This window comes from Flexivirga sp. YIM B11880, from assembly GCF_058148645.1.
Window position 1 is genome coordinate 170318 of the sequence record NZ_JBMAMH010000001.1, and the last position, 56772, is coordinate 227089.

51 protein-coding genes and 3 tRNA genes (2 of these 54 only partly in view) are annotated in these 56772 nt (G+C 69.3%); 25 read left to right on the top strand and 29 right to left on the bottom strand.

All coding sequences use genetic code 11. The features are described from left to right. Window positions 1–786, bottom strand: partial view of an FAD-binding oxidoreductase gene (locus ACN8HC_RS00785; RefSeq protein WP_490072961.1) — the 5' end (the start) only. It extends 789 nt beyond the left edge of the window; the window shows 786 of its 1575 coding nt (coding positions 1–786); the start codon lies at window positions 784–786; its stop codon lies beyond the left edge, outside the window. Window positions 787–850: 64 nt separating this feature from the next. Between ACN8HC_RS00785 and ACN8HC_RS00790 the strand changes: the two genes are divergently transcribed. Both ACN8HC_RS00790 and ACN8HC_RS00795 read left to right on the top strand, forming a co-directional pair. After that, on the top strand, window positions 851–1432 hold the full coding sequence (locus tag ACN8HC_RS00790) for a TetR/AcrR family transcriptional regulator (protein WP_490072962.1): 582 nt from the start codon (window positions 851–853) through the stop codon (window positions 1430–1432). Continuing rightward, window positions 1429–3021 (top strand): glycerol-3-phosphate dehydrogenase/oxidase, encoded by a 1593-nt coding sequence (locus ACN8HC_RS00795; protein ID WP_490072963.1) that lies wholly within the window; start codon window positions 1429–1431, stop codon window positions 3019–3021. The genes ACN8HC_RS00790 and ACN8HC_RS00795 overlap by 4 nt, the downstream gene beginning before the upstream one ends. Window positions 3022–3025: 4 nt before the next feature. Here the strand turns inward: ACN8HC_RS00795 and ACN8HC_RS00800 are convergent, their stop codons facing one another. Then, window positions 3026–4264, bottom strand: a complete 1239-nt coding sequence (locus tag ACN8HC_RS00800; RefSeq protein WP_490072964.1) for a polysaccharide deacetylase family protein — start codon at window positions 4262–4264, stop codon at window positions 3026–3028. A 241-nt stretch (window positions 4265–4505) separates the two neighbouring features. Here ACN8HC_RS00800 and ACN8HC_RS00805 point away from each other — a divergent pair, with 241 nt between their 5' ends. The 3 genes from ACN8HC_RS00805 to ACN8HC_RS00815 are packed head-to-tail and all read left to right on the top strand — an operon-like array spanning window position 4506 to window position 7289. After that, the gene (locus ACN8HC_RS00805) at window positions 4506–5768 is read left to right on the top strand and encodes an MFS transporter (RefSeq protein ID WP_490072965.1); all 1263 of its coding nucleotides are present in this window, start codon (window positions 4506–4508) and stop codon (window positions 5766–5768) included. A gap of 16 nt (window positions 5769–5784) precedes the next feature. Further along, a complete protein-coding gene (locus ACN8HC_RS00810) occupies window positions 5785–6330 on the top strand; it encodes a hypothetical protein (protein WP_490072966.1) in 546 nt (181 codons plus the stop codon). Next, window positions 6327–7289, top strand: a complete 963-nt coding sequence (locus ACN8HC_RS00815; protein WP_490072967.1) for a threo-3-hydroxy-L-aspartate ammonia-lyase — start codon at window positions 6327–6329, stop codon at window positions 7287–7289. The genes ACN8HC_RS00810 and ACN8HC_RS00815 overlap by 4 nt, the downstream gene beginning before the upstream one ends. Window positions 7290–7303: 14 nt before the next feature. Here the strand turns inward: ACN8HC_RS00815 and ACN8HC_RS00820 are convergent, their stop codons facing one another. Beyond that, window positions 7304–8179 (bottom strand): arylamine N-acetyltransferase family protein, encoded by an 876-nt coding sequence (locus ACN8HC_RS00820; protein ID WP_490072968.1) that lies wholly within the window; start codon window positions 8177–8179, stop codon window positions 7304–7306. A 40-nt stretch (window positions 8180–8219) separates the two neighbouring features. Continuing rightward, a complete protein-coding gene (locus tag ACN8HC_RS00825) occupies window positions 8220–8687 on the bottom strand; it encodes a hypothetical protein (protein ID WP_490072969.1) in 468 nt (155 codons plus the stop codon). A gap of 55 nt (window positions 8688–8742) precedes the next feature. Here ACN8HC_RS00825 and ACN8HC_RS00830 point away from each other — a divergent pair, with 55 nt between their 5' ends. The 4 genes from ACN8HC_RS00830 (at window position 8743) to ACN8HC_RS00845 (ending at window position 10182) form a co-directional block, all read left to right on the top strand. After that, entirely contained in the window at window positions 8743–9789 is a 1047-nt protein-coding gene (locus ACN8HC_RS00830; RefSeq protein ID WP_490072970.1) for a PHP domain-containing protein, read from the top strand. A gap of 101 nt (window positions 9790–9890) precedes the next feature. Continuing rightward, window positions 9891–9963 (top strand) — tRNA-Glu (locus ACN8HC_RS00835). 42 nt (window positions 9964–10005) lie between these two features. Beyond that, a tRNA-Asp gene (locus ACN8HC_RS00840) sits at window positions 10006–10082 on the top strand. Between the two features lie 27 nt (window positions 10083–10109). Beyond that, a tRNA-Phe gene (locus tag ACN8HC_RS00845) sits at window positions 10110–10182 on the top strand. Window positions 10183–10236: 54 nt separating this feature from the next. Here the strand turns inward: ACN8HC_RS00845 and ACN8HC_RS00850 are convergent. Beyond that, a complete protein-coding gene (locus ACN8HC_RS00850; RefSeq protein ID WP_490072971.1) occupies window positions 10237–10902 on the bottom strand; it encodes a response regulator in 666 nt (221 codons plus the stop codon). Next, window positions 10899–12158 carry a sensor histidine kinase gene (locus tag ACN8HC_RS00855; protein WP_490072972.1) on the bottom strand — a complete coding sequence of 420 codons (1260 nt, stop codon included), beginning with the start codon at window positions 12156–12158 and terminating at the stop codon, window positions 10899–10901. The genes ACN8HC_RS00850 and ACN8HC_RS00855 overlap by 4 nt, the downstream gene beginning before the upstream one ends. Before the next feature lie 161 nt (window positions 12159–12319). Between ACN8HC_RS00855 and ACN8HC_RS00860 the strand changes: the two genes are divergently transcribed. The 3 genes from ACN8HC_RS00860 (at window position 12320) to ACN8HC_RS00870 (ending at window position 13828) form a co-directional block, all read left to right on the top strand. Further along, window positions 12320–13063: a DUF4352 domain-containing protein gene (locus ACN8HC_RS00860; RefSeq protein WP_490072973.1), complete on the top strand. Its 744-nt coding sequence runs from the start codon at window positions 12320–12322 to the stop codon at window positions 13061–13063. 107 nt (window positions 13064–13170) lie between these two features. Beyond that, window positions 13171–13479 (top strand): hypothetical protein, encoded by a 309-nt coding sequence (locus ACN8HC_RS00865; RefSeq protein WP_490072974.1) that lies wholly within the window; start codon window positions 13171–13173, stop codon window positions 13477–13479. 154 nt (window positions 13480–13633) lie between these two features. Then, a complete protein-coding gene (locus tag ACN8HC_RS00870) occupies window positions 13634–13828 on the top strand; it encodes a DUF3073 domain-containing protein (RefSeq protein ID WP_490072975.1) in 195 nt (64 codons plus the stop codon). A 19-nt stretch (window positions 13829–13847) separates the two neighbouring features. Here the strand turns inward: ACN8HC_RS00870 and purM are convergent, their stop codons facing one another. The 3 genes from purM to ACN8HC_RS00885 are packed head-to-tail and all read right to left on the bottom strand — an operon-like array spanning window position 13848 to window position 16876. Beyond that, complete coding sequence (purM, locus tag ACN8HC_RS00875) at window positions 13848–14957, bottom strand: phosphoribosylformylglycinamidine cyclo-ligase (protein ID WP_490072976.1); 1110 nt, start codon at window positions 14955–14957, stop codon at window positions 13848–13850. A gap of 25 nt (window positions 14958–14982) precedes the next feature. Beyond that, on the bottom strand, window positions 14983–16572 hold the full coding sequence (purF, locus tag ACN8HC_RS00880; protein ID WP_490072977.1) for an amidophosphoribosyltransferase: 1590 nt from the start codon (window positions 16570–16572) through the stop codon (window positions 14983–14985). 34 nt (window positions 16573–16606) lie between these two features. Continuing rightward, window positions 16607–16876 carry a hypothetical protein gene (locus ACN8HC_RS00885; RefSeq protein ID WP_490072978.1) on the bottom strand — a complete coding sequence of 90 codons (270 nt, stop codon included), beginning with the start codon at window positions 16874–16876 and terminating at the stop codon, window positions 16607–16609. A 157-nt stretch (window positions 16877–17033) separates the two neighbouring features. On the opposite strand from ACN8HC_RS00885, the gene ACN8HC_RS00890 reads away from it, so the two are divergent. Continuing rightward, complete coding sequence (locus tag ACN8HC_RS00890; protein ID WP_490072979.1) at window positions 17034–18437, top strand: sunset domain-containing protein; 1404 nt, start codon at window positions 17034–17036, stop codon at window positions 18435–18437. A gap of 84 nt (window positions 18438–18521) precedes the next feature. Here ACN8HC_RS00890 and ACN8HC_RS00895 read toward each other — a convergent pair whose 3' ends face one another. The 3 genes from ACN8HC_RS00895 to ACN8HC_RS00905 form a co-directional block, all read right to left on the bottom strand. Further along, complete coding sequence (locus ACN8HC_RS00895) at window positions 18522–19907, bottom strand: HNH endonuclease signature motif containing protein (protein ID WP_490072980.1); 1386 nt, start codon at window positions 19905–19907, stop codon at window positions 18522–18524. A 456-nt stretch (window positions 19908–20363) separates the two neighbouring features. Beyond that, window positions 20364–21233 carry an LLM class flavin-dependent oxidoreductase gene (locus tag ACN8HC_RS00900; RefSeq protein WP_490072981.1) on the bottom strand — a complete coding sequence of 290 codons (870 nt, stop codon included), beginning with the start codon at window positions 21231–21233 and terminating at the stop codon, window positions 20364–20366. 9 nt (window positions 21234–21242) lie between these two features. Then, window positions 21243–21608, bottom strand: coding sequence for a sterol carrier family protein (locus ACN8HC_RS00905; protein ID WP_490072982.1), 366 nt, complete (start codon window positions 21606–21608; stop codon window positions 21243–21245). A 74-nt stretch (window positions 21609–21682) separates the two neighbouring features. Here ACN8HC_RS00905 and ACN8HC_RS00910 point away from each other — a divergent pair, with 74 nt between their 5' ends. Next, window positions 21683–22483, top strand: a complete 801-nt coding sequence (locus ACN8HC_RS00910; protein WP_490072983.1) for a spermidine synthase — start codon at window positions 21683–21685, stop codon at window positions 22481–22483. Between the two features lie 47 nt (window positions 22484–22530). Here ACN8HC_RS00910 and ACN8HC_RS00915 read toward each other — a convergent pair whose 3' ends face one another. Together ACN8HC_RS00915 and ACN8HC_RS00920 are read right to left on the bottom strand one after the other, a co-directional pair. Continuing rightward, window positions 22531–23193 (bottom strand): response regulator, encoded by a 663-nt coding sequence (locus ACN8HC_RS00915; protein ID WP_490072984.1) that lies wholly within the window; start codon window positions 23191–23193, stop codon window positions 22531–22533. After that, window positions 23190–24824: an ATP-binding protein gene (locus tag ACN8HC_RS00920; RefSeq protein WP_490072985.1), complete on the bottom strand. Its 1635-nt coding sequence runs from the start codon at window positions 24822–24824 to the stop codon at window positions 23190–23192. Before ACN8HC_RS00920 ends, ACN8HC_RS00915 begins: the two co-directional genes overlap by 4 nt. 187 nt (window positions 24825–25011) lie before the next feature. On the opposite strand from ACN8HC_RS00920, the gene ACN8HC_RS00925 reads away from it, so the two are divergent. The 6 genes from ACN8HC_RS00925 to ACN8HC_RS00950 all read left to right on the top strand — a co-directional run bounded on the left by ACN8HC_RS00925 (window position 25012) and on the right by ACN8HC_RS00950 (window position 29630). Further along, window positions 25012–25815, top strand: a complete 804-nt coding sequence (locus ACN8HC_RS00925) for an ABC transporter ATP-binding protein (RefSeq protein WP_490072986.1) — start codon at window positions 25012–25014, stop codon at window positions 25813–25815. Beyond that, the gene (locus ACN8HC_RS00930) at window positions 25805–26695 is read left to right on the top strand and encodes an ABC transporter permease (RefSeq protein ID WP_490072987.1); all 891 of its coding nucleotides are present in this window, start codon (window positions 25805–25807) and stop codon (window positions 26693–26695) included. Before ACN8HC_RS00925 ends, ACN8HC_RS00930 begins: the two co-directional genes overlap by 11 nt. A 44-nt stretch (window positions 26696–26739) precedes the next feature. Then, window positions 26740–27795 carry an ABC transporter substrate-binding protein gene (locus ACN8HC_RS00935; protein WP_490072988.1) on the top strand — a complete coding sequence of 352 codons (1056 nt, stop codon included), beginning with the start codon at window positions 26740–26742 and terminating at the stop codon, window positions 27793–27795. A 118-nt stretch (window positions 27796–27913) separates the two neighbouring features. After that, entirely contained in the window at window positions 27914–28327 is a 414-nt protein-coding gene (gene panD / locus ACN8HC_RS00940; RefSeq protein ID WP_490072989.1) for an aspartate 1-decarboxylase, read from the top strand. A gap of 9 nt (window positions 28328–28336) precedes the next feature. Next, the gene (locus tag ACN8HC_RS00945; RefSeq protein WP_490072990.1) at window positions 28337–29170 is read left to right on the top strand and encodes an Fpg/Nei family DNA glycosylase; all 834 of its coding nucleotides are present in this window, start codon (window positions 28337–28339) and stop codon (window positions 29168–29170) included. 34 nt (window positions 29171–29204) lie between these two features. Further along, on the top strand, window positions 29205–29630 hold the full coding sequence (locus tag ACN8HC_RS00950; RefSeq protein ID WP_490072991.1) for a PPOX class F420-dependent oxidoreductase: 426 nt from the start codon (window positions 29205–29207) through the stop codon (window positions 29628–29630). A 3-nt stretch (window positions 29631–29633) separates the two neighbouring features. On the opposite strand, the gene ACN8HC_RS00955 is transcribed toward ACN8HC_RS00950, so the two are convergent. The 8 genes from ACN8HC_RS00955 to ACN8HC_RS00990 all read right to left on the bottom strand — a co-directional run bounded on the left by ACN8HC_RS00955 (window position 29634) and on the right by ACN8HC_RS00990 (window position 39295). Beyond that, window positions 29634–30881 (bottom strand): flavin-containing monooxygenase, encoded by a 1248-nt coding sequence (locus ACN8HC_RS00955; RefSeq protein ID WP_490072992.1) that lies wholly within the window; start codon window positions 30879–30881, stop codon window positions 29634–29636. 11 nt (window positions 30882–30892) lie between these two features. Beyond that, window positions 30893–32425: an APC family permease gene (locus tag ACN8HC_RS00960; RefSeq protein ID WP_490072993.1), complete on the bottom strand. Its 1533-nt coding sequence runs from the start codon at window positions 32423–32425 to the stop codon at window positions 30893–30895. Beyond that, entirely contained in the window at window positions 32422–34527 is a 2106-nt protein-coding gene (locus tag ACN8HC_RS00965; RefSeq protein ID WP_490072994.1) for an oxidoreductase, read from the bottom strand. Before ACN8HC_RS00965 ends, ACN8HC_RS00960 begins: the two co-directional genes overlap by 4 nt. Continuing rightward, a complete protein-coding gene (locus ACN8HC_RS00970; RefSeq protein ID WP_490072995.1) occupies window positions 34527–35654 on the bottom strand; it encodes a M20 family metallopeptidase in 1128 nt (375 codons plus the stop codon). The genes ACN8HC_RS00965 and ACN8HC_RS00970 overlap by 1 nt, the downstream gene beginning before the upstream one ends. Continuing rightward, entirely contained in the window at window positions 35647–36333 is a 687-nt protein-coding gene (locus tag ACN8HC_RS00975; RefSeq protein ID WP_490072996.1) for a DUF1028 domain-containing protein, read from the bottom strand. Before ACN8HC_RS00975 ends, ACN8HC_RS00970 begins: the two co-directional genes overlap by 8 nt. Then, on the bottom strand, window positions 36330–36761 hold the full coding sequence (locus ACN8HC_RS00980) for a RidA family protein (RefSeq protein ID WP_490072997.1): 432 nt from the start codon (window positions 36759–36761) through the stop codon (window positions 36330–36332). The genes ACN8HC_RS00975 and ACN8HC_RS00980 overlap by 4 nt, the downstream gene beginning before the upstream one ends. A gap of 14 nt (window positions 36762–36775) precedes the next feature. Further along, window positions 36776–38260, bottom strand: coding sequence for an aldehyde dehydrogenase family protein (locus tag ACN8HC_RS00985; protein WP_490073673.1), 1485 nt, complete (start codon window positions 38258–38260; stop codon window positions 36776–36778). Between the two features lie 99 nt (window positions 38261–38359). After that, entirely contained in the window at window positions 38360–39295 is a 936-nt protein-coding gene (locus tag ACN8HC_RS00990) for a LysR family transcriptional regulator (protein ID WP_490072998.1), read from the bottom strand. A 183-nt stretch (window positions 39296–39478) separates the two neighbouring features. Here ACN8HC_RS00990 and purL point away from each other — a divergent pair, with 183 nt between their 5' ends. After that, a complete protein-coding gene (purL, locus tag ACN8HC_RS00995; RefSeq protein ID WP_490072999.1) occupies window positions 39479–43396 on the top strand; it encodes a phosphoribosylformylglycinamidine synthase in 3918 nt (1305 codons plus the stop codon). Here purL and ACN8HC_RS01000 read toward each other — a convergent pair. Continuing rightward, a complete protein-coding gene (locus tag ACN8HC_RS01000; protein ID WP_490073000.1) occupies window positions 43393–44283 on the bottom strand; it encodes a phosphoribosylaminoimidazolesuccinocarboxamide synthase in 891 nt (296 codons plus the stop codon). The genes purL and ACN8HC_RS01000 overlap by 4 nt on opposite strands. A gap of 12 nt (window positions 44284–44295) precedes the next feature. Continuing rightward, window positions 44296–45570, bottom strand: a complete 1275-nt coding sequence (gene purD / locus ACN8HC_RS01005; protein WP_490073001.1) for a phosphoribosylamine--glycine ligase — start codon at window positions 45568–45570, stop codon at window positions 44296–44298. Between the two features lie 343 nt (window positions 45571–45913). Here purD and ACN8HC_RS01010 point away from each other — a divergent pair, with 343 nt between their 5' ends. The 4 genes from ACN8HC_RS01010 to ACN8HC_RS01025 all read left to right on the top strand — a co-directional run bounded on the left by ACN8HC_RS01010 (window position 45914) and on the right by ACN8HC_RS01025 (window position 50608). Then, window positions 45914–46930: a helix-turn-helix transcriptional regulator gene (locus ACN8HC_RS01010; RefSeq protein ID WP_490073002.1), complete on the top strand. Its 1017-nt coding sequence runs from the start codon at window positions 45914–45916 to the stop codon at window positions 46928–46930. Between the two features lie 70 nt (window positions 46931–47000). Next, on the top strand, window positions 47001–49208 hold the full coding sequence (locus ACN8HC_RS01015) for a HelD family protein (RefSeq protein WP_490073003.1): 2208 nt from the start codon (window positions 47001–47003) through the stop codon (window positions 49206–49208). Next, a complete protein-coding gene (locus tag ACN8HC_RS01020) occupies window positions 49205–49564 on the top strand; it encodes a chorismate mutase (protein ID WP_490073004.1) in 360 nt (119 codons plus the stop codon). The genes ACN8HC_RS01015 and ACN8HC_RS01020 overlap by 4 nt, the downstream gene beginning before the upstream one ends. A 60-nt stretch (window positions 49565–49624) precedes the next feature. Next, window positions 49625–50608 carry a cation diffusion facilitator family transporter gene (locus ACN8HC_RS01025; RefSeq protein WP_490073005.1) on the top strand — a complete coding sequence of 328 codons (984 nt, stop codon included), beginning with the start codon at window positions 49625–49627 and terminating at the stop codon, window positions 50606–50608. Between the two features lie 100 nt (window positions 50609–50708). On the opposite strand, the gene lysS is transcribed toward ACN8HC_RS01025, so the two are convergent. The 5 genes in view from lysS to dhaL are tightly spaced (at most 45 nt apart) and all read right to left on the bottom strand, a layout consistent with a single transcriptional unit that may run on beyond the window. Further along, on the bottom strand, window positions 50709–52451 hold the full coding sequence (gene lysS / locus ACN8HC_RS01030; protein ID WP_490073006.1) for a lysine--tRNA ligase: 1743 nt from the start codon (window positions 52449–52451) through the stop codon (window positions 50709–50711). A gap of 45 nt (window positions 52452–52496) precedes the next feature. Beyond that, on the bottom strand, window positions 52497–52766 hold the full coding sequence (locus ACN8HC_RS01035) for a hypothetical protein (protein WP_490073007.1): 270 nt from the start codon (window positions 52764–52766) through the stop codon (window positions 52497–52499). A 1-nt stretch (window position 52767) separates the two neighbouring features. Next, on the bottom strand, window positions 52768–54072 hold the full coding sequence (locus tag ACN8HC_RS01040) for an adenylosuccinate synthase (protein ID WP_490073008.1): 1305 nt from the start codon (window positions 54070–54072) through the stop codon (window positions 52768–52770). A 43-nt stretch (window positions 54073–54115) separates the two neighbouring features. Beyond that, on the bottom strand, window positions 54116–56641 hold the full coding sequence (gene ptsP / locus ACN8HC_RS01045; protein WP_490073009.1) for a phosphoenolpyruvate--protein phosphotransferase: 2526 nt from the start codon (window positions 56639–56641) through the stop codon (window positions 54116–54118). 15 nt (window positions 56642–56656) lie between these two features. After that, a protein-coding gene (gene dhaL / locus ACN8HC_RS01050) for a dihydroxyacetone kinase subunit DhaL (RefSeq protein WP_490073674.1) crosses the window boundary here: on the bottom strand, window positions 56657–56772 show its end. Its footprint extends 511 nt past the window's final position; only the last 116 of its 627 coding nucleotides appear in the window; its start codon lies off the right edge, out of view; it ends in the stop codon at window positions 56657–56659.

The window sequence follows — 56772 nt, forward strand, 5'->3', positions numbered from 1 at the left end:
CACCCCGAACGTCCCCTCCGACCCGAGCACCAGCTGCCGAAGATCGGGTCCCGCCGCGCTGGCCGGAGCACCGCCGACATGCCACAGCCCGGCCGCCGTCGCGACGGTGAGGGAGACCACCATCGAGTCGAACCGGCCGTAGCCCGCGGACGACTGCCCGCTCGACCGGGTGGCGGCGAAGCCACCGATGCTGGCGAACTCGAACGACTGCGGAAAGTGGCCCAGCGTGTAACCGCGCTCGCCGAGTGCCGCTTCCGCCTCCGGTCCGAGCAGCCCCGCCTGCAAGGTTGCCGTGCGGGACACCTCGTCCAGGTCGAGCATCGCGGCGAGGCGTCGCAGGTCGAGCGAGACCACGCCCTGCAGGTCAGCACGATCGGCCACGAGGCCGCCGACGACCGAGGTGCCTCCGCCATACGGCACCACGGCCACGCGCCGTGCTGCACACACCGCCAGCACCGACACGACCTCGGCCGCACTGCCCGGGCGCACCACCGCGTCGGGCGCATCCGTGAAGTCACCGGCCCGGGCGGCCAGCAGGTCGGCTGTCGACTTGCCGCGGCTGTGATGCACGCGCTCGACCGCGTCGACCGTGACGTTCCCGGCACCGACTTCACGCCGAAGCTCCTCGACGACCTCCGGGTCCAGCCGCGTCGGTGGCAGGTCGACGTCTGCGAGGGCCACACTTGTCCGAGGCTGAATGTCTCCGAACGCCAGCGCCATCAGCTCGCTCGCGCCTTCCGGCAAGCTCGCCTGCCGGTCCGGATCGCCCCATCGTGACCAGTGCATCTGTGCTCCTAGGCTCGGTTGGCAGCGCGCGTGCTCACGCGCCTCCACTGTTACAGTGTGACACATGGCGACACTTCGTAACACGACGATCGAGGACGAGCGCCTGCTGACCGCTGCACGGGACTGCCTGCTCGCGGTCGGCTGGCGGCGCACCACCATGACCGACGTCGCGCGTCGGGCCGGCGTCTCCCGTATGTCGGTCTACCGCCGGTGGCCGGACAAGACGGCACTCATCGGCGACCTGATGACTCGTGAATGGGCAACCATGGGTGCGAAACTCGCCGACGCCGGCCCACGCCCGGATGCCGATGGCATCGCCCGCGCGGTCACTGCTGTCGCGCGGGAGATCCGGCAGGGCGAGTTGTTCCGCAAGATCGTCGAGGTCGATCCGGAGCTGCTCCTCCCCTACCTGCTGGTGCGGCGTGGGCGGACCCAGGACGCGATGGTGGAGTCGGTCACGGCGGCGATCCGGCAGGGCCAGAACACCGGAGGGGTGCGCTCTGGGGACATCACCGTGTTGTCCCGCTCGGTGCTGCTCATGGCGACCGGCTTCGTCTTCGCGGTCCCCACGATGACCGATGAAAACATCGACGAACACACGTTGTTCAACGAGTTGGCCACGGGGATCCGGGACTACCTGAGATGACCGGGTCGGCCTCGCTCAACGCCGCACGACGGTCCCGCGAACTCGATGAGGCCACCGACGGCCGCGTCGTCGACCTGCTGGTGATCGGCCTCGGCGCCACCGGTGCCGGCGTCGCCCTCGATGCCGCAACGCGCGGCCTGGACGTCGTCGCGATCGACGCGCACGACCTGGCGTTCGGGACCTCGCGGTGGAGTTCGAAGCTCGCACATGGCGGCCTGCGCTACCTCGCGTCCGGTCAGCTCGGCATCGCGCACGAGAGTGCCGTCGAACGCGGCATCCTGATGACCCGCACCGCTCCGCATCTGACCCGGGCAACGCGCTGGCTGGTGCCGCACTTCGAGGCGGGCAGCCGGCGCGAACGTGCCCTGGTCATGAGCGGATTCGTCGGTGGTGACCTGCTGCGACGCGCCGCACGGACTCCGGGAGCGGTGCTGCCGCGGCCGCGTCGCCTGTCGGCTGCCGAGGCGGTCGCTGTCGCGCCGGCCGTGCGCGAGCAGGGGCTCGTGGGCGCGAGCCTGGGCTGGGACGGTCAGCTGGTCGACGACGCCCGGCTGGTCACCGCCATTGCCCGCACCGCGGCGCTGTATGGCGCACGCGTGCTGACCCGGGTCCGCGCGCTGCACAGCACCGGCGACGGTGCCCGGGTCCGGGACGAACTCACCGGCGAGCAGGCGGACCTCAAGGCCCGGGCGGTCGTGAATGCGACGGGTGTCTGGGCCGGCGGCCTGGCACCAGCAGTCCGGCTGCGCCCCTCGCGCGGCACGCATCTGGTGGTCCGCTCCACGACCTTGAAATCGATGAACTGTGTGCTGAATTCGCCGGTTCCCGGCCATTTCGGCCGGTTCGTCTTCACCCTGCCGCAGCTGGACGGCACGACCTACATCGGACTGACTGACGAGCCGGTCGACGGCGCCCCGCCGGACGTGCCGCAGCCCGAGGACCGCGAGATCGACTTCCTGCTCGACACGATCAACACGGTGTTGCGCAGCGCCCTCACTCGCGACGACGTCGTCGGCAGCTTCGCGGGCCTCCGTCCCCTGCTGGACGCAGACGGGGACACGGCGGGGTCCCCGCGAAGTATCGGAGCGAGGCACGAGCGGAGAACTTCGCGGGGTGGCACGGCCGACCTTTCCCGTCGGCACGCCGTGCACACCGCGCCGGACGGACTGGTCACCGTCGTCGGCGGCAAGCTCACGACCTACCGCCGGATGGCTGAGGACGCAGTCGATGCCGTATGCCGCGCGCACGGCCTCGGCGCAGGACCGTGCGTGACCGCGAAAACACCGCTGGTCGGGGCGGATTCGCGCGCGCAGCTGGCGATGCTCGACGCGCCCGACCGCCTGGTCCGTCGCTACGGCAGGGACGCGCCGAGCGTGCTCTCTGCCGACCCGTCCCGCAACGAGCCGATCAGCGACGAGATTCCCACCACGCCGGCGGAGTTCGACTTCGCCCTGCGCCACGAAGGAGCACTCGACGTGGCGGACCTTCTCGACCGGCGCACGCGGGTCGGCCTCGTGGCGACAGATCGCGACGTTGCGGAAGCCATTGCGCAGGAAGCCGTTTCGGCATACCAGGCAGAAAGGCGTTGATCGTTCAGGCCGCCAGGAACGTCGCCCAGCCGCCCGGCGGCTGGACGCTATACGGCACCGTGCGCAGCTTCGCCAGCACGGCCGGGTCCTGCGCCTCGATCCAGTCGATCAGCTGCCGGAAGGACACGATGCGGGCGTCCGGATGCTTCGCGATCGTCCGCATGACGTGCTCGACGGCGGTCATGTAGATGCCGCCGTTCCAGCCCTCGAAGTGGTTGCCGATGATCAGCGGCGCCCGATTGGAGTCGTAGGCGCGGCGGAAACCGGCGAGATAGGTGTCGATCGCCTGCTGCTGCCACATCGCCCGCTTCGACGGAGCACCCTGCGTCGTACCGCCCGTCTGGTTGAACATGATGTTGTAGTCCATCGAGATCACCTGCCCGCTGTGCCCGGCGAACGGGATCGACTGCATCGACAAGTCCCACAGGCCTCGGTCCTTGCTGGGCCACATCTGGATGCCCGTCTTGCTGCTGTCGTAGCGCCAGCCCAGCTTGGACGCGGCGACCCGCAGATTGTCCGCGCCCTCGAGGCAGGGTGTGCGCCCGCCGATCAGCTCCTTATCGTAGTCGAACGGCAGCGGTGGCAGATCGGTGAAACCGGTTGTGGTGCGCCAGTGTTCGACGAAGTACTTCGCCTGCTCGATCTCGCTGCGCCAGTCACTCGGCGACCACTGCTGCACGCCGGTCGGACCGCAGAAGTGACCGTTGAAGTGGGTGCCGATCTCGTGACCCTCCAGCCACGCCTTGCCGATGTTGTCGATCGTCGCGTGGATGTCGTGATCGGTCAGGTAGCCGATGTCCGAGGCGCCGACCGGATGCCGCGGCGGGTGGTACAGGTTCTTCTTGTCCCGGGGCAACAGGAAGATGCCGGAGAGGAAGAGGGTCATCGATGCCCCGATCTCCTTGGCCACCTGCCGGAAGTGCGACAACAGGTCGAGGCCCGTGACCTCGCCGGCCCCGTCCCAGGAGATGACGACGAACTGTGGCGGCGCCTCCCCCGGACGCAGCCGCCGCGGCGTCGGCTGGTGCGGCTGCGGGCCGGTGTCCGCGGTGGAGCCGTCACCGATCAGCCGCGGCGCAAACGTCGGCGTCGCGCTCGCGCTGCCCTTGCCGGCCGCACGCACGAAGCCGACCGACCGCGGCACCCCGTCCAGATCCTGCTGCCCCGCACCGCAGGCACCGAGGACCGCGGCCGCGCCGCCTGCCGCCCCCACCGTCAGCGCCTCTCGTCGTGTCACTGCCATCTGCCACCCCTCACGCCGGGATTCTCAGCGGCCCACCCCGATACCGGGCCGCCCCGTCCACGGTGACAACTCCGGCGGCGGATGCGGGGACCTGACTCGGCGTTTCCACGGATCGGTCACGACGCACGAGCCGCTGCGCGGGAGCGGTAAACTACGCGTGTACTGAATCAGGGAACGCGCGCGACTGGTGGCGGGAAGTCGCGCATCACGTGAGCCGCGTGCTCGAAAGGCGTTTCACCCTGTGTCACCTGTTGCGTCATACCGGCATCTGTTCGGACTGACCGGACGTACCTACATCGTCGTCGCGTTCCTCGCCCGCCTGCCCCTGGCCATGAGCCAGATGGGCGTCCTGCTGCTGATCGCGCACACCACCGGAAGCTTCGGAGCGGGAGGCGCCTGCGCCGGCGCCCTGGCCGTCGCCAACGCGGTCGGCGCGCCGCTGCTCGGCGCCGCCTCCGACCGGCTCGGGCAGCGCCGTGTCGTGCTCGTGCAGTCCCTCGCCAGCGCACTCGGCCTCGTCGGTGTGGTGGGCGCCGCCGAGAGCGGCATCGCCTGGCCGTGGGCGGCCGCCGCCGCGGCGGCCGGCGGCTTCTTCATCCCGCAGGCCGGCCCGCTCGCCCGGGTCCGGTGGCGTCCGATCATCACCTCCCGGAACCGGACCGCGGCCCCGGTGCGGCTGCTCGACACCGCGTTCTCCTACGAGGGTGCCGCGGACGAGGCGTCGTTCGTCCTCGGTCCAGCACTGGTCGGATCGATCGCCTCGATCGTCGATCCCGGCGTCGGTATCTGCACCGCCGCCGCGCTGCTGGCCGTGTTCGGCACGTGGTTCGCCATCCATCCGACGGCGCGGCTGCGCTCTCCGCGCGACACCGGCGCCGCAGCGGGGCGGCTGCTCGGTCCGGCGCTCGCGATGCTGCTGGCGGCCCAGCTGGTCATCGGCATGATCTTCGGTTCGATCCAGACCGGTGCAACGGTCGTCGCCACGGACGCCGGACACGCGGGGGTCGCCGGGCTGGTGCAGGCGCTGCTCGGGGTCGGCAGCGTGCTCGCCGGGCTGAGTATGGCGGCCCTGCCGGCGCGGATCGGCTACGTCACCCGGTGGCGGGCGACCGCCGCCGGGCTCTTCGTGCTCACCACGCCGCTGCTGCTCACCCACAACCTCGCCACCCTGTGCCCGGTGCTGCTGGTGCTGGGGTGCTGCGTCGCGCCATACATGATCACGACGTTCACGCTCGGCGAGCAGCTGACCCCGCCGGCGCGCACCGGCGCCGCGATGACGCTGCTGGCCGCTGCCACAGGCCTCGGGTATGCCGCCGGCGCCGCCCTGGCCGGGCGGCTCGCGGACCTGTCCGGTGCGACCGCCGCGTTCGCCGTGACCGTGACCGCGGGTGCCCTCGCGTGCGCACTCGCGGGCGCCGGCGGACCGATGCTCCGCCGGGTCCACGCCCGCGCCACAGATCGCGCGACGCAGCGCGCGATCTGTCTGACGGAGACCCCACACTGACGTCTAGGGTCAACGCATGGCCACCAAGCACTCCCCTGTCCTCAATCTCGCCTCCGCCGCGGTCGCAGGCGCCGTCACGCTGGTCCGTCCTGCGCGATTCCCGCGATGGGCGCGCCGGGGGCTCAGCCTCGCCAACACGGCCAGCACCGCCGGCGCGGTCTTCCTCGCGGTGCGCGGCGAGGACGAACTGCCCGACGACCACCCGTTGCACCGTGCACTGGCGATCAGCGATCTGACCGCCGCCGCGACCGGTGGCCTGATGCTGGTGACGTCCGGCCTGGGGGTCAAGGCGGACGTCAAGATCGAACGGTTCCTCGTGCGCCGAGGGGTACGTCACCCGCGCATCGTGATGGCCGCCGGCGTGGTCGCCCTGCTCTTCGCGGTCAAGACCGCGCAGGATGCCGCCGGCAAGCGCCGGGAGACGCCCAGCCCCGCCGCCGGCCCGAAGCCGTCGGTCACTGGCAAACCCGCCAACCAGAGCCTGCCAACGGCCGGCGACCGCAACACCACCGAGCACGAGCCGACCACCGAGCAGCAGCAGGCGGAGGAACACGGGCAGTGAGCGCCTTCGGGCTGGCCGACGTGCAGGACGCCGCCTCGCGACTGGCCGATATCGCGCACCGCACGCCGGTCGTCACCTCCTCCCGACTCGACGACGAGTTCGGTGTCCACTTGCACCTGAAGTGCGAAAACCTGCAGCGGATGGGCGCTTTCAAGTTCCGCGGCGCCTACAACACGCTGAGCCGGCTCGACGACGCAGCATGCCGCGCCGGCGTGGTCGCGTTCTCGTCGGGCAATCATGCCCAGGCGGTGGCGCTCGCCGCGCGAATGCTCGGCATACCGGCGACGATCGTGATGCCGACCGACGCGCCGCAGATCAAGCGCACCGCCACCGAGGGGTATGGCGCAACGGTCGTCACCTATGACCGGCGGACGGAGGACCGCGAGACCATCGCCCGCGCGCTGGCCGACGACGGGGGGCGGACACTGGTGCCGCCGTTCGATCACCCGCAGATCGCGGCGGGGCAGGGCACCGCCGCGCTGGAGTTGCTGCACGAGGTGCCGGACCTCGACGTCGTGATCGCGCCGCTCGGCGGCGGGGGCTTGCTCAGCGGCACGGCCATCGCGACGCGCGGAACCTCCTCGCGCGTAAGGGTTTTCGGGGCCGAGCCGGCGGCCGGCGACGACGGCAAACAGTCCTTCGACGCCGGCGAGATCGTCACCATCCCGGTGCCCGACACGATCGCCGACGGCGCGCAGACGACCGCCCTGGGGCGGGTGACCTTCCCGGTCATCCAGGAACTCGTCGAGGACATCGTGCGGGTGACCGACGCGGAGCTGGTCGCGGCGATGCGGACGCTCGCCCACACCTGCAAGCTGGTCGTCGAGCCGACCGGTGCGCTCGGCCTGGCAGCAGCGCGGACCCTCGCGCCGTCGATGGTTGGCGCCAAGGTCGGGGTCATCCTCTCCGGCGGCAACGTCGACCTGGACCGTTACGCGCGGCTGCTGGCCAGCGCCTGACATATCGCCCGGTCTCAGGCGCCGGACTCGGCCGCCCATCGTCGATGCGACTCGAGCGCCGCTGTCCACAACTGGTCGTCCGCGTCGGCCGGAGCGCCATCGAAGCGGAGGCCGAAGAAGTCCGCAAGCAGCCCGAACCATTCGTCACGAGTCAGCGGACCTGAGGTGAACGCGCCCTCCCCGATCCGCATCCGCAACAACCCGCGGATGACATCCACCCCGGTGGCGTCTCTCCGCTCCGCCATGGGCACCTTCACAAAGCCCGACTCGGGCGAGGTCGACAACCAACGGTGCGGTGCCTCGAAGTCAGCCGGCTGCGCCGGCAGCATCCTCCATCGCATTCCGGTGAAACCACCGGAGCGATCGTGGGTCAAATGCCAGGTCCGGTCGTCCAGTTGCTCAAGGGACAGCCGAAATGGTGGCTGCAGGTACTCTCCGGCCACCAGTGGCAGTGGGTCGTACAGCGCATCGCCGAGACCGGCATCGACATACCAGAGCCCGCCCGGGTTGGCGGCACTCGGCAGCTGGTCGACGGTCAGCACCAGATGGTTACCCCATTCGGTCTCGGCCGGGCCTTCCGGACCGTGGACTCCGCCAACATGCCCCTGCACCGAATAGCCGAGCGCTGCGAGCAACAGCCCGAACGCGCCGTTCAGGTGGTAGCAGTAGCCGCCCCGTCCGTCGCGGGCGATGCGCCGAGCTGCCTCATGCGGGTCAGCGCTCCATGCCTCGCCCGCCTGGATCCACAGTGTTTCGTATGGAACTCGTTCCACCTGTCGGTGAGCGAGGGTACGCAGGAAAGCCACCGATGGCGGCTCGGCCGACACGCCGAGTCGCGCCAGATAGGCAACTCGGACGCCATCGTCCAGCGTCGGCAAGGAGTCGAACACAAGCCAATTGTGATGGTCCGACCTCGCTGAGCGCAGCCGATCAGCGCACGTGGTGCCAGGCGACGACGGTCACCGCGGCCAGGAAGATCAGCGACGCCACGAACGCGAACGGCCTCCCGGCACCGGCAATCGCGGCCGCGACGGGTGGCCGGGCGCCGAGCTCCACCATGCGGTCCTGCGGCGAGCGCCGGAGCCGGCCGAGCCGCACTCGCACCGGCGCGAGCTGCGTCGCGAACGGCACGTAGACGGTGATGACCAGCGCTGCCAACGGGATTCGCACCCAGAAGAGCCGATGCTCCTGTTCGGCCCAGATTGCCACTGCCAGGGCGACGACAGCCGCGACGGCGGTCAGGCACTGACTGGCGATCGTCACCAGCCGAGCTCGGGCAGCTTGCCGGCCCGACCGGCGGATCAGCCACTCCAGTTGCCGGCGCTGCATCCGGCGACGCACCCACCAGGCCCATGCGACGCCGATCAGCAGGAGAGGCACCTCGATCAAGATCCGCACCGAGCCGAGCGTAGTGTCACCCCGGCCGGGGCACGCATCCGGCAAGCTGGGTCGTATGCCGCACGACGACACCATCGAGCCGATCGACGCGTTGCGCCGGATCGCCTTCCTACTGGAGCGATCTCGCGCCGGAACCTACCGGGTCAAGGCGTTCCGCCAGGCCGCGGACACGGTCGTGAGCACGCCCCGTGACGAGCTGGAGCAGCGGGCGGCGGCCGGCAGTCTCCACGAACTGCCGGGCATCGGGAAGTCCACCGAGGCGGTGATCCGCGAGTCACTCGCGGGCGAGCGCCCGGCATACCTGACCAGGCTGGAGAGCCAGTCCCCCGAGCGACTCGTCGAGGGCGGCGAACGCTACCGCGAGGCGTTGCGCGGTGACTGTCACACCCACTCCGACTGGAGCGACGGCGGTTCACCCATCCCCGAAATGATCGCGACGGCAATGGAACTCGGTCACGAATACCTGGTACTGACCGACCATTCCCCGTCACTGCGCGTCGCGAACGGCTTGAGCGTCGAACGACTCACCAAACAGCTGAAACTCATCGACCGGATCAACCAACGCACCGGCGGCTTCACGCTCCTCAAGGGCATCGAGGTCGACATCCTCGAGGATGGCAGCCTCGACCAGCGCGCCGACCTGCTCGACCGCCTCGACGTGCGCGTGGCCTCGGTCCACTCCAAGCTGAAGATGGCCAAGACGCCGATGACCAAGCGGATGATCGCCGCGATCCGTGACCCGCACACCAACATCCTCGGGCACTGCACGGGCCGGATGGTGGACGGGGAGCGGCGCGGCAAGGCCTTGCGGCGCGAGCAGTCGGCGTTCGATGCGGCCGCCGTTTTCGCCGAGTGCGCGGCACACGACGTCGCCGTCGAGATCAATTCGCGGCCCGAGCGCCAGGACCCACCGGACGAACTGATCCGCGCCGCGCTCGACGCCGGCTGCCTGTTCTCGATCGACAGCGACGCCCACGCCCCGGGCCAGCTCGACTTCGTGGAATACGGCTGCGAGCGCGCCCAGCGGCTCGGCGTGCCGCTGGATCGGATCGTCGACACCTGGCCGAGAGACCGGTTGCTGGAGTGGGCAGCAGGTCGCTGACGACCTCGTTTTGGTGGATTGCCCGATGCTCCCCTATAGTCATCTAGTCCTCGACGCCAGCCGAGGTGCGCAGGCGCGGCAGGACTGGTCGTCGATGATGAGTCCCCATCGTCTAGCGGCCTAGGACCCCGCCCTTTCACGGCGGTAGCACGGGTTCGAATCCCGTTGGGGATACGCATCGCTCATGCGATGATGCAGGTTGCAAGAAGGCCGCAAGGCCCCGTAGCGCAGTTGGTTAGCGCGCCGCCCTGTCACGGCGGAGGTCGCGGGTTCGAGTCCCGTCGGGGTCGCCATCCCTTCCGAGGCGAACAAGCCTCAAGGGCCAGATAGCTCAGTTGGTAGAGCGAGCGACTGAAAATCGCTAGGTCGGCGGTTCGACCCCGTCTCTGGCCACAGTTTTCGACGATCGTATGACGAGGGCCGCACCCGACAGGGGTGCGGCTCTTGTCACACCAACCCGGCCTGCGTCGCGAGCACCGCGACTTGCACCCGGTTGCCGACACCGAGCTTCTGCTGCGCGCCGTTCAGATGAGTCTTGACCGTCGCCTCTCCGAGATAGAGTCGCGCGGCGATCTGGCCGTTGCTCAGCCCCTCGGCGACCAGCCGCACGACGTCCCGCTCGCGGTCGGTGAGTGCGTCGATCGCCGCCCGTGCGACGGCACGGACCGCCCCGTCGCCGCCGACCTGCGCGAAGACCTGCGGCACGCTCTGCGGCGACAGCGCACCGCCGCCGGCGTGGACGTTGCGGATCGCGGCGATCATGTCGGGTGCTGAGGCGGTCTTGAGCAGGAACCCCGCGGCGCCGGCAGAGATCGCGCGCATGACCACATCGTCCGCGTCGAACGTCGTGAGCACGATGACTCTGGGCGGGTTGGGCAACGCGCGCAGCGACGCCGTCGCCGCGATGCCGCCGACCCGCTGCATCCGCACGTCGAGGAGTACGACGTCCGGGAAGTGACGCTGCACCGCGGTGACGGCTTGGTCGCCGTCGCTCGCCGTGCCGACCACCGTGATGTCGGGCGACGTGGACAGGATCAGCTCCAGCCCTGCGCAGACGAGTGGGTCGTCGTCGATCAGCAGCACCCGGATCGGCTGCACCTGGGGCTCGGTCACTGGTTGGTTCCTCTCGCTCGCCAGGGCAGCCGCACCAGCGTGCGGAAGGCTCCCTCATCGTCCACCCAGACCCAGGACGCGCCACCGGCCTGCTGGACGCGCTCATGCATGCCGGTCAGCCCGTTACCGGGGCGGATCGTGCGGTCGGCGGGATTGGGCGCCCGATTTGCCGTGCTGATCTGCACGCCGCGATCGGGCCCTCCCTCGATCTGCAACCGCACCGACGCACCGGGCGCGTGCCGGCGCGCATTGGTCAGCAGCTCCTGGGTGATCCGGTAGGCGCTGCGGCTGACCTGGTCGTGCAGCTCCGCGCCGCGGTCGAGGAAGACGGCGGCGACGACCGGGCTGCCGGCCGCGAGCGACTCGTCGATCAGCTGCGGCAGGTCGACCAGAGTCGGCAGCGTCTTGCTGATGTCCTGGTCGCCCGGTTGCCGCAGCACCGCCAGCAACGAACGCAGGTCGGCCATCGACTCCTGAGCACCTTCACGGACCAGTGCCGCGCTCCGGGCGAGCATCGGGTCGTCGCTGGCCAGCTCCAGACCGGACGCGTGCAGGGACAGCAGCGAGAGCCGGTGGCCGAGCACGTCGTGCACCTCACGCGCGATCCGCTCGCGCTCGGCCTGCCGTGCCACCTCCTCACCCAGGGCATGCAGTTTGGTCTCGGTGCGACCTTCCTGCACCTGACTGGCGCGCAATGCCTTCCGGCTGCGCACCAGCATCGCCGGCCCGATCGTCACCGCCAGGAAGACCGCCGTCTCCAACAGCACGAGCCACCACGGGAAGTGGGCGCCGTCGTCCATCGAGAACATGTCCCGCGCCCAGGACGATGCCTGACTGCCGGTGCTGTCCCGCCATACACTCGCGAACTCGGCAGCCGTCGCGAGACCGAGGCAGGCCCACAGCCGTGGGCCGGAAACGACCAGCAGCACGGCATACAGGGCGAAGAGCGGCGTGATCGCGTCCAGCGGCAGCACGATCGTCAGCGCGCTGATCCCGAGCGAGATCCAGACCGGCCATCTGCGCCGCCAGACGAGCGCGACCGCCGCGGCAATGCCCACGAACCCGAGCAGGACGAACGGTCCGGTCGACTCGGTCGCCGCGGCGACGGTCTTGTCGGTGATGCCCTGGCTGCGGTACTGGACATAGGTGGAGTTGCTGATCTGGGTGCCGATGCACAACGTCACGATCAGGCCAGTCACGACACCGCGCAGCAGGCGCGGCGAACGCCACCACGACGGAGCGGGAACGGCGGACATGACCGCACTGTAGGGCCAGGCACCGACGCTGCGTGTCCACCGGTCGGCGACGCGCACTCCACCGTTCGGGGTAGGTATGACGAGCCGCCTGCCGGAGGCAACGGCACCGGGTGACGCGGTCTGCTGAGGACATCGCGAACAACGACCACGGAGGAGCAGCGATGACTCAGTACAACGGCCCGCAGGACCCCACCCAGTGGAGCGGGCAGCCGCCGCAGACGGGTGGCCCGTACCCGCCCGTGCCGCCCGGACCGGCCCCCACGAAGAAGAACTGGTTCGCCCGGCACAAGATCCTGACGGGGATCTTCGGCCTCGTCACCGTGATCGTGATCGGGACCGCGGCGACCGCCGGCGGTGGGTCGTCGTCGGACTCGACCGGCGCCGCGTCGGCGCCGGTCGCGACCAGTGCCGCGGCGAAGAACAGTCCCTCCACGCAGCCGGCGAAGACAACCCGCGAGAAACACACGACGAAGGCGCCGGCTGCGGCGTCGGCGAAGAAGGCCGACGGCGCGCCTCGGATCGGCACTGCGGTCACGTCGGGTGACCTGCAGTTCACGGTCACCAAGGTGGTCCGCGACAAGGCGTCGGTCGGCGAGGACTTCCTGGCGCAGAAGGCGCAGGGCCGCTACACCCTCGTCTACGTGACGGTCCGCAATGTCGGGAGCAACTCCGAGACGTTCCTCGACAGCGAACAGAAGATCAAGGACGCCGACGACAAGACGTATTCACCGGACTCGACCGCGGAGCTGGCCATGAAGAACAACGACGTCTGGCTGTCCGACATCAACCCGGGGAACGCCGTTGACGGCGTGCTGGTCTACGACATGCCGGTCGGCGTGCAGGCGACGGCCATCGAGTTCAGCGGCGGGCCGTTCGACGACGCGGTCACCGTGCAACTGCACTGACGACGACGGCGGGTATGCCGGGGCGCACCTCACGAGGTGCGCCACCGGCATCCCGGGCGTGTGCCGCGCGGCCGGCCCGGCATACCTCGTGGGACATAATCGGCCGCATGCGTCCCCGCCTCGGCCTGCTGCTGGTCCTGCCCGTCCTGCTCGTGGCCTTCCTGGGCGCAGCAGAGCCGGCGAGGGGCACGACGGCGACCAGCGCCGTCACCTCGACCACGGGCCTGCAGCGCAGCAGCAACAGCGACGACGGGACCAGCTGGGGCACCTCGGTGCCCAGCTTCCAGCAGCCCACCGACAAGACGAACAACGAACCGCTGCTGATCATCGGCGTCAGCATCCTCGCGGTGCTCGTGATCGGCGGCATCGCGGCGCTGATCCGGCTGCGCGCCCGCGGGGACGACGCCGATCTCTGAGCGGCTCGCCCGGTCGATGCGGGGAATGTTCGAGGGCTGGGGTACCGTTGACCTCACGACATAGACCGAGGATCCCGGGGTCCGACGGCGGTCTCGTGCACGCACGAGCAACCGCGTGGTCGCATCCCGGCAACACACACGAGGGGGTCTCGCCATGGGGCGCGGCCGGGCCAAGGCAAAGCAGACCAAGGTTGCCCGGGAGCTGAAGTACTTCTCTCCCGACACCGATCTGAATGCACTCGAGCGCGAACTTCGCGCGAAGTCACACGAGTCGGCGGACAGCACCGATGACGTGCGTGACGACGACGACTACGGCGACTACGCCGACTGGGCGGCCCACAGGCGTTGATCCGCGGCTGACGCGCCGATCACGACGCGTGCGCACCGATCAGCTGCGCGCCACCGGACTGCGTTCCCTTGGCACCGCTGATGATCTCCGCGGCACCCGCATCGACCTCCTCGGTCGCACGCACAGTGCCCATCACCCAACTGGGTAGGTCACACCCGGCCAGTATGGCGAGCGCCTCGTCCACCGCCTCCGGCGGCAGCACCGCGGCGAAACCGACACCCTGGTTGAGGGTGCGTTCCAGGTCGTGCTGCGGCACGTTGCCGAGTTCGCCGATCACCGAGAACACCGCCGGCGGCGTCCAGCTACTCCGGTCCAGCACGGCGGTCAGCCCGGTCGGCAGCACCCGTGCCAGGTTGGCGGCGAGGCCGCCGCCGGTGACGTGCGACAGGGCGTGCACCGGCAGAGCGCGGATGAGGCGCAGCAGGTCGGCGGCATACACGCGGGTGGGGGTGAGCAGCTCCTCGCCGAGCGTGCGGCCGAACTCCGGCACCTCGCGGTCCAGCGACCAGCCGGCGTCGGCAATCACCCGCCGCACCAGCGAGAAGCCGTTGGAGTGCAGGCCGCTGGAGGGTATGCCGAGCACCACGTCCCCCGCCTCGACCCGATCCGGGGTGATCAGCTCGGACCGCTCCGCGGCACCGGTGGCGGCACCGGCGACGTCGTACTCGGTCGGCTCGAGCAGGCCGGGGTGTTCGGCGGTCTCGCCGCCGACGAGGGCCACGTTCGCCTGCTCGCACGCGGCAGCGATGCCGCGCACGATGGCGGCGATCCGCTCGGGCACCACCTTGCCGGTGGCGATGTAGTCGGTCATGAAGAGCGGCTCGGCGCCGCACACCACGATGTCGTCGACGACCATCCCGACCAGATCGAAGCCGATGGTGTCGTGCACGTCCATCGCCTGGGCGATCGCGACCTTGGTGCCGACCCCGTCGGTGGAGGTCGCCAGCACCGGGTGCGCGAAGCGGGCGATCGCCGAGGCGTCGAAGAGGCCCGCGAAACCGCCCAGACCGCCGATCACCTCGGGCCGGGTGGCGCGGCGGACCGACGCCTTCATCAGCTCGACCGCCTTGTCACCCGCCTCGACGTCGACACCGGCTGCGGCATACGTGATCTGCGGGGAGTCGGTCATCGGAGTCCTTCGGGGGTATGACGGTTCAGGGCTGCAGCAGCGAGTTCTCGGCGCCGCCGGCGACGCCGATCGACACGCCTTCGGCGTCCTGGCGGCGGTCCTGCTCGGCGAGGTCGACCGCGCTGTCGTGGCCGGTGCGCAGCTCGATCGGCAGCGTCTCCAGGACGTGCTTGCCGATGCGGCCGTCCTCCGGGAGCGCGATCGGGTAGTCCCCGGTGAAGCACGCACTGCACAGCTGCGACTTGGGCTGCCGGGTCGCGGCGATCATGCCGTCCTCGGAGATGTAGCCGAGCGAGTCGGCGCCGATCGACGCGCAGATCTCCTGCACGCCGAGGCCGTTGGCGATCAGCTCCGCGCGGGTGGCGAAGTCGATGCCGTAGAAGCACGGCCACTTCACCGGCGGCGACGAGATCCGCACGTGCACCTCGGCAGCGCCGGCCTCGCGCAGCATCCGGATCTGGGCGCGCTGCGTGTTGCCGCGCACGACTGAGTCGTCGACGACCACGAGGCGTTTGCCCTTGACGGCGTGCTCGAGCGCATTGAGTTTCAGCCGGATGCCGAGCTGCCGCAGCGTCTGGCTGGGCTGGATGAAGGTGCGACCGACGTAGGCGTTCTTCACGAAGCCCTGGCCGAACGGTATGCCGGACTCCTGCGCATAGCCCGTCGCGGCCGGCACCCCCGACTCGGGGACGCCGATGACCAGGTCGGCGTCGACCGGGTGCTCACGGGCGAGCGCCCGGCCCATCTCGACGCGGGCCTCGTGCACCACCCGGCCGCGGATCACCGCATCCGGCCGCGCCAGGTAGACGTATTCGAAGACGCAGCCCTTCGGCTTCGGCTCGGCGAACTTGTGGCTGCGCAGGCCGTACTCGTCGATCGCGATGAGCTCTCCAGGCTCGATCTCCCGGACCACGCTGGCACCGATGGTCTGCAGGGCTGCGGTCTCGGAGGCCACGACCCAGCCTCGCTCGAGACGCCCCAGGGCGAGCGGCCGCACGCCATACGGATCGCGCGCGGCATACAAGGTGTGCTCGTCCATGAAGACGAAGCAGAAGGCACCGCGCAGCTTGGGCAGCACCTCGAGGGCGGTCTCCTCGAGCGGTTTGTCGGGGTTCTCGGACAGCAGCGCCGTGACGACGGCGGTGTCGGAGGTGTTGCCGCGGGCGAGTTCGCCGCGGGCGGCGCGGCCGTCGAGCTTCTCGTCGACCAGGTCGCGCAGCTCGGCGGTGTTGATCAGGTTGCCGTTGTGGGCCAGCGCCACGGTGCCGCGATCGCTGCCGCCCAGAGTGGGCTGCGCGTTCTCCCAGGTGCTGCCGCCGGTGGTGGAGTAGCGGGTGTGGCCGATGGCCAGGTGTCCCCGCAGGGAGGTCAGGCTCGACTCGTCGAAGACCTGGGAGACGAGCCCCATGTCCTTGTAGACCAGGATGCTGTGGCCGTCGCTGGTCGCGATGCCGGCCGACTCCTGCCCGCGGTGTTGCAGGGCGTAGAGCCCGAAATAGGTGAGTTTCGCAACTTCCTCACCGGGAGCCCAGACACCGAAGACACCACATGCGTCCTGGGGTGCCTTCTCACCGGGAATGAGTTCGTGCGTCAGCCGTCCGTCACCGCGCGCCACGCCACCAGTGTGTCATGTCCGGCGGGGTGCTCGGTCATCGGCGGTTGAGCAGGCGCTCCAGCAGCAGCGCGACCACGGTGGCGAGGAGTGCACCGACGGCCGCGAGAATTGCGCCGATCAGCGCGACACCGGTGCGCTGCGAGTAGCCGTCGGCGCTCGGACCGGTCGTCGCGATGACTGCGCCGACGATGAAGCCGATCACCGCACCGGTGATGATGAACCGGAGGAAGTTGGGCGTGCGGCGCACCCGGCGCCGGACGACGCGTTGCCGTTGCGGCCCGCCGGTGTTGTCCTGCTCTGTCACGCCCAGCACGGTAGCCCGCGCTCCTTCCTCAAGTCGTCGCCGTTCGAGTGTATGGCGTGCCGCCCCGTCTCCGGGCGGCGGCGTGTGCGGGTGCGCGGACTCGTTAATGTAATGCGCTAGTTCCGGTCCCATCCGCTGTCGTTCGAAGGTGTTGGACATGGTTTGGCTGATCCTGGTGTTGATCGCCGTCGTGCTCACAGTCGCGTTGTGGCTCTTCCTGCGCGACCCCCAACGAGGCCGCTCCGTCGGCATCCACGGCGTCACCGGTGATCACAAGATCAGCGTCGCGGACGAGGAAGTGCTCGAGGAGGGACGCAGCGCGACGGCGACCGGACCCGCGACCGCGGCGGCGGCCGCTGGAGCCGGCGCAGGCGCCGCGGGCATGGCTGTCGCGACGGCGGAGAAGTCGGAGCCGGAGGTCACCGAGCCAGCTGTCGGTGGCCGAGCAGCCGAGGAGCAGCGCGAGTCCGCCACTCCCGCCGCCGACGACTGGGATGCCCCGCCACCGGCGCTGGTCGACCAGCCCGCCACTCCCGCCGCCGACTGGGATGCCCCGCCTCCTGCGCTGGACGAGACGGCGTGCACGCCAGCCGTCGACGACTGGGATGCCCCGCCACCGGCGCTGGTCGACCAGCCCGCCACTCCCGCCGCCGACTGGGATGCCCCGCCTCCTGCGCTGGACGAGACGGCGCGCACGCCAGCCGTCGACGACTGGGACGCCCCGCCACCTGCACTGCATGAGACGGCGCCCACACCGGCCGCCTCGGCTGATTCCGGGGACGACTGGGACGCCCCGCCACCTGCACTGGAGGACCAGCAGGCCACCCCGGCGGCCGATGACTGGGATGCCGCGCCACCACCGCTGGACGACGCTCCCACTGCCACCAGCGAGAGCACCGCACCTGCCGCCGACGACTGGGACACGCCACCCCCAGCCCTGGACGCAACGCCGTCCACCGAGCCGGCCGCCCCTGCGACGACCAACGCCACCCCCTCCGGCGACGACTGGGACACGGCTCCCCCAGCGCTGGACGCAACGCCGTCCACCGAGCCGGCCGCCCGTGCGACGACCAACGCCACCCCCTCCGGCGACGACTGGGACACGGCTCCCCCAGCGCTGGACGCAACGCCGTCCACCGAGCCAGCCGCCCCTGCGACGACCAACGCCACCCCCTCCGGCGACGACTGGGACACCCCACCTCCGCCGCTGGAAGCGGCTGCGCCTTCTGAACCTCCTGCCGAGCAAGCCGCACCCGCCGCAAAATCCGCGGGTCCGTCCGGCGACGACTGGGACACGCCACCATTGCCGCTTGCCGAGTTCGGTGGTGAACCGGAAGCACCGGCGTCGGCCGACGACGACGGTCCCCTCGGACCCGGCTCGGCAGCACCGAATGCCGACGGCACCGGACCCGCCGGCTGGCTCAAGGGCAACGCCGACACGATGACGTTCCACGGCCCTGACTCCCCTGACTTCGACTCCACGGAGGCGGAGGTCTACTTCCGGGACGAGACCGCTGCGGCCGCTGCCGGCTTCCGGCACTGGAACTCCAACCGGCGCTGATTGCCGGCTCGGGTCAAGGAAGTCGAGTGCATGGCCGGCTCGAATCCTGCTCCAAGAGTTGCGACTGTTGTTGGCCTTGGCGACCTAGCTTGCGAGGAGAAGAGGGGCTTTGTATCCGGCGTGGGTCCAGCCGGGCATGGCGCCTTTGGTGAGGTTCCAGACCACCCCGTCTGCGGTGACGGTGGCGTAGTAGCCGTTGCGGTGCACGATCTGGTGGTGTCGGCAACAGAGCAGGGCGGAATTGGCCAGGGACGTGTCGCCGCCGGCCCACCAGGGCCGCAGGTGGTGTACTTCGCAGAATCCGGGTGGCCGGTCGCAGCCGGGGAACGAACATCCTCTGTCGCGGTGCACGACCGCGGCCCGCATTCCCTTGGTGACCAAGCGTTCTCGTCGTCCGACGTCCAGAGGTTGACTGGGTCCGCCCAGCACGATGGGGACCAGGTCCGCGTCACAGGCCAGTTTGCGGGCCGCCGCGGCGTCCAAGACGTCGCCGGTGATGGTGGTGGCGCCACCGATCCCGGTGAGCAGGGCGTCCAGATCCATCGTGAGCAGCACGGTCGCGGCCGCACCCACTCCGGTGCCGTCACCGCACGCGACCTTCGCACCCGCGGACATCAGATCCAGTAGCGCGTCCAGTCGACGCTTGCTCGGAAGGCGATCATCCCGCACTTTTCCGCCCATGGCCGGAGCGGGAGCCGCGCCACCGCGGTCGCGCCCGTCCGAGCGGTCCTGGTGGTTCCTCTCGCGGGCACCATCGTGCCCACCGCCGGAGGCAGCGTCGCTGTGTGCGGCGGCGTCCCGGCCAGTGTTGTGTGTGGCGGGGTTGGGTGCGGACATCGCAGTGATTGCCTGCTTCACGATCGCGGCGTGTGCCGGGGACAGGTCGGCGATCAACCGCCACATTCCAGTCGCCAGTTTGTGCCAGCTCAACGATTCGACGTCCTCCAGGTGGGCGTCCTCAGCCGCGAGGGTGTCCGGTGCATAGATGGCCTGCAACTTGCGGGTCAGTTCGTCCACGCCACGGGAACCGTAGGACGGGTCCAACTGCAGGAACCAGCCATGGATCTCCTGCCGGGACGCGGCCGGGATGATCTTGGCCACCGGCTGCGTGTGCTCCAGCACCCGGCGCGCCGTGGTCAAGGTGCAGGACCCGTCGGGAACCGCGACGGTGATCACCTGGTTACGCCGATCTCGACACGCCTCGGCAACCACAGCCACCGTCTTGGCATCCCGCGGCTCTACCGAGACCCCGGACCTCGTGGCGCACCAGGCCACCCACTGCTGCGTGTTCGCCGCGTCCGACCGATCGACCGTGCCACGCTCGGCCGCATCCCCCACGGCCAAGGTCGCCACCTGCCCGGCCCGGGCCTGCAACCGCAGCAGCACACCCGCCAGATCGGTCAACTCGTCCTCACCCAACTGGGTCAACACCTCAGGTGCTTCGTCCACCAGTTGCGCTGCCTCCGTCAACCGGGCGAGCACCTCCCGACCCCGGCCAGGCGCTGGTCGACCTTTCGCAGCGAGCACTTCATAAAAGCCGTCCGTATCAGATTCTACGGACCGCGGGGAGTCAGGTATCCGCATGGTTCCATCGATCGCCATGGCCCGAACACCCCTCCTACTGCCGGTTTTTCACTATCATTAAACTACCATCGAATGCACACCTTGTACATACTTCTCATAGAACACATTTTTCAATCCAGCCGCACGACTTGCGGAACGCGCCGCTGCCGAAAGCCCCCTGCTGATGTCTTCCGTGCCGCGGCACCGGTCGGGCGAAGAAGGGCCTCACCGGGGACCAGCAGGAGGCCGAGTTGATCGGCCGTGAACCGGTCCGGTTCATGGAGGACGCCATCATGGATGTGGTGGAACGCTACGATATCGACGCGGTTCACCCGACCGGCAACGAAAGCGCCGGAATTGCTGTCAGCTGACCCGCGGGAGCACTTCTGCGGCAACGGTTTCCAGCACCTCGACCGTTGCGGCATAAGGTGCTTCCGGGCGTGGCCAGTGTGTGATGACGTCAGTGAAGCCGAGCTCGCGGGCACGGCCGAGCGTGTCCTCGAACCGGTCGACACTCTCGTAGACCGAACCGCGCAGGCCGTCGCCATTCAGATGCCGCTCAAAAGACGCGTCCGCGCGTCCGGTGGCGTCGAGCACCTCGGTCATCCGCTCGCTCGACTCACGCAGCCCAGCCCACCAGTCGGCTTCGCTACCAGTCGGTTTGCCATAGGTGACCCAGCCGTCGCCGATCTCGGCCGCGAGCCGCATCCCCTTGGGCGCGTTCGCCGCGACGATGAACGGGACGCGTGGCTGTTGTACGCACCCGGGCAGGTTTCGGGAGTCGTGTGCGCTGAAGAACCTGCCGTCATACGTGACGTGATCCTCGGTCAGCGCTTTGTCGAGCAGCCGGACGAACTCGGAGAAGCGCTCGGTGCGTTCGCCGACGCTCGGCAGCTCACCGAGCAGTTCGGAGTCGAGGTCCCCGCCTCGCCCGATCCCGCAGATGAAACGCCCTCCGGAGATGTCGTCGAGCGCGAGGACGTCCCGGGCGAACGCCACCGGGTGGCGGAAGTTCGGCGACGTCACGAAGGTGCCCAACCGAATGGTCGAGGTCACCATCGCGGCAGCAGTCAACGTCGGCGTGGTGCCGAACCACGGCGCGTCGGGCAGGCCCGCCCACACGAGGTGGTCGTAGGTCCAGGCGTGGTCGAAGCCGAGTTGCTCGGCCGCGCGCCACTTGGGCGCCGCCTGCGGCCAACGTTCTTCCGGGAGGATCGTGATGCCGACGCGCATGGGTCAACTCTACGGTCGCCGTAGCAACGGCAGGTATGGCGACAGGTCGGCACGCGAGCCGGATGCCGAAACCTGGCCGGTAGCCTCGGCGTCCGCCCAGCTGAGGTCACCGACGACGAGCTTCAGCCATGAATCCGAAGAGAGCTCAACGACGTTCGGCGGAGTACCGCGGCGGTGTCGCGGCCCTTCGATCACCTGCACCGCACCGAACGGCGGGACCCGGACCTCGACACTGCGCCCGGGTGCCTGCAGTTCGAGCTCTTGGAGACTGAACCGCACGGCCAGGGCGCGGACCGGCCTCGTGACCTCTGGGTCCGCGCACCAGGACAGCACCGCTGCGCGTCCTTGCTCCGGATCGATCTTCCGTGCCGCCATCGACCAACTCCTTTCGGGGCTGTCATCCTCCCGCACGTAGTCCCCGGCGATCACCCGCGGCATACCCTGACATCGTGACGGACGCGCCGCACTTCGACTTTGAGCCCGACGATCGCGGCGGCGTCACGGTCCTGCGTGACGGCCACCCGCAGTCACACGTGGACCTCGGTGATCCCGAGCTGCTCGTCTTCGAATACGTCGCACAACTCGCGATCGGCTTCGACCTGTTGCCGCCCGGACCGCTCGCCGTCACGCACCTCGGCGGTGCCGGGCTGACTCTTCCGCGCTACGTACAGCACACCCGCCCGGGCTCGCCACAGATCGTCTTCGAGCCCGACACGGCCATCACCGAAGCCGTCCGGCGGGAGCTGCCGCTCCCGCGGAACCACCGCATCCGAGTGCGGCCGCAGGACGGCGCCACTGGCGTCCGCGCGCTGCGCGACGACTCCGCCGACGTCATCGTCGTCGATGCGTATGACGAGGGGCGCGTCCCCGCCGACCTGATGTCGCCAGGCGTCATCGCTCACTACCGCCGGGTGCTCAAGCCCGGCGGCCTTCTCCTGATCAACCTCGCCGACGAGCCCACCAAACGACATCTCGTCCGAGCATTGGCAACGATCACAAGGACTTTCACCGATGCGGCCGTTCTTGCGCTGACCGACGTCATGAAGGGCCGTCGCTTCGGCAACTACGTGGTCCTGGCGTCCGACGGACCACTCGACCTCGATGAACTACGCCGTCGCGCAACGCGATTGGCCGCGACGACCGCCGTCCGGCCGGCGCGCACGCTGCAAGGCACCGCCAAGCCGTTCACCGACGAGGACGTCCTCCCGTCCCCGACCCCGCCTGATCTCGGGGCGTGGCGCGTGCGGTGACGTGGTCTCGATACGGCTCCGCTAGCGCTCCGCCTACTCGACCGACGTCAGCGGCGCCACTCGTATTCGTGCTCGGGACGACCCGTCCCGCCATACCGCAGCCTCATCACGGCAACCCCCTCGTCCACCAGGCCCGCGAGATAGCGCTGCGCGGTGGCCCGGGCGATGCCGAGCGTGGTGCCGAGGTCGGCTGCAGACACCGGCTCACGGGAGGCCTCCAGCGCTTCACGCACCAGCGAAGCCGTCACCGGCGACTGGCCTTTCGGCATTTGCGGCCGGTCACCCTCGTGCAACACCCGCAGCGCCGTATCGATCTGGTCCTGGTCGAGCAGCCCGTGCCCGACTCGGCTCCGATACCGCTGCCATGCCTTCAGGCGGCGGGTGAGTTGCTCCGCGGCGAAAGGTTTCACGACGTAGTTGACCGCCCCCGCGGACAGCGCGGCGTGCACGGACTCGGCGGCGCCATCGGCCGTGATCATCATGACGTCACATCGCGTACCCGCGAGATGCGCGCACACCTGGAGACCGGGCTGGTCGGGTAGGTAGTTGTCGAGCAGCACGAGGTCGGGATGCAGCTCGTGCACCGCCTGTAGGGCGTCACTCGCGGTGTGCGCGACCGCCACGACCTCGAAGCCGTCCACTGCCGAGACGTATGACGCGTGCACCGACGCCACCCTGAAGTCGTCGTCGACGACCAAGACCTTCCTCATAGCTGATCCTGAACCTCCCGTGCTTCCAGCACTTTCGGCAGATTCGCGACGAAGACCGTCTCCGCCGCCTCACCACCGAGTGCCGCCAGCCGCAACTCGCCGCCGAGGCCTTCCGCAGTGGCCCGGGCGATCGCGAGCCCCATGCCACGACCGGCTCCCCGCGAGCTCACCCCGCCGACGAAGATGGATTCCGCGCGGTGGGCGGGGATCCCGTCCCCCGTGTTCGCCACGGAGATGACGAGGTCCTGCCCGTCGGCGAGCAGGTCCACCTCGACCCGCGCCGGCCGGGCAGCGGAGCCCCGCGCCGCCTCGATCGCGTTGTCGACGAGGTTGCCCAGCACGGTGATCACCTCGACGGGCGCGACCAGCTTCTGCGGCACCCAGCTCTGCTCGGAAAGCGTCAGGCTGACCCCGGCCTCCGCGGCCGCGGACTGCTTCCCGGCGAAGAACGCGCGGATGGTGTTGGACTCCACGGCCGGGTTCTCGCTGATCTCTTCGTTGGTCGCGAATTTGACGCTGTCGGAAAGGTACTCGATCGCGTCATCGGTGCTCGCCGTGTGCAACAGGCCCATGACGGTGTGCATCCGGTTGGCGAATTCGTGGCGTTGCGCGCGCAAGGCGCTCGTCATACTCCGCACCGCCGCCAGCTCGCTGGTCAGCTGCTCCAACTCGGTGCGATCCCGCACGGTGAGCACACCGCCGAGGTCGGTGCCGTCCGCCAGGGCGACCGGTCGGTGCGTGGCGACGAGCACCCGGTTGCCGGAGACCGCAGTGACCGCCCGGCGGTCCTCCTGGGGATGGCTCATCAGCCGCAGCAGGTCCGGGGCAAGCGCCAGTTCGTCCAGGTCCTTGCCGATCGCAATCTCCTTGCCGAGCAGGCGAACTGCCTCTGCGTTGCACATCGTGACCCTGCGATCGCGGTCGACCGCGAGCACGCCCTCGCTGATGCCGTGCAGGACCGCCTCACGCTCCCGCACCAGGTCCGCGACATCGGACGGCTCCAGGCCCAGCGTCAGCCGCTTCAACCTCCGGCCGAGCAGCGCGGTCAGCAGCACCGCGGCGAGCACCGCCGCGAGCGCCCACGGCAGCACGATGAAAAGCACCCGCCACAGCGCGTCGCTGATGTCGGTGGCCGCGAAGCCGACGCTCACCTCCCCCACGACCCGACCGGTCGAATCGCGCAGCGGCACCTTGCCGCGCGCCGAAAGACCCAGCGTGCCGCGCTCGATCGCGACGGTCTCGTTGCCGGACAGCGCTTCGTGCGGATCGGTGCTCACCAACTTCCCGATGGCGTCGGGATTCGGGTGGGCAAGACGAACTCCCTTGTCGTTGGTGACCACGACGAACAACGCATGTGTCGAGCGCTGCTGGGCGGCCGCGATCGCTGCGACCTGTCGTTGGTCATCGGCGGCAACGAGGTCGCCCAGCCCCTGGTCGGCCGAGATGCCGCGCGCCACCGCGAGCGCCCGCTGCTCGTACTGGCGCTGCAACGTCGCGCGCAGGAAGAAGCCCGCGACCAGCAGGGTCGCCACACCGAGAGCGGCGACCACAGCGACCTGCAACAGCATCATCTGGCGGGTGAACGGCAGCCGCCGCGAGCCGCGGCCCGTGCGCCGCTGAGCAGGGGTCATGGCGGACAACGATAGGGCGTCGACCGGCCTCGGCCCCACGGATGCAAAACGTGCGAAACGCGCTCAGCGCGCGAAAACGGGGCAACGCTCGCAAGGCAGACAGCAGCTGCGGCGACCCCATAGCGTCCTGCGCCGTGCCTCGTTCGATGTGAGCGCAGTCACAGCATCCACCAGAGAAAGGACGCGTATGTCGCACCTCGTCGAGCTGTCACACGCGACGAAGCGTTTCGTGAAGGCCGGTGGTGGCACCCACACCGCGGTCTCCGACATCACCATGACCGTCGACGCCGGTGAGTTCGTCGCCGTCGTCGGACCCACCGGCTGCGGGAAGTCCACCACCCTCTCGCTCGTCTCCGGCCTCGAACCGCCTTCCGAGGGTGACGTTCAAGTCAACGGCGCGCGAGTGCACGGCATCCCGGACGGGGTCGGCTACATGTTCCAGGCGGACGCGATGCTGCCCTGGCGCAACGTACTGGCCAACGTCGCCGCCGGCCCGATGTGGCGAGGCATGCCCAAGGCCGAGGCCCACGACAAAGCGATGGACTGGATCACCCGGGTCGGCCTCGCCGGTTTCGAGAAGTCCTACATGCACCAGCTGTCCGGCGGGATGCGCAAGCGAGTGGCCCTCGCCCAGACCCTCGTCAACGAGCCCAAGATCCTGCTGATGGACGAGCCGTTCTCCGCGCTCGACGTCCAGACCCGGGCCCTGATGCAGAACGAGCTGCTCGACCTGTGGTCGGGCACCGGCACCGCGGTCATTTTCGTCACGCACGACCTGGAAGAGGCCATCGCCCTCGCCGACCGGGTCGTCGTCATGACGGCCAGCCCCGCCCGGATCAAGGACGACTTCCGCATCAACCTGCCGCGCCCCCGCAACGTCGAGGAGCTGCGGCTCACCCCCGAATTCATCGAAACCTATTCCAAGATCTGGCGGTCCCTGTCCTCCGAGGTCGAGACCGCCCGAGCGCAAGGAGCATCTCGTGTCGCCTAAGACCATGGACGCGCCGGGGACCGCCGGCGCCATGACCGGCGAAGTCCCCACGCGCGTCGACCGCATCCCCGATCCCCGGATGCGGCTCCGCAAGCACAAGGCCCTCATCTACAGCCTGCGCGTCCTCCTGCTGGTCGCCGTGCTGGCCTTCTGGGAGCTTTCGGTGAACCTGTGGTTCGACCCGTTCTTCTACTCCAAGCCCAGTCTGATCTGGAAGAAGCTGGTCACCTGGTTCACCGACGGCACCGCGCAGGGCCCGATCTTCGAGCAGATCTCGGTGACCTTGCAGGAGGCGGTCTACGGCTTCCTGATCGGCGCGGTGGCCGGCGTGGTGCTGGGCATCCTGCTCGGCCGGGCCCGCCTGCTCGCCGAGGTGCTCTCGCCGTTCATCCAGGCCGCCAACGCGGTTCCGCGCATCGTGCTCTCGGCCATCTTCATCATCTGGTTCGGCCTCGGCATGGAGTCCAAGATCGCCACCGCCACGGTGCTGGTGTTCTTCCCGGTGTTCTTCAACGCCTTCCAGGGCGCTCGTGAGGTCGACCGCAATCTGGTGAACAACGCCCGGATCCTCGGCGCCAGCCGGCTGCAGGTGCTGCGGTCGATCGTCGTGCCGAGTGCGACCTCCTGGATCCTCGCCTCCCTGCACACCGCCTTCGGTTTCGCGCTGATCGGCGCGATCGTCGGTGAGTTCGCCGGATCCACCCAGGGCATCGGCCTGCTCATCTCCACCGGTCTGTCGGCGTTCGACTCCGCCGCCATCTACGCCGGCATGGTGATCAGCACCGTGCTCGCTCTCGCCGCCGAGCTGCTGCTCGGCTACCTGGAACGACGCCTGCTGAAGTGGCGGCCTCCGTCGCAGGTCGAGGCCGTCGCCGTCTGAACCGCCCCCGTCATACATCACCCGCACAGACAGGAAAAAGATTGATGCACAAGCGAATTGCAGGACTTGCCGCCCTCGGTATGGCGGGAGCGCTCGCCCTCACCGGCTGCGCCACCAAGAAGGACAACACCTCCAGCGAGGCGACCGGCAACGGGTCGTCGGCCACCGTGAAGATCATGGTCGGCGGCATGAGCAAGGTGATCTACCTGCCCGCTGCGCTCACCCAGCAGCTCGGCTACTTCAAGGACCAGGGCCTGAAGGTCCAGCTCATCGACACGCCCGCCGGTGTCACCGCCGAAACCTCGCTCATCGCGGGTAAGGCGCAGGGTGTCGTCGGCTTCTACGACCACACGATCGACATGCAGTCCAAGGGCAAGTGCCTGGAGAGCGTGGTGCAGTTCGCCAACGTGCCGGGCGAGGTCGAGATGGTGTCGAAGAAGGACGCGGCCTCCATCACGTCGGCCAAGGATCTGAAGGGCAAGAAGCTCGGCGTCACCAGCCAGGGCAGCTCGACCGACTTCCTCACCCAGTACCTCACCGGCAAGGCCGGCATCGCGCCGACCGGCTACACGACGGTCAAGGCCGGTGCGGACGCGACCTTCATCGCCGCGATGAAGTCGGGCGGCATCAACGCGGGTATGACGACCGACCCGACGGTCGCCCAGCTCACCAAGACCGGTGAGGGCAAGGTGCTCTTCGACATGCGCACCGAGGCCGGCACCAAGCAGGCGCTCGGCGGCCTGTACCCGGCCAGCTCGCTGTACATGTCGTGCGACTACGTCAAGCAGAACCCCGAGACGGTGCAGAAGGTCGCCAACGCGTTCGTCAAGACGCTGAAGTGGATCAACGGCCACAGCGCCCAGGAGATCTCCGACAAGATGCCCACGGACTACAAGGGCAGCGACCCCGCGCTCTACGTGTCGGCGCTCAAGGGATCGAAGGGCATCTTCAACCCGACCGGCCTGATGGACGCGGACGGCGCGAAGAACGCGCTCAACGTGCTCGGCTCCTTCTCGCCGTCGGTCAAGCCGAAGAAGGACCAGATCGACATCAGCAAGACCTACACCACCGAGTTCGCCAAGAAGGCCGACGCTTCCTGATTGAGCGGCATACCGTCGCATTGAGCGGCGTACGAAATCTCGACGATTTCGTACGCCGCTCGTTGCATTGCTATGCCGCTCAATCAAGGGGTATGGCGCCACCGGTACCCTCTTCGTCATGCTCCGGACGATGATGAAGTCCAAGATCCACCGTGCGACCGTGACCCAGGCCGACCTCGACTACGTCGGCTCCATCACGATCGACGCGGAGTTGATGCGCGCCGCGGACCTGCTGGAGGGCGAAAAGGTCGACGTCGTCGACGTCACCAACGGCAACCGCTTGTCGACATACGCCATCACGGGTGAAGCCGGCAGCGGCATCGTCGGCATCAACGGCGCCGCGGCACACCTGGTGCAGCCGGGCGACCTGGTGATCATCATCGGCTACGGGCAGGTCGAGGACGCCGAGGCCCGCGACTTCAAGGGTTCGGTGGTCTTCGTCGACGCCGCCAACCGGCAGGTCTCGATCGGCGACGACCCCGGCTTCGCGCCGGCCGGCAGCGGGCTGAAGTCGGCCCGCGCCGCATCCTGAGCCGGTCGTATGCCGGAAGGACATGTCACGCACCGCATCAGCGGTGAACTGGGCCGCGAGTTCGGCGGCCGCGAGGTCCGATCGACCTCTCCGCAGGGCAAGTTCACCGGTGCCGACCTGCTCGACGGACGCGTCTTCGGCGCCGCCGAGGCCTACGGCAAGCACATGTTCATCGGTTTCGAGGACCTGCCGGAGCGGGTGCACATCCACCTGGGTCTGATCGGCAAGTTCTTCTTCCCGGAAGCGGATCCGGCCACCGAGAACGCGCGGTGGCGCCTCACGTCATACGCACCCGACGTGACCATGGAGTTGCGTGGACCCAACCTCTGCGAGCTGGAGTCACCGGAGCAGATCGCCGCGACGATTGCCAAGCTCGGCCCGGACCCACTCCGACCGGACGCCGACCCGGAGGTCGCCCGGGCTCGGATCCGCAGGTCCAGCAGTCCGATCGGCGTCCTGATGATGGACCAGAAGATCTTCGCCGGCGTCGGCAACATCTACCGCGCCGAGACGCTCTACCGGCACCACATCGACCCGTTCATGCCCGGCAAGTTCGTCCGTGGCACGGAGTTCGACCTGATCTGGGACGACCTGGTCGAACTCATGCCGCTCGGTGTCCGCGACGGCCGCATCGACACCGTGTACCCCGAGCACACACCGGAAGCGATGGGCCGTGATCCGCGCGTCGACAAGCACGGTGGCGAGGTATACGTCTACCGCCGGGCCGGCCAGGAGTGCCTGGTCTGCGGCACTGCCGTGACGACCCAGGTGCTCGCCGGCCGCAACCTCTTCTGGTGCAAGAAGTGCCAGCCGCGGTCGCGTCGTCGCACGGTCAAGGACTGACCATCTCGCCGGTCCGGGGGGCAAGATGGAGACCATGACCGACGACACCGCCCTGCGCGACCTCATGGCGGGCAGCCACCTGCTGACGCTCGCGACCATCAAACGCGACGGCCGCTCGCAGCTGTCCAACGTCAGCTACGCCTACGATCCCGATCGTGATCTGATCCGCGTATCGATCACGGACGGCCGGGCGAAAACCGCCAATCTACGGCGTGATCCGCGCGCGACGGTCCTCGTCAACGGCAACTCCGGCTGGTCGTACGCCGCCGCCGACGTGACCGCCACCCTGCTCCCGGTGGCCACTGAGCCCGATGACGCAAGTGTCGAGGAACTCGTCTCGATCTACCGCGCGATCGCCGGTGAGCACTCGGACTGGGACGACTACCGGCGCGCCATGGTCGCCGACCACCGGGTGCCGTTGCACCTGCACGTCGAGCGGCTGTACGGCATCGTGCGGTAGTCCTCAGCTCCTGCGGTATGCCGCGTAGCCGCGCTGGATGCCGATCTGGTCGGCGATGAACCGCGCGTCGTGCCACACGCCCCAGATGAAGCTCGACCCTCGGCGGGACAGCCACGGCAGGCCGAGGAAGTAGACACCGGGCTCACTGGACACACCCCGTCGGTGCCTCGGCCGGCCGTGTTCGTCGAGCGCGTCGACCTTCAACCAGCTGTAGTCAGTGGTGAATCCCGTCGCCCACAACACCGTGCTGATGCCGGCAGCTGCCAGGTCCAGTGCGAGCACCGGATCGGTGACACAGTCCGGGTCGGCCAGCAATTCGCGCGCCTGGGGCTCCGGAGGCAGGTCGAGGTGATTGCGCTCGACATACTCGTCGGCGGCGTCCATCAGCGCGAGCATGTTCGCGTCGCCGGCTCGGATGTTGTCGGCGAGATCGGTCGCGAAGTGCAGCACCCCGTCCTCGTATGACGTCGTCCGGCCGACCAGCGTGATCCCGGTCCCCGCGAGCGCCCGGAAGTCGACGGTTTTGCCGCCACCGGCACCGCTCACCGCGATCGTCACGTGCTCGGCGCCCTGCGGTGGCGTCTCCAGGTCCCAGAGGCCGAGAACGCCCAGCCACCAGCAGAAGTCGCGATCACGGTAGCTGCGCGGCGGCCGGTCGTGCGGACCGACGGACAGATGGACCTCCCGGCCGGACCCGCGCAACTCATCGGCGATCTGCACGCCCGAGGAGCCGGCTCCGACGACCAGCACGTTGCCGTCGGGCAGCTGGCTCGGATTGCGGTAGTCGCTCGAGTGCAGCTGGTGGATGCCGGTGTCCGCGGGGAGGATCGGCGGGATCGAGGGGTCCTGGAACGGTCCGGTGGCGACGACCACGAACCGGGCGTCGATCGTGCCTTCGGACGTCTGGGCGCGGAAGCCGGGGCCGTCGGTGCGCCGCTCGACCGATCGCACCTCCACACCCGTGCGGACCGGTGCCTCGATCTGCTTGGCGAACGTCTCGAAGTAGTGCGCCATCTGGTCCTTGGAGGCGAAACCGTCCGGGTCGGCGCCCTCGATCTCCATCGTCGGGAAGCGGTCGTGCCATGCCGGACCATTGGCCACCAGCGAGTCCCAGCGGCCGGTGCGCCACTTCTCCGCGATCCGGTCCCGCTCCAGCACGAGGTGGTCGATGCCCGCGTCCCCCAGATGCTCGCTCATCGCGAGGCCGGCCTGACCGGCGCCCACCACCAGCACTTCCACATCTTCACTCATGTCGGCCCCCATCAGCCACAAGCCCTTTCGTTGTTCTCGAGCTCGGCCACGATCGCTGCAGTGAAATCGTTGTTTCCGGTGTCGGTCCGGCGTCCCACGAGGTAGCCGGCGACGCAACAGACCGTGATGACGGCCAGCGTGCCGAGCGTGAAGACTTCGAACGTGGTCTGGCTGACGCCCCAGCTGTCCTTGAAGTCGTAGCCGACCCCGAAGAGCCGCTCGATGGTGTCCGGGAACACCGTGGTCCACGACCCGATGACCACCCAGGCGTAGATCACGAAGGTCGCCAGGTTCATCCCCAGCCGACCGCCGGGCACCCGGTAGGGACGCACGGCATGTGGGTACTTCCGCCGTAGCAACCACGCCGCCAGGAAGATCCACAGGTAGCTCAGCAAGAGCGTGCTCACCGCGACGTTGAGCACGACCTCGAACGCGGCGGCTGCAGAACCACTGGTCACCTTGGTGGCGACGATCGTGAAGACGGTCGCCACGACACCGGAGAGGATGTTGACCCGCAGCGGGGTGCCGAGGTTCTTGCTGAACACCCCGAAGTACCGCGGGAAGGTGCCGTCGGCACCGGCGATCGCCTGCACGCGGTCGGAGGCGATCATCCACGCCGCACCCTGGGTGAACAGCACGAAGATGAACAGCAGGGCCACCAGCTTCAGCAGGCCCGTCGACGCGCCGCCATACACCGAGAACACCGTCTTGATCGCGTCCATGAAGCCCGCCGCGCCGCTGATCTTGCTGCTCGGCAGCACCAGCAAAATGCCGAAGATCGGGACGAGATAACACAATGCGGAGACCAACGCCGAGGAACCGATCCCGACCGGGACGTCGCGCTGCGGGTTGCGCATCTCCTCGGCTGCGCCGTTCTGCGCCTCGAACCCCACCACCGCGAAGAGGATCACCGGTGCGCTGGCCAGGAAGCCGCCCGTGGTCGGCGAGAAGTCGCCGGCGCCGTATCCGTGGACACCGTGCTGGCTCGCGTAGGCCACCAGCGTCACCACGAAGATGACGACCAACGCCACCTTGACGATCGCACCGATGTTCAGCAGCCACTTGCCGTAGCGCAGGCTGCTGATCGCCGCGACGATCGCGGCCCAGATGAAGATCAGCTTGAACGCGTAGTCGCCGACACTGCCCGACCCGGTCTTGACGATGAAGTCACTCCACGTCGCCATCGCGAGGAAGGCGAGCGAACCGCCGAGCCACACCGGGTTGGTGACCCAGTAGAGCATCGTCGAGAGCGCCGCGTGGAAACGTCCCATTGCCAGACGGACCCAGACATAGGGCCCGCCCTCCTGCGGGAACGAGCTGCCCAGCTCGGCCATGATCAGCCCGTAGGGCAGCATGAACGTCAGCGCGATGACCGCCGTCCAGGTGAACGCCTGCGCACCGCCGTTGGCGGCGATCTGTCCGATCGTGTCGATCGACAACGTCGCGGCGATCGACATCAGGATGATGTCGGCCCGCCCCAGGCTCGGCCGGAACCGCTTGTCGTGCTCGGTGACCGCCTCGTCGGGCTCCAGCACGGTGCTCATCTCGACACTCCGGTGGCCTGCAGGGCCACGCCCGGCCAGACCGGGTCGAGAGCGGTGACCTCACGCCGGAACTGCACGTCGTCGTTGGGTTTCAGGTCCATCTCGAACTCCTCTGCTGCCCGACGGCCGGACCAGACGGCGGCCGCGATCGTGCCCGGCGCCCAGGCGTCGCCGATGCCGCGGACGGTCAGCAGGTCGCTGTCCCCGATCCGTGACTCGAGCTGCGTGAACAGCTCGTCCTGGGGCAGCCGCGCGGTCACCATGACGAGCGCGTCGGCTTCCAAATCCGTTGTCTGCTCCGTGTAGACACTGGCGATCGTGACCCCGCCGGTCGCCGCGGACACCACCGCGTGGTCGGTATGACGGGCGATGCCGGCTTCGATCAGCCGGCGCTGGATCTTGCCGACCTCGAAGGTGTGCATGGTCCACTGCGACACCTGTGCCGACGGCGTGACGATGCTGACGTCCTTGCCGGCCGCGCGCAGCGCCTCGGCGATCACGCCGCCCAGGTAGTAGTAGTCGTCGTCGTAGACCACGACCCGCTGGCCGGCCGGCAGTTTGCCGGCGAGTATGTCGCTGGGCGTGAGCACCTCGATCCCCTCGACCGGGACCGGCGTGGTGTGGAAGCGGCCGATACCGTCCGCCCGCCAGACGGATCCTGTTGCCACCAGGACGTGCTGGAAGCCGAACTCGAGCACGTCCTCGGCGGTGACCGGGCTCTCCCGGAAGACCTCGACATTGGGCATCGCCTCGATGGCGAGCACGCGGTAATCCCGGACCCGGTTCCACGCGGACAGCCCGGGCAGCTTCGACTCCAGCGTCACGCGGCCGCCGAGATCGCGGCCCGCCTCGAGCAGGTTGACGTCATACCCGCGCACCCCGAGCGCGCGCGCAGCCTCCAGCCCCGCCGGGCCAGCACCGATCACCGCAATGCGCGCGTCGGACGTCTTCGGCTTGATCCGCTCCGGGTGCCAGTCGCGGCGGTATTCCTCGCCCATGCTCGGGTTCTGCGTGCAGCGGATGATCGACATGGTCTGGTCACCGGTGACGCAGATGTTGCAGCCGATGCACTCGCGGATGCTCTCCAGCTGCCGGTCGCGAATCTTGTTGGGCAGGAAGGGATCAGCGATCGACGGACGCGCCGCACCGATCAGGTCGAGGATGCCCTTGCGGATCTGCCGGACCATGGCGTCCGGCGAGGTGAAGCGGCCGACGCCGACGACCGGTTTGGAGGTCAGCGCCTTCAGACCGGCGACGTGCTCCTCCTGGCTGCCCTCCGGACCGAACCGGGAGGTCAGTGAGTCCTCCTCCCACGAACCCATCGCGAAGTCCCACAGGTCGGGCAGTTCGCCGAGTTCGGAGAGCACGCCCTGGATGTCCTCGCGGTGCACGCCGTTCGGGCCGTACTCCCCCTCGACCGCGATGCGGCAGGCGATCGCCGCCTTGCCCTCCGCGATCTCCAGGGTGTCCTCGAGCACCTCGCGCAACAGGCGCATCCGATTGGTGAGCGAGCCGCCGTACTCGTCGGTCCGCTGGTTGTAGCGCGGCGACAGGAAGTGGTGCAGGCCCGAATAGCCGTGTGCGGCATACACGTACACCAGGTCGTAGCCGATCTCGATCGACCGGCGGACCGCGGTCCGGTGCCAGCGGCGCAGGTCGGCGATGTCCTGCTTGGTCATCGCGCGCGCCTGGATCGGCGCGATCGTGTCGGGCGCGACGGGAAGGTGCATCGGCCCGAGCGGGATCTCCCGGCTGTAGAGGTTGGGCGCGTTCATCCCGTTGTGCGCGAGCTCGATGCCGGCCAGCGCACCGCCCTCGTGGATCGCGTCGGCGATGCGGGCCAGGTGCGGCAGGTCCTGGTCGTCCCAGATCCGTAGCTCGATGAACGGCGCGATGTCCGAGGTCGGGTGGATCTCCACCTGCTCGGTGTTGACCACACCCCAGCCGCCCTCGGCCTTGATCCGCCGCATCGCGGCCTGCGCGCTCGGGTCGCGATAACCCATGCCGTTGCAGTGCGGCACCTGGTAGAAGCGATTCGTGGTGGTGACCGGGCCGATCCGGACCGGCTCGAAAAGGATGTCGTACGGGGATGATTCAGGCATCAGTTGCTCCTGGAGAAACGGTCGATGGCGGTCCAGGCGAGCGCGGTGGCACCGTCGACCAGGGCCTGCTCGGCTCGGGGTCCGACGCAGGCCGCGGCGAACTCTTTCTGGTGGTTGACTGCGGGCGCCGAGCCGATCCCGATGTAGGGATGGATCGCGTCGACGACCTGCGAGACGTTGGCGAAGTCCGTGGACGCCCGGCTCATCGTGCCCGGACCCTCGGGTATGACGCGTCCCAGCGCCGCGAGATTCGCCGTGTAGAGGGCCAAGGTCCGTTGGTCGGTGCGCATCTCGCTGTAGGGCTTGCTCTCCGGGGTGATCTCCAGGGTGCAGCCGGTTGCCAATGCGCCGGCCTCGAAGCACTTCCAGACCCGTTCCTCGGTGCGGTGCAACTCGTCCAGGGTCTCCGCGCGCACATACCAGCGCCCCTCCGTGTGCTCGGCGATCGCGTTCGGCGCCTCACCGGCGTTGGTGACGACACCGTGCACCCGGACCGTTGGCGGCAACTGCTGCCGCAGCAGGCCGAGCGCGACCTGGGCGATGGTGAACGCGTCCGCGGCGTTGACGCCCTCGTGGGGCGCGCCGGCGGCATGAGCCGCCTTGCCGCGGTAGCTGATGTGCGAGTGGGACACCGCCAGCGCGGCCGGCTCCGGGTCGTCCTGCGGTGCGGGGTGCGCCATCAGGGCCAGGTCCAGCTCGGTGAACGCTCCCCGGTCCAGCAACTCGCACTTACCGCCGAGCCCTTCCTCGGCAGGTGTCCCGTAGAGCACCACCGTCAGACCGATCTCGTCGGCGACGGCGGCGAGTGCGAGAGCGGCACCGACGCTCATCGCGGTGATCAGGTTGTGCCCGCAGGCGTGGCCGAGGCCGGGCAGGGCGTCGTACTCGGCGCACAGCCCGACGGTGTGCGGCCCGGTGCCGAAGGCGGCACGCAGCGCGGTGTCGAAGCCGAGGTAGGGCCGTTCGACGGTGAACCCGGCATCGGCCAGGGTCTCCGCGACCCAGCCGCTCGCCCGGTGCTCCTGCCAGCCGAGCTCGGGATGCGCGTGGATGCGCTCGGAGAGCTCGACCAGCTGCGGTCGCCGCTCCGAGATCACCTGCGCCGCAGCGTCTTTCAGGTCACTCATCGCCGGGCACGCCATACGCCGGAGCCAGCCGTGGATCGAGGCCGCGGGTGATGTAGTCGGCGGCCTGCGGTTCCCAGAGCGCCCAAAGCCGCTCCAGCTCGCCGACCGGGTCGTCATCCGGATCGTCGTTGTAGTCGACCCTCAAATCAGTAGTCGGCCAGGGCGCGTCGCCGATCACCAACAGGCCGGCGGAGTGCACCGGGCCGGCCTCGCCGCCGGCGTCCAGCGCGGTCCGCATCGCCGACAGCAGCCGCGTCTCCAGCGGCAGCTCGACCGTGCCTGCGAAGCCGCGGACCATGAGCTGTGGGATCCCACTGTCGGACAAGAGGTTTCCCGCCGCGGCGACGTTCGGCGCGGTGGCGCTGCCGTGCGTGCCGAGGGTCCGCTCGCCGCTGAAGGTCGCGGGCCGGCCGGCGCTGTCGACCACGCACAGCTGCCGGTAGGCGATGAACTCCTCGCCCGCTGCGACCGCGTCCAGCGCCTCCTGGGCGGACGCACCGGCCGCCAGCCGGTCCAGCATGGCCGGTCCCAGCCCGGGGTTGGTGATGTTCTGGCTGCAGGCCGCACCGGCGCCGCTCCGCACGAACGCACACCGGGCCGCGACGGCGGGACTGGACGAGCTGACTGCGACCCCGAAGGCGCCGGTCCGCTCGCAGCGCGCGGCGATCGAGAAGGTCACGGGAGCACCGCCGTGACCTGCACCTCGACCAGCCACTCCGGCCGCGCCAGCCCGGCGACCGTGATGCCGGTCGACACGTAGAACACACCGGCGAGCCGCTCGCCCAATACCCGGTAGATCGCCTCCCGGTAGCGGATGTCGACCAGGTAGATGTTGCACGAGACGATGTGCTCGGGCTTGGCGCCGGCCTCGTCGAGCAGCAGGAGAATGTTGTCGGCCACCTGGTGCGCCTGACCGACGGGATCGCCGACCGCCACGTTCTCCCGGGTGTCCAGATCCTGGGCGATCTGTCCGCGTAGGTAGACGGTGTTGCCGGCCACGACCGCTTGGCACAGGTCGTTGGCCAGGTTCTGCTCGGGATAGGTGTCGCGGGTGTTGAACGGGCGGATCCGGGTGTGTCCGCCGACCACGATCGGGTCGCCTGCCATCTGCTTCTTCTCCGTCAGTTGTGGTGGTGCCAGGTCGTTTTCAGGCCGGTGAACTTGTCCAGCGCATGCAGCGAGAGATCACGGCCGAAGCCCGACTGCCCGAACCCGCCGAACGGTGTCGTCACGTCCAGTGCGTCGACACAGTTGACCGACACCGTGCCGGCGCGCAGCCGCTGCGCGACGCGGTGTACCCGGGAGTGACTGTCCGACCAGACCGACGCGGCCAGCGCGTATGGCGAACCGTTTGCGAGAGCGACCGCCTCCGCCTCGTCGGCGAAGCCGAGGACCGCGAGCACCGGCCCGAAGACCTCTTCCCGCGCGATGCACGCATCTGCTGCGACCGAGTCGACGATGGTCGGCTGCACGAACGCATTCGTCGCAGCGCCCGCCACCCGGTCGCCGCCGGTGCGGATGCGGCCCTCGCCACGTGCGACGTCGACCAGGCGCATGACCCGGTCCGCGTGCTCGACGCTGACCAGCGGTCCCATCTGCGTGGCTTCGTCCAGCGGGTCGCCGACCCGGATCGCCTCTGCTCGCGCGACGACTCGCTCCACCAGCGCCTCCTTCATGCTGTCCTGCACCAGCAACCGGGAGTTGGCCGAGCACACCTGACCGCCGTTGGTGAAGATGCCGGCGCAGACTCCGTCGGCCGCCGCGTCCGGGTCGGCGACGTCGGCGAACACGACGTTCGCGCTCTTGCCGCCGCACTCCAGCCAGACCTGTTTCATGTTCGAGGCGCCGGCGTACTGCAGGAAGAGTTTGCCGACCTCGGTCGAGCCGGTGAACGTGAGCGCGTCGACGTCGGGGTGCAGGCCCAGCGCCCGCCCAGCAGTCGGCCCGTCGCCCGGCACCACGTTGAGGACGCCCTCCGGCAGCCCTGCTTCCAGCACCAACTGGCCCAGCCGAAGCGCCGAGAGCGGCGTGTTCTCAGCAGGTTTCAGCACGACACTGTTCCCTGCGGCGAGCGCCGGCGCGAGCTTCCAGACCGCCATCTCGAGGGGGTAGTTCCACGGCACCACGGCGCCGACGACCCCTAGCGGCTCCCGGCTGATCAGCGCCAGCTCGGTGTTCGCGGTGGGCGCGATCTCGCCATACAGCTTGTCGATCGCCTCGGCATACCACTGAAGTATGGCGGCCGAGCCGGGCACGTCGAACTGCGTCGTGTCGCTGATCAGCTTGCCGGCGTCGAGGCTGTCCAGCAGCGCCAGCTCGGCGGCGTTGGCGGTGATCAGTTCAGCGAGGCGCAGCAGGAGACCCTTGCGATATGACGGAGCGGTCCGGCACCACACACCGGAGTCGAACGCGCCGCGTGCCGATACGACGGCCGCGTCGACGTCAGCTGCGTCGCAGTCGGCGACCTGGGCCAGCAGCTGACCCGTCGCCGGGTTGATCGAGTCGCGCCGCCGGCCACTGCGGGCAGGAGTCAGCCGGCCACCGATCACCGCGCCCGTCACCGGACGCAGTGCCTCGGCCTGGTCGGCCCACCTCGGAGCCTGCATCGTCACCACGTGTCACCTCACCAGAGTTCGCTGTTGTGCGTAGGCAACTATGCGGCCGATCCAGCTCGGCCGGGTAACACCGATTTCCGGTCGCTTGGATCAATTTTTTCGATGCAGCGTGGCTGAGTTGGCGAATTCACCGGTAGCGACGCGGCGGAAGGCTCCGGCCCGGCGGGACAGCCGCGTGCTCTTCATCCAGGCCAGCACGATCTCCAGGTCGCGCACCTGGTCCTGCAGCTGCAACGGGACCACGCGCCCGCCGTCATACGTCACGTCGTCCGCCGGCAACTGGTTGAGCAACGCGAAGCCGTGCCCGTGCGCAACGAAGGACCGGACGGTTTCGAACCCCGGCGTTCGGTGGCGCACCTGCGGCTGCACACCGGTTGCGTCGACGACGGTGCCGAGGAAGTAGTCACGGGTGTGCGGCAGGTCGAGCAGGATCAGCGGGTCGGTCTCGACCAGTTCGCGCAGCCGCACGCGCTTGCGCCGCGCGAGACGGTGCTCGGGCGGCACGATCACGTAGGGCCGCAGCCGGTGCACGACCACGCGCTCGATGTCCTCCTCCAAGTCGTAGCCGTACATCAGGGACAACTCGCACGCGCCCGAGCGGAGCGCCGTCTTCAGACCCGAGTGTTCGTCCTCGGTGACCTGCAGCGTGATTGCCGGGTGCGCGGTCTCGAACGCCGCGATCAGCCCGGGCAGGAAGAACGGCGCCAGGGTGGCGAAGCAGCCGACATACAGCTCGCCGACCAGGTCACCACCGGCACCGCGTGCGACATTCTCAAGATCTGTTGCATGACTGAGGAATTCGCGCACCTCGCGCAGGAAGGCGACACCGGCCCGCGTCGGAGTCAGCCCGCGGGCATGGTGCCGCAGGAAGAGCTGCACCCCGAGCTCGCGCTCCAACTGGGCGATGGCGGTCGAGATGGCCGACTGGGAGACGAGCAGGTCCTTGGCGGCGGCCGTCATACTGCCGCGCTCGGCGGCGGCAACGAAATAGCGCAGCTGCACCAGGGTGAACGCCGGATCTGCCACCGGTCAATCTTGACGGACGGTATGGCGAGCCGGCCACCCGCACCGCACGCCGCGGGCGCCGCATCGGCGCCCGATATCCTGGACCCGTCGATCCCGCCTCGCCGAGGAGCCTGCACATCCCATGAGCACCCCGCGACGTTTCTCCTCCGCTGCGCTCCCCCGAATACTTCGCGGGGACCCCGCATGACGCCGACCCACGGCCCGGTGCTCAACACGTTCGAGGGAGGCTCGGCGCTCTCGCCGTTCCGCCGAGCGGCGCTGCTCTCCCGCGTCCAGCAGATCGCCCCGCAGATCACTGCGCTCGGCGCCCGGTTCGTCCATCTGGTCGCCACGGACCGTGCGCTGGACCTCGAGGCGGAACAGCGTGTCCGGCAGCTGCTGACCTACGGCCCGGCCTACGAGCCGATCCCCGGCGCCACCGAGACGGTCGTGGTCAGCCCGCGGCTCGGCACCGTCTCGCCATGGGCGTCGAAGGCCACCGACATCGCGCACAGCTGCGGCCTCGACGTGCAGCGGGTGGAGCGCATCACCGAGTTCGCCCTGGTGTCCGGCCCGCTCAGCGACGACGCGCGTCGCGCCGTGGCCACGGCGTTGCACGACCGGATGACGCAGAGCGTGCTGGTCTCCCGGGACGCCGCGGCAGCGCTCTTCGACGAACCGGACCCCGAGCCGATGGAGCGCATCGACGTGCTCGGCGCGGGCCACGCCGCGTTGGACAGCGCCAACCGCCGGCTCGGCCTGGCGCTCTCCGATGACGAAATCGATTACCTGGTCGACTCGTTCACCGGTCTGCGCCGCAACCCCTCGGACGTCGAGCTGATGATGTTCGCGCAGGCCAACTCCGAGCACTGCCGGCACAAGATCTTCAACGCCGATTTCGTCCTGGACGGCGAGCCCCAGGCGACCTCGCTCTTCGGCATGATCCGCCACACCGAGCAGGTCGCCGGCGAAGGCACGATCGTCGCCTACAAGGACAACGCCTCGATCATGGAGGGTGGTGCGGTCACCCGCTGGCTGCCCGAATCACCCGACCAGCCGAGCAGATACGTCGAGCGTCCGGAGGACGTCCACGTGCTGATGAAGGTGGAGACGCACAACCACCCGACGGCGATCTCGCCGTTCGCGGGTGCCGCTACCGGTGCCGGCGGCGAGATCCGTGACGAGGGCGCGACCGGCCGCGGCTCGCAGCCCAAGGCCGGCCTCACCGGATTCGTCGTCTCCAACCTGCACCTGCCGGGCACCGACGAGGCCTGGGAGCGCGATGAGTACGGCGCACCCGACCACCTCGCCACGCCGCTGGACATCATGCTCGACGGGCCGATCGGTGCGGCTGCCTTCAACAACGAGTTCGGCCGTCCGGGTCTCGGTGGCTTCTTCCGGGTCTACGAGCAGACGGTGGACGGCATCCGGCGGGGCTATCACAAGCCGATCATGAGCGCCGGCGGGCTCGGCGCGATCAGTGCCGACCAGACCGAAAAGGTCCGTTTCCCAGCGGGTTCGCTGCTCGTGCAGCTCGGCGGACCTGGCATGCGGATCGGGATGGGCGGCGGAGCCGCCTCGTCGATGGCTTCCGGCGACAACGCCGCCGAGCTCGATTTCGACTCCGTGCAGCGCGGCAACCCGGAGATCGAACGGCGGGCGCAGGAGGTCATCAACCACTGCTGGTCCCTGGGCGATGCCAACCCGATACTCGCGATCCATGATGTCGGTGCCGGCGGCCTCTCCAACGCGTTCCCGGAGCTGGTCGACGACGCCGGCCTGGGCGCTCGCTTCGACCTCAATGCGGTGCCGCTGGAGGAGAAGGGCCTCTCCCCCAAGGAGATCTGGTGCAACGAGTCGCAGGAGCGCTATGTCCTTGCGATCGCGCCGGATTCGCTGGACCGCTTCGCCGAGCTGGCCGAGCGTGAACGCTGCCCCTTCGCGGTCGTCGGCACCGCCTCCGACGACGGCTTGCTGATCGTCGAAGACGTCGCTGGTCGAGTAGGCCGAGCCCCCCAGGGCGAGGCCGTATCGAGACCCGACGGCCCACCCATCGACATACCCATGGAGGTCCTGCTCGGCAAGCCACCGCGGATGACGCGCGACGTCACCCGGGTCGCGCACACCGGCTCCGCGGTTGACCTGTCGTCGGCCGGCCTGCGCGACCTGGCGTATGCCGTGCTGCGTCACCCGAGCGTCGCGAGCAAGCGCTTCCTCATCACCATCGGCGACCGCACGGTCGGTGGGCTGACGCATCGTGACCAGATGGTCGGCCCGTGGCAGGTGCCGGTCGCCGATGTCGCCGTAACCCTTTCCGATCTCACCGGATTCGCGGGACAGGCGATGAGCTCCGGCGAGCGCACGCCGATCGCCGCCGTCGACGCGCCGGCGTCCGGGCGGATGGCCGTCGGCGAGGCGATCACCAACCTGCTCGCCGCACCGGTCGACGCGCTGCGCGGGGTGAAGCTCTCCTGCAACTGGATGGCCGCCTGCGGCCGTCCCGGGGAGGATGCCGCACTGTTCGACACGGTGCACGCCGTCGCGATGGAGCTGTGCCCGGCGCTCGGGGTCAGCGTGCCGGTCGGCAAGGACTCGCTGTCGATGAGCACCCGCTGGGCCGACGGCGACGAGGAGCGGGAGGTCCGCTCACCGGTGTCGCTGGTCGTGACCGCGTTTGCCTCCTTGCCGGACGTGCGGGGCACGCTCACCCCTCAGCTGCACGCCACCGAGGGCACCGAGCTGCTGCTCGTCGACCTCGGTGCCGGCCAGGACCGCCTCGGTGGGTCCATCGCGGCGCAGGTCAATGGCGAGTTCGGCGGTGCTCCAGCCGATCTCGACGATCCGCAGCGACTGCTCGCACTCGTCGCCCTGGTGCAGCGGCTGCGGCGGGAGGACCTCGTCACGGCATACCACGACCGCTCGGACGGTGGTCTGCTCGCGGCGGTCGCCGAGATGGCATTCGCCGGCGGCTGCGGCGCGAAACTGGACGTCCCCTCGACCGACGCACTGTTCGCCGAAGAACTCGGCGCCCTGCTCGAGGTGCCGACGGCACGCCGCGCCGAGGTCGAGGCAGCCATCACCGACACCGGGCTCGCCGGGCTCGCCCACTTCGTCGGCCGCCCGACCGTCCAGCCGATCCTGCAGGTGTCGGTGAACCAGCACGTTGCCCTCGAGGAGTCGACCCACGACCTGCTGCAGGCCTGGGACGACGTCCCCTGGCGGATCAGCCGACTCCGCGACAACCCCGAGTGCGCGGACGAGGAGCACGCCGACGTGTCCTCCGGACGCGCCGGGCTCGTGGTGCTGCCCTCGTTCGACCCGGCGGAGGACATCGCCGCGCCATACCTCTCCCTGGGTGCGAAACCGCGCGTCGCGATCCTGCGCGAGCAGGGCGTCAACTCCCACGTCGAGACCGCATTCGCTTTCCACCGAGCGGGATTCGAGGCCGTCGACGTCCACATGACCGATCTGCAGACCGGCCGGCACGACCTCACCGACGTGATCGGCCTGGTCGCCTGCGGCGGCTTCTCCTACGGCGACACGCTGGGCGCCGGCGAGGGCTGGGCGCGGTCGGTCCTCTTCAACGACCGGTTGCGTGACCTGTTCGCCGGCTTCTTCGGCCGGCCGGACACCTTCGGACTCGGCATCTGCAACGGCTGTCAGATGTTCGCCGCACTCGCCGACCTGATCCCGGGCGCGGACAACTGGCCGCGCTTCACCCGCAACCTGTCCGAGCAGTACGAAGCACGGCTCAGCCAGGTCGAGGTGCTCGACTCGCCCTCGATCTTCTTCACCGGTATGGCGGGCAGCCGCCTCCCCATCGCGGTCGCCCACGGCGAGGGCCGCGCCGACTTCTCCGAGCGGGGCAACCTGCAAACCGTCGAGCAGGCAATGCGTTTCGTCGACGCATCCGGCAAGCCGGCACGGACCTACCCGCTCAACCCGAACGGCTCACCGGACGCACTCACGGCGGTGACGACGCTCGACGGCCGCTTCACCGCGATGATGCCGCACCCGGAGCGGGTGCAGCGCAACGTCCAGCTGTCCTGGACCGACGGCCCGCTCGACCAGCCGAGCCCCTGGCTGCGGATGTTCCGCAACGCGCGGGTCCACGTCGGCTAACTGTCGAACGTGCGGCCGGTGAGGGCTTCGTAGGCCTCCACGTACTTCGCTCGGGTCTGCTCGACGACCTCGTCGGGCAGCGCTGGCGGCTCTGCGCCGGACGTCCGGTCCCAGCCGCTCGCCGGCGAGGTCAGCCAGTCCCGCACGAACTGCTTGTCGTATGACGCCTGCCGCCGCCCGGGCGCCCAGTCGGCCGCACGCCAGAAGCGCGACGAATCCGGCGTCAGCACCTCGTCGGCCAGCACGACGGTGCCGTCGGCGCGCACGCCGAACTCCACCTTGGTGTCCGCGATCAGGATGCCCCGCGGAGCAGCGATCTGGTTGCCGCGGGCGAGGATCCGCACGGTGAGCTCGCGCAGCTGAGCGGCTCGCTCGGCTCCGACCTCGGCCACTACGTCGGCATACGGCATCGGCTGGTCGTGCTGGCCGAACGGCGCCTTGGTCGACGGGGTGAAGATCGGCTCGTCGAATCTCGAGGCATCCACCAGGCCGGGCGGCAGCTGCAGTCCGGAAACGGTTCCGGTTGCTTGATATTCGGACAGGCCACCACCGGTCAGGTAGGCGCGCGCCACACACTCGACCGGCACCATGTCGAGCCGCTCGACCAGCACCGCACGGCCCGCGACGGCAGAAGGAACGTCGGTGGAAATGATGTGGTTCGGGACCAGCGACTCCAGCTGCTCGAACCACCAGAGCGACAGCTGGGTCAGCACCTTGCCCTTGTCCGGGATGGGCGTCGAGAGGACGTAGTCGTAGGCGGAGATGCGGTCGGACGCGACCAGCAGCACCTGGTCGTCGCGCGGTGACCCGGAGTCGTCCAGCGGCGCGTAGAGGTCGCGGACCTTCCCGGAGTAGACGTGGGCATAACCGGGCAGCTCGAGCGTCATGCGGTGAGTATCTCAGCCGACGGTCAGCGCGCCCGCGGCAGCCGCCTGGGCGATGTCGGTGCGGTGGTGGGAGCCGCGCAGCGACACTGCGTCCACGATCCGGTATGCCGCGGCCCGCGCCGCTGCCAGGTCGGGACCGACGCCGACGCACGAGAGGACCCGGCCCCCGGCCGAGACCAGCACACCGGACTCGTCGCGAGCCGTGCCGGCGTGCAGGATGTAGGACTGGCTGTCCCCGTCGGTGAGCCCGTCGATCCGGTCACCTGTTGTCGGGGTCGCGGGATAGCCCTCACTGGCGACCACCACGGTGACGGCCGCCTGGTCGCGCCATACCAGCGGCGGCTGCTGGTCGAGTTCGCCGTCGGCCGCGGCGCGCAACAGAGCGCCCAGCGGTGAGCGCAGCCGGGCGAGCACCACCTGCGTCTCGGGGTCGCCGAAGCGGGCGTTGAACTCGATGACCCGTGGCCCGGCCGGGGTGAGCGCGAGTCCGACATAGAGCACGCCGGTGAACGGCGTGCCGCGCCGCCGCATCTCGTCGATCGTCGGCTGCGCGATCCGGGTAACCACGTCGTCCACCAGACCGGGCGGTGCCCACGGCAATGGCGAATAGGCTCCCATCCCACCGGTGTTCGGCCCGGCGTCGCCGTCGGCGACACGCTTGAAGTCCTGGGCGGGCGCGAGCGGGACAACCGTCGTGCCGTCGGTGATGCAGAAGAGCGATACCTCCGGCCCGGACAGGAACTCCTCGACGACGACCGAGCCGCCCGCTGCGAAACATGCCCGCGCGTGCTCCAGCGCGTCGTCGCGTGCATCGGTCACGACGACGCCCTTGCCCGCTGCCAGGCCGTCGTCCTTCACGACGTATGGCGCGCCGGTCGCCTCGAGCGCCGCGGCCGCCTCGTCCTCGGTGCTGCACACGTAACTGCGCGCGGTCGGCACGTCCGCCGCGGCCATGATCTCCTTGGCGAACGCCTTGCTGCCCTCGAGCTGCGCCGCCTCCGCCGACGGCCCGAAGACCGCGATGCCCGCGTCGCGCAACGCGTCCGCGACACCGGCGACGAGCGGCGCCTCGGGACCGATCACGACCAGGTCCGCCCGCACCTCCCGAGCGAGCGCGACGATCGCCGCCGAGTCGGTGACCCCACCCGTCAGCGGGTGACAGGTCGCGACCTGCGCGATGCCGGGGTTGCCGGGGGCGGCGTCGACCGCGGCGACCTCGGAGTCGGCCAGCAGCGCGCGGACGATGGCGTGCTCTCGGGCACCGGAACCGATGACAAGGACGTTCACGGTACTTGAGCCTAACGAGACAGGGTGGGGTGAGGAGGCGGGGTCCCCGCCCGCGAAGTATCGGGGGAGCGCAGCGGAGGAGAACTTCGTGGGGTGCCAAACGGTGGGGCCCTCCCGAAAGTCAGGGGGGAGGTCTCTCGGGAGGGACCCACCGACGAGACACAGGGTCAGCCGGAGGGGGACTCGGCGACGCTTCCGCACTCGTCACGACACAAGGTCGTTGAACCCACTATGACACGACCCGCGTCAGGTTGTTAATCAGCGCCTGGCGGGAGTTCGTCAATGTCGGGGATCCGCCATACTCTGACAAGACCGACGCCGCGATGCACGAGAAGGAGTCGCCGTGGCCAGAGCCCGGAGCACGTCCCGGACCCCTCGACAGGGCAGCCTGGAGCCGTTGGACGACGAAGTCGCGCCGCTCTATCTCGCCATGTTGCAGACCCCCAACCCATCAGTTGATTCCCTTCTCGGGCAAGGGTTTTCGACGGATCAACTCGACGAGTTCCTGCCGGTTCTCGAGCAGCGCCGGATGATCCAGCGGGTCACCTCCGACACCTGGACGGTCGTCCCGCCGGACGTCGCACTGCCGGCATACGCGGCACAGCTCGAAGCCCGCGCCCGCATGCTGCGCACCACCTCGCAAGCACTGGCCAGGGTCTACCTGCGCAGCCGCTCGGCGACCCGATCGGACGCCAGCTCGGGCCTCGTGCCGCTGGAATCGCTGGTCGACGTGGCGCAGGCGCTGCACCAGGTCACGACCGGCGCCCAGGAGTGGGTCCTCTCCAGCCGGATCGACTCTCCCCTGTCCCGATATCTGCTCCAGGCGCCCCGTCCGGTCGCCACCACGCCGTTCCTCGGCAGCCACGGTGCGCCGCTCGAGGTGCGCCTCGACATCGACCCGGTGCTGCTGCCGGAGCCGAACGTCCTCGAGATCATGCATGCCCGGGCGGCCGGCGGCGACGACATCCGGCTCACGCCGGGACTGCCCTTCACCGGCGCGGTCAACGACCAGGGTCTGGCGATGGTCGATCTCGGCGACGACGGCGGCTCCCCCGTGGGCATCATGCTCGACGCGGCCGCCGGCAGCGCCCGCGTGCGCGCCGTGCTCGAGTTCGGCTGGCACCTCGGCACCCCGTGGCGACCTGGCACGACACCGTCCTCGTCGTCGGATCTGCTGGATCCGCGCGACCGCAACATCCTGCGGATGATGGCGAGCGGCGTGTCGGATGCTGCGATCGCCCGCCAGCTGGGCATCTCGTCGCGCACCGTCGAGCGCCGGATCCGGGTGCTGCTCGACCGGCTCAACGCCACGACTCGCTTCCAGGCCGGGGTGCTCGCCGCCCGCCAGGGCCTCATCTGAGCGGCTGACTAGACTTGGCTGTTCGCTGTGTTCGCAGCACCCTGTTCCACCCACTTGTCATGGGGGCTCCGTGAGTGTTTCCAGTGATCGCGCCGTGTCTGCGGAGGTTGCCGCCGAGATCGCGGCCGAGCAGGCGCACGTCGATCAGGTCTATGCCGAGCTGACCAAGGCCGGCGAACGTGCCGCGCTCGTGGAGGCGGAGGGGCTTGCCCGTGGCCGCACCGACCGCACCGGCGAAGCGCGCGAGGAGGAGGTCACCGGCCTCTTCGAGCGAGACGCCCTCGTCTTCAACGCCGGCCGCCGTCGGCAGAACCTCGAGACGCAGTACGAAGGTCTCGTCTTCGGCCGGCTGGACCTGGAGCACGAGCGCCCTGACGAGCACGGCGACACCCGCGAGGTTCGCTACATCGGCCGGCTGGGCGTCCGCGACGACCACTACGAACCGCTGGTGATCGACTGGCGCGCCCCCGCTGCCGCACCGTTCTACCGCGCCACCCCGGTCGACCCGCAAGGCGTCGTCCGCCGACGGGTGCTGCGCTGCCGCGACTCGCGCGTGCTCGGCGTCGAGGACGACCTGATGGTCGCCGAGGCACCGGAGGGCATGGTGGTCGTCGGCGACGGCGCGCTGATGGCGGCCCTCACCCGCTCGCGCGGCTCCCGGATGCGGGACATCGTGGCCACGATCCAGCGGCACCAGGACGAAGCCATCCGCGCCGACAGCTCCGGCGTCACCGAGATCACCGGTGGTCCCGGCACCGGTAAGACGGTGGTCGCGCTGCACCGGGCGGCATACCTGCTCTATTCGCAACGTCGCAAGTTCGAGGCCGGCGGCATCCTGGTGGTGGGACCGTCCGCGGCATACACCGCCTATATCGAGCGCGTGCTCCCGTCACTGGGCGAGGACAGCGTCACGCTCCGCTCGCTCGGCGACCTGCTCGACGGTATGACGGCGGCCCGCCTCGACTCCCCCGCCGCAGCGGAGATCAAGGGCTCGACCCGCATCCGGCAGGTGCTCTCGCGTGCCGCCCGGGACATCTCACCAGCGGCGACGACGCAGTTCCGCGCCATGGTGGCCGGTCACCCGATCCGGATCGATGCCCCCGAGCTGACCCGGATCCGCCGGCAGGTGCTGCGGCACCACCAGCACAACGCCGCGGCGAGTGCGGCGACGGCAGCGCTCGCGGAGGCCGCGTGGGCGCAGGTCGGCACCGGCGAAAAGCCTGATTTCGTCGACCGATTCACCGATCACCGGGAGGTCGAGGCATTCGTGCGCGACTGGTGGCGGCCGATCGACCCCCGCGAGGTGCTGCTGTGGCTCGCCGACGACGACCGGGTCGGCCGCTACACCCACGGCATCCTGTCGGCCGAGCAGACCGAGCTGTTGCGCGACTCGATGCGGGTCGCTCTCACGACGGGCACCTGGTCGGTGGCCGACGTCGCCATGGTCGACGACGTGCTCTCCCGCGTCGGGACGGTCGCCGACGCGCCGCGCGAGGAGCGCGGGTTCTACGAGATCGAGGAGCTCGACACCCTCGGAGTCGCCGAACTCGGTGCAGCACAACGGGTTCCGGCGGCCGACGTCTCCTACCAGGTCACGCCGGTCAATCCCGAGGAGCGCCTTCTCGCCGGCACGGTGAGCCGCTCGGACGACTACGCCCATGTGCTGGTCGACGAGGCGCAGGACCTGTCGCCGATGCAGTGGCGGATGCTCGGCCGACGCGGGCGTTACGCCTCCTGGACCGTCGTCGGCGACGCCGCGCAGAGTTCCTGGCCGCTCGCCCAGGAAGCGGTGGCCGCGCGCGACGAGGCATTCGGCAGCAAACAGCGGCGGCGCTTCCACATGGACACCAACTACCGCAACGCCCGCGAGATCTTCGACTACGCCGCGGCGCAGATCCTGCCGGTCGTGCCGGACGCCGACATCCCCAACGCGGTGCGCGAGACCGGCGTGTTGCCGGTGGAGCTCGCGGCGACACCGGACACGCTGCCCGACGTCGTGCGGGGCGCGGTCAAGAGCCTGCTCGAAGAGGTCGTGGGCAGCATCGCGGTCATCACGCCCGAGCGGCACCGCCACCTGTTGGACAGCGTGACCCTGGAGGGCGCGGGTCGCGTCATACTGGCCGACCCGATGTCGACCAAGGGTCTGGAGCATGACGCCACCGTCGTCGTGGACCCGGCCGAGATCATCGCCGAGTCCCCTGGCGGCGCGCGCGTGCTGTATGTCGCGCTCACGCGAGCCGCCCACCGCATGACCGTCGTGGAGGTGCACAACGTATGACGGACGAAACGTCCGACCGAAGGTCGGCAGACAGCATCGGAGCGGAGTCGATGGTGAGGGACGAAACCTCGACTCAGCTCGCGGCATACCGCCGCTCGATCGACAACTTCGACGCTGCGCTGATCCACATCCTCGCCGAACGCTTCCGGACCACCAAGGCGGTCGGCGAATACAAGGCCACCCATGAGCTTCCCCCGGCGGACCCCGCACGCGAGGAGCAGCAGATCGCCCGACTGCGTGCACTGGCAAGCGAATCCGGGCTCGACCCCGAGTTCAGCGAGAAGTTCCTCCGCTTCGTGATCGACGAGGTCATCCACCACCACGAGCGCATCCGCGAATCAGGTTGCCGGAGCTGACGGTCACCGTCGCCGAGCGTGGACAATGAAGTGCGCAGGCATTCTTCCCCGAGGCGGACCATGAACGATCCGGCACCACTGTGCAGCGGTCATGAACCGACACCGGAGGTCGAGCCGCTGCCGGTCCCGCTCCACGACCACGCCGGCCACACCCACGGCGTGCGCCCGGACGCGGACGGCCGCTACCTGTGGTCGGCGCTCGGCCTGCTCAGCGCCTTCCTGATCACCGAGGTCGTCGTCGCGTTCCTGTCCGGCTCGCTCGCCCTGCTCTCCGACGCCGGGCACATGCTCAGCGACGTCGGCGCGATCGCCGTGGCGCTGTGGGCGATCCGGCTGGCCGCCCGGCCCGCGGCCGGCAACTGGACCTTCGGCTGGAAGCGCGCCGAGATCCTGTCCGCTGCAGGGAACGGCATCACGCTGCTCGTGGTCTCGGGAATCGTTGCCTTCGAAGCGGTTCGGCGGCTGCTCCAGCCGCCGGCGGTCGAGGGCGGCCCGATGCTGGTCGTCGCGCTGATCGGCGTCGCGGTCAACATCGGCGCAGCGTGGCTCCTCGCCCGGGCCAACCGCACCAGCCTCAACGTGGAGGGCGCTTACCAGCACATCCTCACCGACCTCTACGGCTTCATCGGGACCGTGATCGCCGGCGTCGTCATACTCCTCACCGGCTGGACGCGGGCGGACCCGATCGCCTCCCTGATCGTCGTGGCGCTCATGTTGTATGCCGCCTGGGGCCTGCTCCGGGACAGCGGCCGCATCCTGCTCGAGGGCGCGCCGCGCAACGTCGACCTGGACGACCTGCGCAGCCATCTGCTCGAGAGCGACCACGTCCGTGCCGTGCACGACCTGCACGTGTGGACGGTCACCTCGGACCTACCGGCTGTCTCGGTGCACGTCGTGGTGGAGGACGCGTGCTTCGTCGACGGGCACGCTCCCAAGCTGCTCGACCAGCTGCAGGCGTGCCTGCACGGCCACTTCGATGTCGAGCACTCGACGTTCCAGCTGGAGCCGGCCAGCCACTCCGACCACGAGTCCGGCACCCACTGAACCAGCGTCGGTCGAGTAGGGCGGCGGAGCGCAGCGGGGGAAGCCCGTATCGAGACCACCCACCGATCACGGTCGTCGCTCCGCTCCTCGCGACCCCTGATCAGCCGCCGAGCAGCGCGCGGACCCGCTCGGGGCCGACGGCGAGCAGCAGGGTCGGCAGACGGGGGCCGGTGTCCTTGTCGACCAACAGGTTGTAGACCAGCTTGAAGAACTGGCGCTGCGCCGCACCGAGCTCCTTGTCGCCCTTGACGATCTGGTCCGCGGCCAGGCCGCGCTGGACCTTCGGCACGCCGTAGACCTGATGCGTCAGCCCGTCGAGGGACCAGACGTCCTCGAGCTTCGGCAGTTGGGATTCCTTGCCATTCAACAGGATTGCGATCGCATCGCGTTCTTCGTCGGTCAGTGACCCGAGGCGGCCGGTGTCCGGCGAGGTGCGCACGACGGTGCGCTCTTCGTCGGACATCTGGGTGTCCACCCAGTGCTCGACGCAGTCCAGCCGCGGCCGTAGCTGGTCGAGCGACGTCACCGGATCCTCGGCATCCAGCGCGCTGACGATCCGCAGCGTCTGCTCCTCATCGCCGGTCGTGAGATCGAGGATGGAGGCGAGCGTCCGATAGGCGACCGGTCGCGCAGTCGTCGGCAACGTGCCGATCGCCGTCGAGGCCGCCCGGGTGTATGCCGCGACGTCGCCCGGCTGGCCCCTTCCGGAGGTGACCTTCCTGGTCAGCGAGTCCCACTCGTCGTACATCCGCTCGACCTCGGCGTCGAAGGCGACGCTGAACGACTGCGCGGGCTTGCGCCGCGCGTAGAGCCAGCGCAGCAGCTGCGGCTCCATGATCTGCAGGGCGTCGGCGGGGGTCGGCACACCGCCGCGCGACGACGACATCTTGGCCATCCCCTTGATGCCGACGAACGCGTACATGGGGCCGAGCGGCCGCTCCCAGCCGAACATCGGCGCCAGCTCCTTGCCGACGACGTATGACGATCCCGGCGACTGGTGGTCGACACCGGAGGGCTCGAAGGTGACCTTCTCGTAGGCCCATCGCATGGGCCAGTCGACCTTCCAGACCAGCTTCCCGTGCCGGAACTCGCGCAGGTTGACGGTCTCGGTGAAGCCGCAGCGGCAGGTGTAGGTCATCTCGGTCGTGGCGTCGTCATACGCGGTGACCGTGGTGAAGTCCTTGCCGCACTCGCTGCAGTAGGGCTTGTAGGGGTAGTAGCCGGATTCGCCCCGGCCGTCGTCCTCCGACGCGGCGCCCGAGCCCTCCTCCGCCTCCGCGGCAGCGGCCGCTTCGTCCTCGGACAGCTTCGAGGGCTTCTTCGCCTTCTTCGGGCCGAGCGTGCGGTACTGGTCGAGCACCTTGTCGATCTCGCCGCGCTGTGACATCGCGAAGAGGATCTGCTCGGTGTAGGCGCCGGACAGGTAGTGGCCGGTCTGGCTGATGCCGCGGTAGGTGATGCCCAGCTCGTCGAGGCTGCGCTCCAGCTGATCGCGGAAGTGCTCCGCCCAGCTGGTCGCGGTCGACCCCTGCGGCGGTGGCACGTCGGTGAGCGGCTTGCCGATGTGCTGCTCCCAGGAGCTGTCGACACCCGGCACGTTCGGCACCTTGCGGAACCGGTCGAAGTCGTCCCAGCTGATGATGTGCTCGACCTCGATCCCGCGTCGCCGGATCTCGTCGGCGACCAGGTGCGGCGTCATGACCTCGCGCAGGTTGCCCAGGTGGATCGGGCCCGACGGGGAGATGCCGGAGGCGCAGACGACCTTGGTGCCCTTGGCCTTCGCATCGGTGATGGCCTCATCGGCGAGTCGGGACACCCAGTCGTCAAGCTGCTGATTTGTCACGACGGGCAAGTTTACGGGCCGGACGGCGCAGTCGCGCCCGCGCCCTCAGCTGACCTGGATGGCCCAGTCGAGCAGGAAGAGGCCCACCAGCAGGGCCGGTATGGCGCCGATCATCATGCAGCCGGCCTGTGCGGAGCGGCCGCTTTGTTCCTGACCCTCGGGCAGCTCCTGCGCTTGCTTCCGGAAGCGCCACCACGTCATCGCACCGAAGACGGCAGCCCCCAGGAAAACGACCACCAGCACCCACAGCGTGATGCGGAACGCGAGCGGTGGCGTCTTGCCGCTGACCGTGCGCGCTGCGAGCTCGGCGAGCACGTCAGTCCTCGAGCAGGTCGTGCCGCACGATGACCTCGGAGCGGCCCGGGCCGACGCCGATCACCGAGATGCGTGCTCCGATGCGCTCTTCGACGAACTCCACGTAGGCCCGGCAGTTCTCCGGCAGCTCCTCGTAGCTCCGGCAGTGCGAGATGTCCTCGAACCAGCCGGGCAGCTCTTCGTAGATCGGCACCGCGTGATGGAAGGCGCTCTGGTCCGCCGGCATCTCGTCGTGCCGGACCCCGTCGACGTCATACGCGACGCAGACGGGGACCTTCTCGAGCCCGGACAGGACGTCGAGTTTGGTGAGCACGAAGTCGGTGATCCCGTTGATGCGGTAGGCGTAGCGCCCGATCACGGTGTCGATCCAGCCGCAGCGGCGCGGGCGTCCGGTGGTCACGCCGTACTCCGCCCCGGTCTTGCGCAGGAACTCGCCTGAGTCGTCGAGCAGTTCGGTCGGGAACGGACCTTCGCCGACACGCGTGGTGTAGGCCTTGAAGATGCCGATCACCCGGTCGATCCGGGTCGGAGGTATGCCGGCGCCGGTGCACGCGCCGCCCGCGGTCGCGTTGGACGACGTCACATAGGGATAGGTGCCGTGGTCGACGTCGAGCAGGGTCGCCTGGCCGGCCTCGCAGAGCACGATCTTGCCGTCGTCCAGCGCGTTGCTGATCTCCAGTGAGGTGTCGGCGACCATCGGGCGCAGCCGGTCGGCATACGAGAGCAGTTCGTCGACGACCTCGTCGACGGCGATCTCGCGACGGTTGTAGAGCTTGACCAGGATCTGGTTCTTGACGTCGAGCGCGGCCTCCACCTTCTGCCGCAGGATCGACTCGTCGAAGACGTCCTGCACCCGGATGCCGGTGCGGTTCATCTTGTCCGCGTAGGTGGGGCCGATCCCGCGGCCGGTGGTGCCGATCTTCTTGGAACCGAGGAATCGCTCGACCGTCTTGTCCAGCACCCGGTTGTATTCGGCGATGACGTGGGCGTTCCCGCTGATCCGCAGCGCCGAGGTGTCCAGCCCACGCGCTTCGAGCGCGTCGATCTCCTCGAACAGGACGCCGAGGTCGACCACGACGCCGTTGCCGATCACCGGCGTGACGCCCGGCGACAGGATGCCGCTCGGCAGCAGGTGCAGGGCGTATTTCTCGCGGCTGCCGTCGGGCTGCTCGATCACCACCGTGTGACCGGCGTTGTTGCCGCCGTTGAATTTCACGACGTAGTCGATGCGGTCACCGAGCAGGTCGGTCGCCTTGCCCTTGCCTTCATCGCCCCACTGGGCACCGACGAGCACGATCGCTGGCATGCTGCAGCCTTACGTTCGGTATCTGTTCTGACGGTGCCTCAGGCTACCGGGCGGGAACCAGCAGCTCCCGAACGGCCGTCGCCGACGAGGCCCCGAGCGCCCGGTCGGCCAGCGCCCGGGCGTCCGCCACCGAGGTGTGCCGGACCGCCTGCTTGATCTGCGGCACGGCCGGTCCGACGACGCTCAGCTCCTGCACGCCGAGTCCGAGCAGCAGTGGCACTGCTTCGATGCGGCTGGCGAGGTCTCCGCAGACGGCCACCTCGACACCGTCCGGGACGTGGTCGGCGACATACCGGATCAGTTGCAGCACAGCGGGACTCAACGCGTCGGCAATGGCGCCGACGCCGGCGTTGCCGCGGTCGGCGGCGAGCGTGTACTGAGTGAGGTCGTTGGTGCCGATGCTCACGAAGTCGAGCCCCCGCGCGAGTTCGGCGATGCGTATGGCGGCAGCGGGCACCTCCACCATGATGCCGACGGGGACCGGCTCGATCCCGATCTCAGCTCGGGCGGCCTCCAGGCGGTCGAGCGCCCAGTCGAGTTCCTCGCGAGTCGTGACCATCGGAAACATGATCCGCACCGGCGCCTGCTCCGCGGCGGCGCAGATCCCGCGCAACTGCCGGTCGAAGATCTCCGGTACCTGCCGCATCAGCCGCAGTCCGCGCACACCGAGCATCGGGTTCGCCTCGTGTGGTCCCGGCAGGAACGGCAACGGCTTGTCCCCGCCGACGTCCCAGGTGCGGATCGTGATCGGTCGCCGATGCAGCGCACTCGCGATCGACAAGAACTGCGCCCCTTGCCTTCCCGGCGATGGCGGGGTCGGTTCGTCGGCGAAAACGATCTCGGTTCGGACCAATCCGGAGCCGTCCGCGCCGGTCGTCCCGGCGCGGAGCGCGTCGTCGGTGCTGGTGATGTTGGCGGCGACGCGGACCGACACCCCGTCCCGCGTGACAGCCGGCTCGTCCGCTCGGCGTCGCGCGGTCGTCGCGGCGGCCCGCCGACGTTCCAGCAGGCGCCGCAGCTCGGCCTCTTGGTCCGGCGAGGGCCGGACGATGAGCCGGCGGGTCGGAATGTCGAAACCGACGGTGTCGCCGTCCTGGATGGCTGCAGCCGCCTCTCCGCCGTCGGTGAAGACCGGGATGCCACGCGACCGAGCCACAATGACGCCGTGGCCGGTGTCTCCGCCCCTCACCGCCACGACGCCACCGATGCCATGGAGTGCGGCGGCGGTCGCGGGGTCGAGTTCGTCGACGACCACGACCGAGTCCCTCGGCAGGAACGGATCCTCTCCGGTGTCAAGGGAATCCGCTCCCATGACCAAGGCCTGCAGCAGCTGCCGCTCGATGGCCCGGACGTCTAGTGCCCGCGCTCGCTGATAGGAGTCGTCCAGCGCCTCGAAGTCGTCGGCCAGCCGGTGCAGCACCTCCTGCCACGCCGCGGGAGCTGATTCGCCGCGGGAGATCCGCCCGTCGACCTGCTCGCGGATCGCGTCATCGTCCAGCAACCCGAGGTGGGCGTCCAGGATGTCAGTCGTCTCGCTGGTCGAGCCCGTATCCGGACCAGCGTCCGTCCCCCGTCGCCGGCGGATGGCGTCGGCAACCGCCGTGACTGCGCGGTCCGACCGCTCGCGCTCCCGATCCGGTGAACCCACTTGATAGTCCGCGGTGTCCACCTCGAACCGTAGGACGCGAGCAGGCCCCAGGGCAGCGTCGAGTCCGGCATCCTGAACCTTCGCCGGCAGGGCGCGTGACGTGTCCTTCGACGTCGTCGCCGGCAGTTGGCCGTCGAAGTTGCGGTCCGCGAGCTCGGCCACCGCAGCCAGCACCTCCGCTGCCTGCGGTCCCTGCGCCACCACCCGCAACCGGGCGCCGTGGCCGGCGTTCAGCGTCGCCACCCTGCTGAGGCTGCCGGCCGGCACCGGACGTCCGTCGGCGTCGAGGTTGGCGAGGGTGACCTCGGCGTCGAACGACCGCACGAGCGCAACCAACCTCGCGGCCGGCCGCGCGTGCAGCCCGTGCGGGTCATTGATGACGATGTCTGCGACCGCCCCGTGGTCTGAAAATGCCTGCTCCTCCGGTTCGCTCGCGGGTCGAGTGCCGGAGGAGCGAAGCGGGGGAGGTGTATCGAGACCAGACGGTGGTCTCGATACCTGCCCTACTCGACCGGCATCGAGATGCGCTTCCTTCGCCGCCAGCGCCTCCTCCGCCTCGGTTGCGACCTCCGCGAGTTCGGCTCCACCGGCCGCGGCCACGACCGCCGGGACAATTCCCTCCACGAGGGGGGCCGCGGAGATTCGCACCCGGCCGGCAACCTCGGGATCGAGGAATTCACAAGCAAGTTCAGCGCTCAGCACCGAACTGCCGATGTCGACCAGCACGAGCACGCCGTCGTCCGAGGCGACCTCCTCGATCGCCGCCGCAACGGCGGCCGCGTCGGTGCCGAAGGTCGTCTCGTCCAGCCCGGCCGCGACCGCGAGCCGGGGCGCCTCGCCGCCACCGGCCATCTCGCGTGCGAGTCCGACGACTGCCTCCCCGAGGGCGCGACTGTGCGAGACGACGACGATGCCGATCATCGTGCGCCGTCCGGCTCAGCCAAGGGTTGCCGCTGCGGCCTCGAGCAGCAGCACCGTCGACGTGGCACCCGGGTCCTGATGCCCGGCGCTGCGCTCACCGAGGTAGCTGGCGCGGCCCTTGCGCGCCACGA

Excerpts from the sequence above, each read along its gene's own strand:
- ACN8HC_RS01000 (WP_490073000.1), bottom strand. The coding sequence starts at position 44,283 with ATGACGCTCGAGCTGCCCGGTTATGCCCACGTCTACTCCGGGAAGGTC.
- ACN8HC_RS00945 (WP_490072990.1), top strand. The coding sequence starts at position 28,337 with ATGCCGGAAGGACATGTCACGCACCGCATCAGCGGTGAACTGGGCCGC.
- ACN8HC_RS00925 (WP_490072986.1), top strand. The coding sequence starts at position 25,012 with ATGTCGCACCTCGTCGAGCTGTCACACGCGACGAAGCGTTTCGTGAAG.
- ACN8HC_RS00985 (WP_490073673.1), bottom strand. The coding sequence starts at position 38,260 with ATGCAGGCTCCGAGGTGGGCCGACCAGGCCGAGGCACTGCGTCCGGTG.
- ACN8HC_RS00965 (WP_490072994.1), bottom strand. The coding sequence starts at position 34,527 with ATGCCTGAATCATCCCCGTACGACATCCTTTTCGAGCCGGTCCGGATC.
- ACN8HC_RS00905 (WP_490072982.1), bottom strand. The coding sequence starts at position 21,608 with ATGGCGGCACGGAAGATCGATCCGGAGCAAGGACGCGCAGCGGTGCTG.
- panD (WP_490072989.1), top strand. The coding sequence starts at position 27,914 with ATGCTCCGGACGATGATGAAGTCCAAGATCCACCGTGCGACCGTGACC.
- ptsP (WP_490073009.1), bottom strand. The coding sequence starts at position 56,641 with ATGATCGGCATCGTCGTCGTCTCGCACAGTCGCGCCCTCGGGGAGGCA.
- purM (WP_490072976.1), bottom strand. The coding sequence starts at position 14,957 with ATGACCGACTCCCCGCAGATCACGTATGCCGCAGCCGGTGTCGACGTC.
- ACN8HC_RS01025 (WP_490073005.1), top strand. The coding sequence starts at position 49,625 with ATGAACGATCCGGCACCACTGTGCAGCGGTCATGAACCGACACCGGAG.
- ACN8HC_RS00980 (WP_490072997.1), bottom strand. The coding sequence starts at position 36,761 with ATGGCAGGCGACCCGATCGTGGTCGGCGGACACACCCGGATCCGCCCG.
- ACN8HC_RS00890 (WP_490072979.1), top strand. The coding sequence starts at position 17,034 with ATGGTTTGGCTGATCCTGGTGTTGATCGCCGTCGTGCTCACAGTCGCG.
- ACN8HC_RS01040 (WP_490073008.1), bottom strand. The coding sequence starts at position 54,072 with ATGCCAGCGATCGTGCTCGTCGGTGCCCAGTGGGGCGATGAAGGCAAG.
- ACN8HC_RS00790 (WP_490072962.1), top strand. The coding sequence starts at position 851 with ATGGCGACACTTCGTAACACGACGATCGAGGACGAGCGCCTGCTGACC.
- ACN8HC_RS00920 (WP_490072985.1), bottom strand. The coding sequence starts at position 24,824 with ATGACCCCTGCTCAGCGGCGCACGGGCCGCGGCTCGCGGCGGCTGCCG.
- ACN8HC_RS00810 (WP_490072966.1), top strand. The coding sequence starts at position 5,785 with ATGGCCACCAAGCACTCCCCTGTCCTCAATCTCGCCTCCGCCGCGGTC.
- ACN8HC_RS00960 (WP_490072993.1), bottom strand. The coding sequence starts at position 32,425 with ATGAGCACCGTGCTGGAGCCCGACGAGGCGGTCACCGAGCACGACAAG.
- ACN8HC_RS00950 (WP_490072991.1), top strand. The coding sequence starts at position 29,205 with ATGACCGACGACACCGCCCTGCGCGACCTCATGGCGGGCAGCCACCTG.
- ACN8HC_RS00795 (WP_490072963.1), top strand. The coding sequence starts at position 1,429 with ATGACCGGGTCGGCCTCGCTCAACGCCGCACGACGGTCCCGCGAACTC.
- ACN8HC_RS00900 (WP_490072981.1), bottom strand. The coding sequence starts at position 21,233 with ATGCGCGTCGGCATCACGATCCTCCCGGAAGAACGTTGGCCGCAGGCG.
- ACN8HC_RS00955 (WP_490072992.1), bottom strand. The coding sequence starts at position 30,881 with ATGAGTGAAGATGTGGAAGTGCTGGTGGTGGGCGCCGGTCAGGCCGGC.
- ACN8HC_RS00935 (WP_490072988.1), top strand. The coding sequence starts at position 26,740 with ATGCACAAGCGAATTGCAGGACTTGCCGCCCTCGGTATGGCGGGAGCG.
- ACN8HC_RS01020 (WP_490073004.1), top strand. The coding sequence starts at position 49,205 with ATGACGGACGAAACGTCCGACCGAAGGTCGGCAGACAGCATCGGAGCG.
- ACN8HC_RS00970 (WP_490072995.1), bottom strand. The coding sequence starts at position 35,654 with ATGAGTGACCTGAAAGACGCTGCGGCGCAGGTGATCTCGGAGCGGCGA.
- ACN8HC_RS00870 (WP_490072975.1), top strand. The coding sequence starts at position 13,634 with ATGGGGCGCGGCCGGGCCAAGGCAAAGCAGACCAAGGTTGCCCGGGAG.
- ACN8HC_RS00865 (WP_490072974.1), top strand. The coding sequence starts at position 13,171 with ATGCGTCCCCGCCTCGGCCTGCTGCTGGTCCTGCCCGTCCTGCTCGTG.
- ACN8HC_RS00915 (WP_490072984.1), bottom strand. The coding sequence starts at position 23,193 with ATGAGGAAGGTCTTGGTCGTCGACGACGACTTCAGGGTGGCGTCGGTG.
- ACN8HC_RS00830 (WP_490072970.1), top strand. The coding sequence starts at position 8,743 with ATGCCGCACGACGACACCATCGAGCCGATCGACGCGTTGCGCCGGATC.
- purL (WP_490072999.1), top strand. The coding sequence starts at position 39,479 with ATGACGCCGACCCACGGCCCGGTGCTCAACACGTTCGAGGGAGGCTCG.
- ACN8HC_RS00800 (WP_490072964.1), bottom strand. The coding sequence starts at position 4,264 with ATGGCAGTGACACGACGAGAGGCGCTGACGGTGGGGGCGGCAGGCGGC.
- ACN8HC_RS00855 (WP_490072972.1), bottom strand. The coding sequence starts at position 12,158 with ATGTCCGCCGTTCCCGCTCCGTCGTGGTGGCGTTCGCCGCGCCTGCTG.
- ACN8HC_RS00860 (WP_490072973.1), top strand. The coding sequence starts at position 12,320 with ATGACTCAGTACAACGGCCCGCAGGACCCCACCCAGTGGAGCGGGCAG.